Annotated in this window: 46 protein-coding genes and 1 pseudogene; 24 read left to right on the forward strand and 23 right to left on the reverse strand. The window is 44.4% G+C overall.

Annotated elements, in window-relative coordinates; translation table 11 throughout:
* Positions 1–89 precede the first annotated feature (89 nt).
* From ppiD to FKN08_RS23870, 7 genes and pseudogenes are all read right to left on the reverse strand, one after another.
* A complete protein-coding gene (ppiD, locus tag FKN08_RS22515) occupies positions 90–1973 on the reverse strand; it encodes a peptidylprolyl isomerase (RefSeq protein WP_170892887.1) in 1884 nt (627 codons plus the stop codon).
* A gap of 201 nt (positions 1974–2174) precedes the next feature.
* Positions 2175–2447, reverse strand: a complete 273-nt coding sequence (locus FKN08_RS22520) for an HU family DNA-binding protein (RefSeq protein WP_005382341.1) — start codon at positions 2445–2447, stop codon at positions 2175–2177.
* A 191-nt stretch (positions 2448–2638) separates the two neighbouring features.
* A complete protein-coding gene (gene lon / locus FKN08_RS22525) occupies positions 2639–4990 on the reverse strand; it encodes an endopeptidase La (protein ID WP_005390529.1) in 2352 nt (783 codons plus the stop codon).
* Positions 4991–5119: 129 nt separating this feature from the next.
* Positions 5120–6400, reverse strand: coding sequence for an ATP-dependent protease ATP-binding subunit ClpX (clpX, locus tag FKN08_RS22530; RefSeq protein WP_005390528.1), 1281 nt, complete (start codon positions 6398–6400; stop codon positions 5120–5122).
* 70 nt (positions 6401–6470) lie between these two features.
* Positions 6471–7097: an ATP-dependent Clp endopeptidase proteolytic subunit ClpP gene (gene clpP, locus FKN08_RS22535; RefSeq protein WP_005382347.1), complete on the reverse strand. Its 627-nt coding sequence runs from the start codon at positions 7095–7097 to the stop codon at positions 6471–6473.
* Between the two features lie 105 nt (positions 7098–7202).
* Positions 7203–8510 (reverse strand): trigger factor, encoded by a 1308-nt coding sequence (gene tig / locus FKN08_RS22540; RefSeq protein WP_047009482.1) that lies wholly within the window; start codon positions 8508–8510, stop codon positions 7203–7205.
* Between the two features lie 273 nt (positions 8511–8783).
* Positions 8784–8996, reverse strand: a pseudogene (locus tag FKN08_RS23870) (hypothetical protein).
* 40 nt (positions 8997–9036) lie between these two features.
* On the opposite strand from FKN08_RS23870, the gene FKN08_RS22545 reads away from it, so the two are divergent.
* From FKN08_RS22545 to FKN08_RS23875, 3 genes are all read left to right on the forward strand, one after another.
* The gene (locus FKN08_RS22545) at positions 9037–10842 is read left to right on the forward strand and encodes an ATP-binding protein (RefSeq protein ID WP_065645431.1); all 1806 of its coding nucleotides are present in this window, start codon (positions 9037–9039) and stop codon (positions 10840–10842) included.
* A gap of 4 nt (positions 10843–10846) precedes the next feature.
* Positions 10847–12184: a sigma-54 dependent transcriptional regulator gene (locus FKN08_RS22550; protein ID WP_005390512.1), complete on the forward strand. Its 1338-nt coding sequence runs from the start codon at positions 10847–10849 to the stop codon at positions 12182–12184.
* Between the two features lie 78 nt (positions 12185–12262).
* Positions 12263–12445, forward strand: a complete 183-nt coding sequence (locus FKN08_RS23875) for a hypothetical protein (RefSeq protein ID WP_041853050.1) — start codon at positions 12263–12265, stop codon at positions 12443–12445.
* A gap of 42 nt (positions 12446–12487) precedes the next feature.
* Here FKN08_RS23875 and FKN08_RS22555 read toward each other — a convergent pair whose 3' ends face one another.
* From FKN08_RS22555 to FKN08_RS22595, 9 genes are all read right to left on the reverse strand, one after another.
* On the reverse strand, positions 12488–13849 hold the full coding sequence (locus FKN08_RS22555; RefSeq protein WP_005390510.1) for a TRAP transporter large permease: 1362 nt from the start codon (positions 13847–13849) through the stop codon (positions 12488–12490).
* Between the two features lie 3 nt (positions 13850–13852).
* Positions 13853–14527: a TRAP transporter small permease gene (locus FKN08_RS22560; protein ID WP_005390505.1), complete on the reverse strand. Its 675-nt coding sequence runs from the start codon at positions 14525–14527 to the stop codon at positions 13853–13855.
* 70 nt (positions 14528–14597) lie between these two features.
* Positions 14598–15596 (reverse strand): TRAP transporter substrate-binding protein, encoded by a 999-nt coding sequence (locus tag FKN08_RS22565; protein WP_005390503.1) that lies wholly within the window; start codon positions 15594–15596, stop codon positions 14598–14600.
* A 212-nt stretch (positions 15597–15808) separates the two neighbouring features.
* A complete protein-coding gene (locus FKN08_RS22570) occupies positions 15809–17278 on the reverse strand; it encodes a protein adenylyltransferase SelO (protein WP_170892888.1) in 1470 nt (489 codons plus the stop codon).
* 176 nt (positions 17279–17454) lie between these two features.
* On the reverse strand, positions 17455–18267 hold the full coding sequence (locus FKN08_RS22575) for a sugar transporter (protein ID WP_104974337.1): 813 nt from the start codon (positions 18265–18267) through the stop codon (positions 17455–17457).
* Between the two features lie 174 nt (positions 18268–18441).
* The gene (locus FKN08_RS22580) at positions 18442–21426 is read right to left on the reverse strand and encodes a M6 family metalloprotease domain-containing protein (RefSeq protein ID WP_170892889.1); all 2985 of its coding nucleotides are present in this window, start codon (positions 21424–21426) and stop codon (positions 18442–18444) included.
* 356 nt (positions 21427–21782) lie between these two features.
* Positions 21783–23150 (reverse strand): TrkH family potassium uptake protein, encoded by a 1368-nt coding sequence (locus FKN08_RS22585; protein WP_047009489.1) that lies wholly within the window; start codon positions 23148–23150, stop codon positions 21783–21785.
* On the reverse strand, positions 23147–23809 hold the full coding sequence (locus FKN08_RS22590) for a TrkA family potassium uptake protein (RefSeq protein WP_047009490.1): 663 nt from the start codon (positions 23807–23809) through the stop codon (positions 23147–23149). The genes FKN08_RS22585 and FKN08_RS22590 overlap by 4 nt, the downstream gene beginning before the upstream one ends.
* A gap of 253 nt (positions 23810–24062) precedes the next feature.
* On the reverse strand, positions 24063–25271 hold the full coding sequence (locus FKN08_RS22595; protein ID WP_046874220.1) for a DEAD/DEAH box helicase: 1209 nt from the start codon (positions 25269–25271) through the stop codon (positions 24063–24065).
* Between the two features lie 176 nt (positions 25272–25447).
* Between FKN08_RS22595 and FKN08_RS22600 the strand changes: the two genes are divergently transcribed.
* Complete coding sequence (locus FKN08_RS22600; RefSeq protein WP_170892890.1) at positions 25448–26752, forward strand: hemolysin family protein; 1305 nt, start codon at positions 25448–25450, stop codon at positions 26750–26752.
* 9 nt (positions 26753–26761) lie between these two features.
* Here the strand turns inward: FKN08_RS22600 and FKN08_RS22605 are convergent, their stop codons facing one another.
* From FKN08_RS22605 to FKN08_RS22620, 4 genes are all read right to left on the reverse strand, one after another.
* The gene (locus FKN08_RS22605) at positions 26762–27502 is read right to left on the reverse strand and encodes a transglycosylase SLT domain-containing protein (protein WP_006742867.1); all 741 of its coding nucleotides are present in this window, start codon (positions 27500–27502) and stop codon (positions 26762–26764) included.
* 220 nt (positions 27503–27722) lie between these two features.
* On the reverse strand, positions 27723–28967 hold the full coding sequence (locus FKN08_RS22610; RefSeq protein ID WP_170892891.1) for an NAD(P)/FAD-dependent oxidoreductase: 1245 nt from the start codon (positions 28965–28967) through the stop codon (positions 27723–27725).
* Positions 28968–28974: 7 nt separating this feature from the next.
* Entirely contained in the window at positions 28975–30042 is a 1068-nt protein-coding gene (locus FKN08_RS22615; protein WP_005390460.1) for a methyltransferase, read from the reverse strand.
* A 27-nt stretch (positions 30043–30069) separates the two neighbouring features.
* Positions 30070–30468 (reverse strand): hypothetical protein, encoded by a 399-nt coding sequence (locus FKN08_RS22620; RefSeq protein ID WP_170892892.1) that lies wholly within the window; start codon positions 30466–30468, stop codon positions 30070–30072.
* Between the two features lie 77 nt (positions 30469–30545).
* On the opposite strand from FKN08_RS22620, the gene FKN08_RS22625 reads away from it, so the two are divergent.
* The 17 genes from FKN08_RS22625 to FKN08_RS22705 are packed head-to-tail and all read left to right on the forward strand — an operon-like array spanning position 30546 to position 45760.
* Positions 30546–31274, forward strand: coding sequence for a beta-ketoacyl synthase chain length factor (locus tag FKN08_RS22625; protein ID WP_170892893.1), 729 nt, complete (start codon positions 30546–30548; stop codon positions 31272–31274).
* A complete protein-coding gene (locus tag FKN08_RS22630; RefSeq protein ID WP_006742871.1) occupies positions 31271–32038 on the forward strand; it encodes a lysophospholipid acyltransferase family protein in 768 nt (255 codons plus the stop codon). Before FKN08_RS22625 ends, FKN08_RS22630 begins: the two co-directional genes overlap by 4 nt.
* Positions 32039–32051: 13 nt before the next feature.
* Positions 32052–32312, forward strand: a complete 261-nt coding sequence (locus FKN08_RS22635) for a phosphopantetheine-binding protein (protein WP_005382278.1) — start codon at positions 32052–32054, stop codon at positions 32310–32312.
* A 15-nt stretch (positions 32313–32327) separates the two neighbouring features.
* On the forward strand, positions 32328–32585 hold the full coding sequence (locus tag FKN08_RS22640; RefSeq protein WP_005382279.1) for an acyl carrier protein: 258 nt from the start codon (positions 32328–32330) through the stop codon (positions 32583–32585).
* Entirely contained in the window at positions 32585–33145 is a 561-nt protein-coding gene (locus FKN08_RS22645) for a hypothetical protein (RefSeq protein WP_152812739.1), read from the forward strand. Before FKN08_RS22640 ends, FKN08_RS22645 begins: the two co-directional genes overlap by 1 nt.
* 4 nt (positions 33146–33149) lie before the next feature.
* A complete protein-coding gene (locus FKN08_RS22650; protein WP_170892894.1) occupies positions 33150–34550 on the forward strand; it encodes an AMP-binding protein in 1401 nt (466 codons plus the stop codon).
* 10 nt (positions 34551–34560) lie between these two features.
* Positions 34561–34929, forward strand: coding sequence for a 3-hydroxyacyl-ACP dehydratase (locus FKN08_RS22655; RefSeq protein ID WP_170892895.1), 369 nt, complete (start codon positions 34561–34563; stop codon positions 34927–34929).
* On the forward strand, positions 34922–36628 hold the full coding sequence (locus FKN08_RS22660) for a glycosyltransferase family 2 protein (protein WP_170892896.1): 1707 nt from the start codon (positions 34922–34924) through the stop codon (positions 36626–36628). Before FKN08_RS22655 ends, FKN08_RS22660 begins: the two co-directional genes overlap by 8 nt.
* A complete protein-coding gene (locus tag FKN08_RS22665) occupies positions 36612–38165 on the forward strand; it encodes an aromatic amino acid ammonia-lyase (protein WP_170892897.1) in 1554 nt (517 codons plus the stop codon). The genes FKN08_RS22660 and FKN08_RS22665 overlap by 17 nt, the downstream gene beginning before the upstream one ends.
* Positions 38165–38611 (forward strand): acyl-CoA thioesterase, encoded by a 447-nt coding sequence (locus FKN08_RS22670; RefSeq protein WP_005388315.1) that lies wholly within the window; start codon positions 38165–38167, stop codon positions 38609–38611. The genes FKN08_RS22665 and FKN08_RS22670 overlap by 1 nt, the downstream gene beginning before the upstream one ends.
* On the forward strand, positions 38611–39231 hold the full coding sequence (locus FKN08_RS22675; protein ID WP_170892905.1) for an outer membrane lipoprotein carrier protein LolA: 621 nt from the start codon (positions 38611–38613) through the stop codon (positions 39229–39231). Before FKN08_RS22670 ends, FKN08_RS22675 begins: the two co-directional genes overlap by 1 nt.
* Positions 39203–41545: an MMPL family transporter gene (locus FKN08_RS22680; RefSeq protein ID WP_170892898.1), complete on the forward strand. Its 2343-nt coding sequence runs from the start codon at positions 39203–39205 to the stop codon at positions 41543–41545. Before FKN08_RS22675 ends, FKN08_RS22680 begins: the two co-directional genes overlap by 29 nt.
* Positions 41542–42153, forward strand: a complete 612-nt coding sequence (locus tag FKN08_RS22685) for a DUF3261 domain-containing protein (protein ID WP_170892899.1) — start codon at positions 41542–41544, stop codon at positions 42151–42153. Before FKN08_RS22680 ends, FKN08_RS22685 begins: the two co-directional genes overlap by 4 nt.
* A gap of 20 nt (positions 42154–42173) precedes the next feature.
* Positions 42174–43361 (forward strand): beta-ketoacyl-[acyl-carrier-protein] synthase family protein, encoded by a 1188-nt coding sequence (locus FKN08_RS22690; protein WP_170892900.1) that lies wholly within the window; start codon positions 42174–42176, stop codon positions 43359–43361.
* Positions 43354–43818, forward strand: coding sequence for a hotdog family protein (locus tag FKN08_RS22695; RefSeq protein ID WP_005388322.1), 465 nt, complete (start codon positions 43354–43356; stop codon positions 43816–43818). Before FKN08_RS22690 ends, FKN08_RS22695 begins: the two co-directional genes overlap by 8 nt.
* Positions 43815–44540: a 3-oxoacyl-ACP reductase FabG gene (gene fabG / locus FKN08_RS22700; protein ID WP_109168605.1), complete on the forward strand. Its 726-nt coding sequence runs from the start codon at positions 43815–43817 to the stop codon at positions 44538–44540. The genes FKN08_RS22695 and fabG overlap by 4 nt, the downstream gene beginning before the upstream one ends.
* The gene (locus FKN08_RS22705) at positions 44537–45760 is read left to right on the forward strand and encodes a beta-ketoacyl-ACP synthase (RefSeq protein WP_170892901.1); all 1224 of its coding nucleotides are present in this window, start codon (positions 44537–44539) and stop codon (positions 45758–45760) included. The genes fabG and FKN08_RS22705 overlap by 4 nt, the downstream gene beginning before the upstream one ends.
* A 94-nt stretch (positions 45761–45854) precedes the next feature.
* On the opposite strand, the gene FKN08_RS22710 is transcribed toward FKN08_RS22705, so the two are convergent.
* A complete protein-coding gene (locus FKN08_RS22710; protein WP_170892902.1) occupies positions 45855–47546 on the reverse strand; it encodes a class I SAM-dependent methyltransferase in 1692 nt (563 codons plus the stop codon).
* Between the two features lie 400 nt (positions 47547–47946).
* Between FKN08_RS22710 and FKN08_RS22715 the strand changes: the two genes are divergently transcribed.
* A complete protein-coding gene (locus tag FKN08_RS22715) occupies positions 47947–49269 on the forward strand; it encodes a site-specific integrase (RefSeq protein WP_069539743.1) in 1323 nt (440 codons plus the stop codon).
* Positions 49270–49460: 191 nt separating this feature from the next.
* Here FKN08_RS22715 and FKN08_RS22720 read toward each other — a convergent pair whose 3' ends face one another.
* Together FKN08_RS22720 and FKN08_RS22725 are read right to left on the reverse strand one after the other, a co-directional pair.
* The gene (locus tag FKN08_RS22720; RefSeq protein ID WP_170892903.1) at positions 49461–50789 is read right to left on the reverse strand and encodes a type II toxin-antitoxin system HipA family toxin; all 1329 of its coding nucleotides are present in this window, start codon (positions 50787–50789) and stop codon (positions 49461–49463) included.
* The gene (locus tag FKN08_RS22725) at positions 50783–51022 is read right to left on the reverse strand and encodes a helix-turn-helix domain-containing protein (RefSeq protein ID WP_065771554.1); all 240 of its coding nucleotides are present in this window, start codon (positions 51020–51022) and stop codon (positions 50783–50785) included. The genes FKN08_RS22720 and FKN08_RS22725 overlap by 7 nt, the downstream gene beginning before the upstream one ends.
* Before the next feature lie 622 nt (positions 51023–51644).
* On the opposite strand from FKN08_RS22725, the gene FKN08_RS22730 reads away from it, so the two are divergent.
* Both FKN08_RS22730 and FKN08_RS22735 read left to right on the forward strand, forming a co-directional pair.
* Complete coding sequence (locus FKN08_RS22730; protein ID WP_170892904.1) at positions 51645–54116, forward strand: hypothetical protein; 2472 nt, start codon at positions 51645–51647, stop codon at positions 54114–54116.
* 486 nt (positions 54117–54602) lie between these two features.
* Positions 54603–55217, forward strand: a complete 615-nt coding sequence (locus FKN08_RS22735; RefSeq protein WP_249373471.1) for an AAA family ATPase — start codon at positions 54603–54605, stop codon at positions 55215–55217.
* Positions 55218–55338: the final 121 nt, after the last annotated feature.

The raw sequence follows: 55338 nt of genomic DNA on the forward strand, positions 1-55338 counted from the left end.
GGAAAATGCCAAAGACGGAATAGTCCGCCCCTACAGAATACCGCTCAGAATGACAGATACCGCCTTAGTTGGCGGTATCTGCGTAGATATTAGAAAGTCAATGAGTCGGTTCGTAGACGCTTACCAATAAAGTACTCAATGTCAGTGTTTGCTCGCAGTACTGCTAGCACAGAGGATAGGTCTTGCTGAGAAGATGCACGCTGCATTTGCATCGCAACTTGCTCTTCTAACTCACTATCTAGCTCAGCATTTACAGCATCAAGCTCGATGATAACAATGTTACCTTCAAGATCTTTAGACTGACCATATACTGGCTTGCCATCGACTGGTTTTGCCATCGCGAATACCGTTGTTGCCAACGGAGAACGGCGATCTACTGTCTCTTGTTCACCAAATGCAAGGTTGTTTTCAGTAAGCACATCTGTCTTACCTTCTTTCAATGCAGCAACAACCTGTGTACCAAGTTCCATCGCATCTTGCTCACCCTTAACGCGAGAAAGCTCTGCAATAACCTGATCTTTCACTTCTTCTAATGGAAGAACCGTCTCATCACGTGCATCTTCAACACGAACAACAATAATATGTTCAGGTGCAACTTCGATAGCTTCAGAGTTTAAGCCATCTTCTTTTACTTCAGGGCTAAGGATTGCTTGCATTACCGCAGGGTTACGAAGCACTTCAGGTGCGTCAACCTGAGAAATAAAGTCCGTTGTCTTCACTTCTTGGTTAACGGCTTGAGAAGCGTCATACAATGAGTCTGGGTATTCAAACGCTACGCGCTCAAGTTCGCTTTGTAGCTCGTAGAATTGATCAACCGCTTGTTGGTCAACCATTTCTTGTTTGATTTCAGCGGCTACTTCTTCAAATGGCTTCGCCACAGAGTCTTTTAGCTCTTCAAGCTTGATAATATGGTAACCAAAGTCCGACTTTACTAGACCCGACGTATCGCCTGGATTCTTCAACGCGAATGCCGCTTCTTCAAAAGCAGGGTCCATCACATCACGCTCAATCCAACCTAAGTCACCACCGTTTTCAGCGCTGCCAAAATCGTCAGATTTCTCTTGAGCAAGCGTCGCAAAATCTGCACCCGCATTTAGCTCATCTAGGATAGCCTGCGCTTTTGCTTCATCGTCCCCTTCTACAAGAATATGAGCGACACGACGCTGCTCTTCTGAAGAGTATTTGTTTAAGTGCTCTTCGTAGTACTTTTTCACCTCAGCATCAGAAACATTAACTTGTTCCTTTAGCGCTTCAGCAGACAGTTCGATATAAGCGACTCTAACCTGCTCTGGGCGAGTAAAGTTATCAGGGTTTGCTTTGTAGTACTGTTGAATTTCTTCGTCAGTCAATTCAATGTTTTTCGCAAACTCTGCTAAGTCGATTTTAATCGTGCGAATATCACGAGTTTGAGTAAACAGCTTACCTTCTGCCTGTACTTCACCTGGCAGAATAAATTCACTGTTTTGTAGTGCATTCAGCAGTTGTTCACGAACCAATTCACGACGCATGTACTCAGCAAAAGAATCTGGCGAAAAGCCTGCACGACGCAGAGAAGCTTGATAGATCTCTTGATCGAACTGACCATTAGATTGGAATTGAGGCATGTCTAGAATCATGCTGCGAACTTGGGTGTCGCTGATTCGCAGACCTAAAGCTTCTGCTTGTTGGTCAAGCAACACGTCATTGATCATTCGATCTAAAACGGATTTGCGGAAAGATTCAACATATGCAGGGTCAGCCAGCATTTGAGAGAAGTAGTCACCCAACTGAGCTTGCATACGGTTACGCTCATTTTGGTATGCCATCTCGAACTCACCACGAGGAATCTCAGTGTTACCGACTTTCGCTGCAGAGTTGTTGTTACCACTAACGATGTAGCTACCCACACCTGCAAAAACGAAAGACAGGATGATAAGCCCAAGGATAATTTTGACCGCGATGCTATTCACGCCTTCGCGTAGTCGATCCATCATAATTTAACTGCTCTCCACAATTGAAGCCTACTGCTTCTATCTAATAGAAATAATGGCGCAATAATATCAGAAAAAGAAATGCGCATCAGTATGATGCGCATAATTTAAGAAAGTTCGGCTCGAAGTTTGTAAATTTTTGTTCGAAACTTATTGTTTGAGCAAAAGTTAAGCAAATGGCCGGTTACAGAATTAACGCTGTGATTAGTTACAAGCGTCTTTCAGTGCTTTACCAGCTTTAAAAGCTGGTACTTTTGCTTCTGCGATTTGGATTTCTTCACCAGTTTTTGGGTTACGACCAGTACGTGCAGCACGAGTACGAACGCTGAATGTACCAAAGCCAACTAGAGCAACTTGATCACCAGACTGAAGAGTGCCGCTTACTGCTTCGATGAATGCATCTAGAGCACGACCCGCTGACGCTTTAGAAATGTCTGCATTTTCTGCGATTTGTTCTACTAACTGAGTTTTATTCACTGTAATTTCCCCTTTGTGTCATCTGTGATTATTTTTGTGATGACTTTCGTTCCATTGTTAAGAAAATATGCTCCATCCCTTATTCGTCAAGGGCTGGCAGCTATCGAAACTAACTTAGCGCCCAAAAAAAACGCTGACAAGCCTTTTTAGACTTATCAGCGTAAACTTTTACTTATTTTTGCTGCACATCACTATTTTTGAGACTCAAACTCAACGCCCGTCGGGTCTCGCTCTAGTGCGACTTTCAGTACTTCATCAATCCACTGGACAGGGATGACTTCCAGATCAGCGATAACATTATCAGGAATCTCTTCCAAATCACGCTCGTTGTCTTTTGGAATTAGCACAGTCTTAATGCCGCCACGGTGTGCCGCAAGTAACTTCTCTTTTAGGCCACCGATAGGTAGGACTTCACCACGCAGTGTGATTTCACCCGTCATCGCCACCTCGGCTTTCACTGGGTTACCTGTCAGAGCTGAAACCAAAGCAGTACACATTGCAGTACCCGCACTTGGGCCATCTTTTGGCGTCGCGCCTTCTGGTACGTGCACGTGAATATCTTTCTTCTCGTAGAAGTCAGTATTGATACCCAGTTTTTCTGCACGAGAGCGAACTACTGTCATTGCGGCTTGAATAGACTCTTGCATCACGTCACCAAGAGAGCCCGTTTGCGTCAGTTTACCTTTACCTGGCATAGATTGAGTTTCAATCGTTAGCAGATCACCACCCACTTCTGTCCAAGCTAGACCTGTCACTTGACCAATTCGGTTACTTTCATCCGCTTTACCGTAATCGAAACGTTGAACACCCAAGTACTCTTTTAGGTTGTCCATCGTTACCGTTACTGACTTGATGTCTTTATCCAGCAAGATGTTCTTCACGGCTTTACGGCAGATCTTAGAGATCTCACGTTCTAAGTTACGGACACCCGCTTCACGAGTGTAATAACGGATGATGCCAATAATCGCAGAGTCTTCAATGATGATCTCATCCGGTTTTAGACCATTGCGCTTCACTTGCTTATCAACAAGGTGACGTTTTGCAATGTTCAGCTTCTCGTCTTCGGTGTAACCAGATAAACGAATAACTTCCATACGGTCTAACAATGGACCTGGAATGTTCATTGAGTTCGAGGTTGCAACGAACATAACGTCAGAAAGGTCGTAATCCACTTCTAAGTAGTGATCGTTGAACGAGTTATTCTGTTCAGGATCAAGTACTTCTAATAGCGCTGATGCCGGATCGCCGCGCATATCTGAAGACATTTTGTCGATTTCGTCCAATAAGAACAATGGGTTCTTCACGCCAACTTTCGACATCTTCTGGATTAATTTACCTGGCAATGAGCCAATGTAAGTACGGCGGTGACCGCGGATTTCTGCTTCATCACGTACACCACCCAGCGCCATACGAACGTACTTACGACCCGTAGCAGAAGCAATTGAACGACCAAGAGACGTTTTACCCACACCTGGAGGACCAACAAGACAAAGGATTGGACCTTTTAACTTATTGATTCGGTTTTGAACCGCCAAGTATTCAAGAATACGCTCTTTTACGCGCTCTAGACCGTAGTGGTCTTCATTAAGAATCTCTTCTGCTTTCGCTAAATTTTTCTTAACTTTTGAGCGTTTAGCCCAAGGCACGCTGACCATCCAATCGATGTAGCTACGAACCACTGTTGCTTCGGCAGACATTGGAGACATCATCTTAAGCTTTTGCAGCTCTTGCTCAGTCTTTTCACGTGCCTCTTGAGGCATTTTTGATTCGTCAATCTTCTTCTGCAGCGTTTCGAACTCGTCTGGTGCGTCTTCCATCTCACCAAGTTCTTTCTGAATCGCTTTCATTTGCTCATTCAGATAGTACTCACGCTGAGATTTTTCCATTTGCTTTTTAACGCGACCACGAATGCGTTTTTCAACTTGCAGCAAATCGATCTCTGATTCCATCTGGCCCATTAGGAATTCCAGACGCTCAGTGACATCAACAATTTCAAGTACTTGCTGCTTATCCACCAGCTTCAACGGCATATGAGCTGCAATGGTATCCGCTAAGCGTGCTGCTTCGTCGATACCGTTGAGTGAGGTTAAAACTTCTGGTGGAATCTTCTTGTTTAGCTTAATGAAGCCTTCAAACTGATTGATCGCACTGCGAACAATCACTTCTTGCTCACGCTCATCCAATTCTGGCGTAACCACAAATTCCGCTTCCGCTAGGAAGAAGTCACTCTCTTTAAAGTGATTAATTTTCGCACGTTGCTGGCCTTCAACCAGTACTTTTACTGTGCCATCCGGAAGCTTCAGTAGCTGGAGAATGGTGGCTACCGTACCTACTTCAAATAGGTCGTCAACCGTAGGCTCGTCAGTATCAGCTTGCTTTTGTGCCACAAGAAGAACTTGTTTGTTGGTTTCCATCGCCGTTTCTAAACAGCTAATCGATTTCTCACGACCAACAAACAATGGAATAACCATGTGCGGGTAGACCACTACGTCACGTAGAGGTAGTACCGGGATCTCGATACGCTCGGAACGTTCCAAGTTCATATAATTCTCTCTTCCGCTTTCACGTTTACGTATTACTTATCGATTTATATGGGGGCTAATTGTTTGGATTCAATAAGAGAAATAAAAAAAGGAGGTAATTACTTACCTCCTTTTTCATTACGGCTGAATTTACTCTGCTCCAGCGGCCTGATTGTCTGAGTTGCTATAAATAAGCAATGGCTCTGACTCACCATTAATGACGGACTCATCAATCACGACCTTACTTACGTCTGTCGCAGATGGCAGTTCGTACATGGTTTCCAGTAATACGCCTTCAAGGATCGAGCGTAAACCACGAGCACCTGTTTTACGCTCCATTGCTTTCTTAGCGATAGCGCGCAGCGCATCTTCTCGGAACTCAAGTTCAGCGTTTTCAAGCTCAAACAATGCTGCGTATTGCTTGGTTAATGCGTTCTTCGGTTCACATAGGATCTGAATCAACGCTTCTTCATCAAGCTCAGTCAGTGTTGTTGTCACAGGAAGACGACCAATGAATTCTGGAATGAGTCCGTACTTCACTAGATCCTCAGGCTCAACCTGAGTAAATAGCTCACCCACGGTCTTCGATTCGTTTTTAGAACGAACTTCCGCACCGAAGCCAATACCTGTACCTGTTGCAACACGCTGCTCAATCACCTTATCTAGGCCAGCAAATGCACCACCACAGATGAACAGGATCTTCGACGTGTCCACTTGCAGGAATTCTTGCTGAGGGTGCTTACGACCACCTTGAGGTGGAACCGATGCAACCGTACCTTCGATAAGTTTTAGTAGCGCCTGCTGAACACCTTCACCAGATACGTCACGCGTAATAGATGGGTTTTCAGCTTTGCGTGAAATTTTATCAATTTCATCAATGTAAACGATGCCGCGTTCAGCTTTAGCTACATCGTAATCACATTTTTGCAGAAGCTTTTGGATGATGTTTTCAACGTCTTCACCCACATAACCAGCCTCGGTTAGTGTGGTTGCGTCTGCCATTGTAAATGGCACATCCAAGAATCGAGCTAATGTCTCAGCAAGTAGTGTTTTACCGCTACCTGTTGGGCCAATTAGAAGGATGTTACTTTTACCAAGCTCCACACCTTCACTCGTTGTATCACCATTGCGTAAACGCTTGTAGTGGTTATATACCGCAACTGCGAGCACTTTTTTCGCGTAATCTTGCCCGATCACATAGTCATCAAGGTGTTCACGGATCTGTTTTGGCGTTGGTAACGCTTCAGATTCTTTCTTAGGGAGAACATCCTTGATTTCTTCGCGAATAATATCGTTACATAAGTCGACACACTCGTCGCAAATGTACACTGACGGACCTGCGATTAGCTTGCGAACTTCGTGCTGACTTTTGCCGCAGAAAGAACAGTACAGCAATTTACCGCTGCCACTTTCTTTGCTTTTATCTGTCATTCGCTAACCTCTTAGCCTTTACTCTTCATGAATGAGTGTATATCAATTTTTGCCAAAATGCGCTGGCTAATTACTCGCCGCGGTGGCTTAACACTGCATCCACGATACCGTATTCCACAGCCTGCTCTGATGACATGAAGTTATCACGATCAGTATCGCGCTCAATGACTTCAAGAGGTTGGCCAGTATGTTCTGCTAACAACTTGTTTAGCTTCTGCTTAATGGTCAGGATTTCCTGAGCATGGATTTGGATATCAGAAGCTTGACCCTGGAAACCACCCAATGGTTGGTGGATCATTACACGAGAGTTAGGCAGTACGTAGCGCTTACCTGGCGCACCACCTGCTAACAGGAAGGCACCCATTGAACATGCTTGACCCATACATACAGTGCTAACATTTGGCTTAATAAACTGCATGGTATCGTAGATAGACATACCAGCTGTTACGCTGCCGCCTGGCGAGTTGATGTATAGGAAAATATCTTTATCTGGATTTTCAGATTCTAGGAAAAGTAGCTGAGCCACGACAAGGTTTGCCATGTGGTCTTCCACTTGACCCGTTAAAAAAATCACGCGCTCTTTCAGCAGACGTGAGTAGATGTCGTAAGAGCGTTCGCCGCGGGAAGTTTGTTCAACCACCATTGGTACTAGCGCGTCCATAATTGGCGACATTGCATTTTTTTCTTGGTAGCTCATATTCTTATGTCCCTAAAATAAATGGCCCGGATGATGACTATCATACGGACCATTGTTAGCAGAATAGTTAACGTTAAGTCAACCTTCTACGCAAGATATTGCTTATTAAGCAGCAGGTTGTTGTTGGTTAAGTAGCTCGTTGAAGCCTACTTCTTTCTCAGAAACCTGTGCTTTAGCGATGATCGCGTCGATTGCTTGCTCTTCTAGAGCTACGTTGCGCATGTTGTTCATCATTTCTTCGTTTTGCTCGTAGTAAGCAATAACTTCTGATGGATCTTCGTATGCAGTAGCCATTTCTTCAATCAGAGCTTTAACTTTCTCGTCGTCCGCTTTTAGCTCTTCAGACTTGATTACTTCACCTAGTAGAAGACCAACTACTACGCGACGTTTAGCTTGCTCTTCGAACAGTTCACGTGGAAGCTGAGCAGCAGCTTCTGGGTTACCACCGAAGCGTTGTGCAGCTTGTTGACGTAGAACTTGGATTTCTTGCTCGATAAGCGCTGATGGTACGTTGATGTCGTTTTGCTCAACTAGACCGTCAATCGCTTGCTCTTTGATGCGGTTCTTAACAGCTTGCTTAAGCTCGCGTTCCATGTTTTTACGAACTTCAGCTTTAAGTGCTTCAACACCGCCTTCAACAACACCGAACTTAGCAACGAACTCGTCGTTTAGTTCTGGTAGTTCACGAGCTTCAACTTTGTTCACTTTGATTGCGAACTTAGCTGCTTTACCTTTTAGGTTTTCAGCGTGGTAATCTTCTGGGAAAGTCACGTCGATGTCGAATTCCATACCTGCAGTTTTACCTGCGATACCGTCTTCGAAACCAGGAATCATGCGACCAGCGCCCATTTCTAGTGGGAAGTTCTCAGCTTTACCGCCCTCGAATTCTTCACCGTCGATAGAACCAACGAAGTCAATGCTTACGCGTTTGCCATCTTCTGCTGCTTCTTCAACTTCAACCCAAGTAGCTTGTTGCTTACGTAGAGTATCGATCATCTCTTCTACGTCTGCGTCTTTAACTTCAGTTAGCGGTTTTTCAACAGTGATGTTTTCTAGGCCTTGAAGCTCAACTTCTGGGTAAACTTCAAAAGTTGCAGTGAAAACTAGGTCTGAACCTTCTTTGTTTTCTACAGGAGCGAAAGTTGGAGCGCCAGCTGGGTTGATTTTCTCTTTAACGATAGCTTCGATGAAGTGGCGTTGCATAACTTCACCAAGAACGTCTTGACGTACTGCTTTGCCGTACATCTTAGCAACCATTTTTAGAGGCACTTTACCCTTACGGAAACCATCGAAACGACGGTTTTTAGCGATGTTGCGTAGTTCAGCTGTTACAGCGTCTTCGATGTTTGCAGCTGGAACAGTAATGTTTAGACGGCGCTCTAGGCCCTCTAGCGTTTCAACAGTAACTTGCATTATATATAAACCTCTAAAGTGGCTCGGTTTTCCGAGCGTATGAGCGAAACTCAGCGGAGCTTACGCTTCATCCTTGTGTAGTGTTCTGTCCGAACACCTAATTTAAATCGAGTATCGATACTGTTTGTCAGTACCGGACTAATCAGTGATATCTTCGATAAAATTACCAAAGGTATCTCCTATTAGCCTCAGGACAGAATTTTTAGACGCGACATTCTAGCGATCTGTCGCAACCCTGTCGAGCCAATAGCCACTATGTGGACATTGTCTGCGCTAAATTCTCGAATGCTGACCCATTTTTTCTTCAAAAATGCGATTCAAACACCGTCTAAGTATCGTCAGCATATCTAGAATGGGGACAATAGCGACTTTTTCAAGAGAATCGACCGGTTTTTTTATCGAAAAGCCTAAAAAGAGATCTTGCTCTTGTTTTACTCCACAGAGTTGAAAACTAAATCCCTAATCCTCCCTACAAACTATTAACATTTTCTTACGTGACCAAAGGAAAGGTTTAAGGAGTGTAAGGATGTCGCAAAAAAACCGGATTCTGCTGACTTTTTTTGCCTTCTATTTCCTTTGCGCAATCATAGGTGGTCATTGGGTTTGGCAGACTAGTTATCAATCATTGCTTGATAAACACCAGTCCCAACTTGAGCAATTTTCTAGTCATATTAAAAACAAACTCGATAAATACGCCCATATCCCTAACCTTCTGGCCAAAGATGACCCTCTCCATCAAGCGTTACTGCATCCAAATAACAGTGCCCAACTGGAACTCACCAATCGGTATTTAGAATCCGTTAATGACGTGATTGAAGCGGCAGATACCTATTTAATCGATCAATGGGGTACGACGGTCGCGGCCAGCAACTGGCGTAAAGAGCGATCTTTTATTGGACGAAATTTTGCGTTCCGCCCTTATTTCAAACAAGCAATCGTTGGAGAACGAAGCCAATACTACGCGCTGGGTTCGACTTCGGGTAAGCGTGGCTACTACTATTCTTATCCGATCATATACGCGGGCGGCGTCCTTGGTGTGGTCGTGGTTAAGATGGACTTGAGTAAGATAGAAGACAACTGGCAGCAACCAAATAGTGTGTTCGTCGCGAGCGATCCGCACGGGATTGTTTTCATGAGCAGCCGAAGTGATTGGCTACTCAAAAGCTTACAACCACTGACTGAGAATGAAAGAAAACAAGTTTGGGCAAGCCGACAATACCTTGATGAGCCAATTGAAACTCTAGGATTGGTGGGCAATGTGGAGGAAACGCATTCTGAGCTTAAACAAGGTTACCCATATAACAAAGGGACCTTGGTGGTCTCTTCGTTGCCCCTACCAGAGCTCAAGCTGACCATCCGTGTACTATCTCCCAAGCAGTCTATCGTCTGGCTCACTATGGGTTACATTTTTGTACTTACTCTTGCATTCACAGTGTTGTTTTTAATTGGCCAGCTCATCTATCACCGTCAACAACGCCACTTACAACTTGAGAGAATTCAACAAGAGGCCAATCAAAAACTTGAATATCAAGTCATGGCTCGCACCGCAGAATTGCAAGCAGAAATCGCCCAGAGAATAGAAACCGAACAAACACTTCGCCTAACGCAAGACGAACTCGTTCAAGCTGCGAAACTAGCAGTATTGGGGCAAATGTCAGCCAGTATCAGTCATGAACTGAATAATCCACTTGCGGCCATTCGCAGCTTTGCTGAAAACGGCAAGCTGTTCCTCCAAAAAGAAAAATATGAGCGAGTGGAAGATAATCTAACTCGCATCTCAGCCCTCACTGATCGTATGGCAAACATCAGTCAGCAGCTTCGTTCTTTCGCTAAAAAAACCAGTGGAAACGAGCTGGCTCAATCTCGTTTGTTTCCAGTAATTGCCTCAGTCAAAGAGCTGATGAAACCCGCACTTAAATCTGCACGTGTCACGCTAGAAACGCAGGTACCAGAGCACGATGTTGAAGTTCAGATCAATATCATTCAACTTGAACAAGTGTTGGTTAATTTACTGACCAATGCGATAGAGGCTCTCAAAGAGCAACAAGACAAACAAGTACAGTTATCCATAGAGCAAGACGAACATGCCGGTTTGGTTTGGATTCATGTAGATGACAATGGTCCAGGGCTTGGAGATTTCTCACTTTCGGACTTGTGTGAGCCTTTCCTAACTACCAAACAAAATGGGTTAGGTTTAGGACTCTCTATCTCGCAACAAATCTTAGCCAGTATGAACGGAAGATTATGTGCCCAAAATCGAGAACAAGGCGGAGCTCGATTTTCATTGTGTTTACCTATCGCTCCTAACAACACAGAACAATCAAAAGGATGAGATCATGTGTCAGGTGTTTTTTATTGATGATGAAGCCGATCTTAGACTGGCAATAGAACAAACGTTTGAATTGGCAGATATCGATGCCACATTCTTTCCAGACGCTGAATCTGCCTTACTCGCCATTAAGCAGGGAGCCGAGCCAGGAGTGGTGATTACCGATATTTGCTTACCCGGTATTTCAGGGATGGATTTACTGAATACCCTTGTGCGAAAAGACACCCATCTTCCCGTGATTATGATTACTGGTCATGGCGATATCTCAATGGCGGTTAATGCGTTACACCAAGGAGCGTATGATTTTATCGAAAAGCCATTCCCACCTGAGCACCTAGTTGAAACCGTCAAGCGCGCCATTGAGAAGCGCCAATTAACGGTTGAAAACGAGAAGTTACGCCTGTCTCTCAAGGCAAGTAAAACGCTCGGACCTCGTGTTATCGGAGAAACGTCTAGCATTCAAATGTTACGCGAAACCATTGCTCACATCGCCGATACTGATGCAGATATCTTATTGTTTGGCGAAACTGGTACAGGTAAAGAGTTAATCGCCCGTTCTTTGCATGAGCAAAGCTCTCGACGGAACCAAAACTTTGTCGCAGTAAATTGTGGTGCAGTACCAGAGAATTTGATTGAGAGCGAACTCTACGGGCATGAAAAAGGCGCATTTACTGGCGCAGAAAGCCGCCGTATCGGTAAGTTTGAATTTGCTCAAGGCGGTACACTTTTCTTGGATGAAATCGAGTCAATGCCAATCCAAGCCCAAATCCGTTTACTGAGAGTACTGCAAGAGCGTGTGATTGAGCGTGTCGGCTCGAATGAACTCTTGCCCTTAGATATTCGAGTGATTGCCGCCACCAAAGTCGATTTGAAACGTGCTGCTGAAGAGGGAACCTTTCGCCAAGATCTTTACTATCGACTGAATGTGGTTACCTTAGATCTCCCGCCACTGCGTGAACGGAAAGAAGACATCCCTGCCCTCTTCCATCATTTCCTATTGGTAGCGGCTTCACGTTACGGTAAAAGCTCTCCTAGCTTGTCATCCCACGACCTCGCCCAACTGATGAACCATGACTGGCCAGGCAATGTTCGCGAACTAAGAAATGCAGCTGAACGTTTCGTGCTATTGGGTAAATTAATTCAGTTAGGAGAATCGACTCCGGTTGCCAAGCCTTCTTCAAGTCTTGCAGAACAAGTAGCAGAGTTCGAGAGAGCAGCCATTGAAGGCGCATTACTGGAAAATAACGGCAGCATTAAACAGACAATGGCGCAACTGAATGTGCCTCGAAAAACTCTGTATGACAAAATGCAACGCTATCAAATAGATAAAGAGCTCTACAAATAAAACGATTCTCAAGGATTGGTATTATATCCAACTTGAATCATAATTTTTAATAACTGATTCATCATGGTTGTTACGGATATGAACGAGAAAGTGAGAATACCGATCATTACAGATACCGTGATGGTAGACGGGCAATATCAAGAAGAGAGACGTTCAGGCGAAGAGCGGCGCAAGAATAAAAAGAAGTGGCGAAGCTACGAGCGGCGAGTCCACCCAGACCCTCGTAGGCCTAGCTACAAACCCATAGACGAAGAGGTGTGAATCATCACACCTCTTTTGTTTTTCTTCAAATATCTGGTGCCATTATTTAGTGATGATTTCTGGCCCCATCAAGGTGGTTGGTAACCAAGTCGACACCCATGGCACGTACGTTACAATAATGAGGAATAGGAACATCACCGCCACCCATGGCAGTGCGGCTTTTACTACATTCATCATCGACATTTTGGCGACACCTGCAGTAACAAACAAGTTAAGCCCAACAGGTGGTGTTATCATACCTATCTCCATATTCACCACCATCATAATACCTAAGTGAATTGGGTCGATCCCCAGTGCTATCGCAATTGGGAACACCAGTGGTGCAACAATGATCAATAAGCCTGATGGCTCCATAAACTGACCACCAATCAACAGCAATACGTTCACCACAATCAAGAAGGTGATTGGTCCTAGACCAGCTGACATCATCGACTCTGTGATCATTTGCGGGATGCGTTCTTCCGTGAGAACGTGCTTCAAAATTAACGCATTGGCAATAATGAAAAGCAGCATGATGGTGAGTTTACCCGCTTCATAAAGCGTGTGTTTGGTGTCTTTATGAACGAAGGTGTGAAAAATTTTGACTAACGCAGGCTTAGTATTTTGCTTATCAGCAAATGGCCCCATGTCTTTGTATACAAAGTTGGCAATAAAGAACGAGTACACAGCAGCAACCGCAGCGGCTTCTGTTGGGGTGAAAATACCGCCATAAATACCACCGAGAATAATCACCACCAGCAACAAGCCCCAGCTTGCATCCTTAGCTGCATCAAACGTCTCTTTCCAACCGACAAATGGTTGTTTTGGCAGGTTCTTAATACGGGCAGCAATATAGATCGCTATCATCAGCATGACGCCAGCCAACAAACCCGGTATCACACCACCGAGGAACATACGTCCAACTGATACATCAGTCGCGGCAGCGTAAACTACCATGACAATAGACGGCGGAATTAATATCCCTAGCGTACCTGCGTTACAAATTACGCCGGCCGCAAACTCTTTTGAGTAACCGTTTTTGATCATACCTGCGATAACGATGCTACCTATGGCAACAACCGTTGCTGGAGATGAACCTGACAGCGCGGCAAACATCATACACGCGACAACCGAAGCCATCGCTAAACCACCACGGAACCAGCCTACAATCGCAATCGCGAAACGAATGATCCGTTTCGCTACACCACCTGTCGACATAAAGCTTGAAGCTAAAATGAAGAATGGAATTGCTAATAGAGTGTAGTGTCCAGCAAATGCATTAAACAACGTTTGAGCAACAGACGCCAAAGACGCATCCGAATGAATCAAAAGGAAAAGAATACTGGAAAGACCCAGAGAAACTGCGATTGGCACGCCGACGAGCATGAAGCCAATCACCATCAAAAATAGAAATAAGATATCCATGACTTATTGCTCCTTGCTCTTAGAATTGTCTGAGGCCTTTGGAGCCATAAGATCACCGGCATCACTCATCTCTTCTTGAAGCGCCTCTAGCTCTTCTTCCGCTTCATGCCCTGCAATCAGTCGGTCGAGCTTTCCGGTAGCAATTTGCCATGTTGCCTGAGCAAATCTCAGCGTTAGCAACGCCATACCAAGCGGCAAAGCGAAATAAGGAATAAAACGTGGCAGCTTTTCGTAACGCTCTCCCTCGTTTAACCAATCCGCCATAAACTGAAGCATTTCCGGCATTGGAATATCATCCGTTTCATACCACGCTCGGTCTGTGGCGAACGGATACCAGTAGTTCCAAGAGCCAATTAAAAGCAAAATAGAGAAGGCTAAACAGCATATTGCAGCAAATAACGCCAAGGCTTTTCGTTTGCCCTCTGGCACTATGTTGATGATCACATCAACACCAATATGAAAGTGTTTTTTCACACCGTAAGAAGCGCCGACCAACACCATCCATGCGAACATAAAGACGGTGAGCTCAAGCGCCCAAAGAATATTGTCGTTAAAGACATAACGAAAGATGACATTGGCAAAGGTTAACAAGGTCATGGCACCTAGGAAGAAAGCAATCAAAGTCTCTTCAATGGCATCGGTGATTCGTCCAGCCTTGGCAAAAAAAGTCTGTTCCATAATTACATCACGTCGTCTGTAGGGGAAAAGAGCCCCCTCTAATCGAGAGGGCTAAGCGTGCTAGGCGTTATTATTTTTGGTTAGAAGCCAAAGCGGCTTCGATTAGGTCAGAACCAATGTCTTTTTCAAACTTCTTCCATACTGGCTGAAGTGCAGTGACCCACTCTTGGCGCTGTTCTGGCGTTAACGTGCGAACCACACCACCAGCTTCGATGATGTTGTTTTTGTTCGCCAGGTTCACTTTGGTCGACTCAGCATTACGCTGCGCTGTCACCTCTTGGATGATTGTGTTTAGCTGCTCGCGCTGATCGTCTGGTAAGTTTTTCCAGAAGTCGTTTGACGTCACTACTAGGTAATCCAGAATCCCGTGGTTCGTTTCCGTAATGCCATCTTGAACTTCGAAGAACTTTTTGCCGTAGATGTTTGACCAAGTATTTTCTTGACCATCAATAACCTTAGTTTGCAGGCCACCGTACACTTCTTTGAATGACATTTTTTGCGGGTTTGCGCCTAGCTGTTCAAACTGAGCAACGAGAACGTCAGAAGCTTGAACACGGAACTTAAGCCCTTCAGCATCGGCTGGAGAAATGAGCGGCTTGTTGGCTGACATTTGCTTCATGCCATTATGCCAAAACGCAATACCTTGTAGACCACGTCGTTTCATTGAGTTTTTCAGCTTTTCACCGGCTTCAGAGTTTTGGAAGCGGTCAACAGCGTCGACATCGTCGAATAAGAAAGGCAGATCGAAAAGGCGGTACTTTTTGGTGAATTTCTCAAACTTAGAAAGAGAAGGTGCAGCGAGTTGAACATCACCATTTAGTAGTGCTTCCAACACCTTATCATCATCGTAAAGCGTTGAGTTCGGAAACACCTGCATACAGACTTTACCGTTCATCTCTTCGTTAACGCGTTTTTCAAGTAACGAAGCCGCAATACCTTTTGGGTGTTTGTCCGCGTTCGTTACATGGCTAAATTTGATGACCGTTTCACCTGGGTCACAATTCGCGGCAGCGTTAAAGCTCGTTACAGCAAGCGCAGAGACAGATAGTAGAGTTAGAGGCTTAAACATTATTATTCTCCTTGTTGAATCACATCCCATCCCGTCCATGAATAACTAGGTATTAGGCGATGGGTACGGATGTTCAACAAAGAGCAATTAATGGACCATGTTAAAATTCATATGTATTTCAATAAATTAACAAAGCCCATTAACATGAACACAGAGTATAACGAGTGAATTCCACCCAAGAAAAAGATTCAAATGGGTGGGAAATGACCCATTTATGAAGAACAGCTTATCTCCATTTTCTTCCCCCATTCTGGTGGCAATTTCGCGTAATCATCAAACTCGGGTTGCTCATCAAATGGGCGCTTTAACAGTTCGGCCAATCGGTGTAATTCACTAAAGTCCCCTTCTTCCGCTTTATCAATCGCCAACTGAGCCAAGTAGTTACGCAAGATGTATTTGGGATTGGCTTGACGCATCTGTTCGCAACGCTGTTCGGCTGAAATCAGATCCCCTAGTTCATCAACCTCTAGTTCACATCGAGCTAAGTACAGATCAAGCCAAGCTCGCGCAGCTTCTCGGTCGAGAAATAAATCGATTACGGCTTGAGAAGAATCAGTATCAAGATTTGAAAGCGTTCTAAAGAAGCGAGTGTAATCCGTGTTATTTTGGTGAAGGAGCTCAAACATTGCTTCAAATAAACGTCCATCTTCCGCGATCTTGGTTTTTAAACCCAACTTCTCACGCATTAGGCGGCTGAACTGCTGACTCAACCGGACTTCAAATTGACTCAACGACGCTTCTAAATCTTCTCGCTCAACGAGTGGCGATAGCGCATGCGCGAGTGCTGAGAGGTTCCAAAGCGCAATTCTTGGCTGTTGGTCAAATGCATAACGACCTTGGTAGTCGGAATGATTACAAATATATCCCGGATCATAATCATCAAGAAAACCAAACGGGCCGTAATCAAACGTTTGACCAAGGATCGACATGTTGTCGGTGTTCATTACCCCATGAGCAAACCCATACGCTTGCCAATAAGCAATCATGTCCGCTGTTTTCTGAACAATTTCACCAAACATTGCAGCGTATGGCTTCTCTGCCGATGCACAATCAGCAAAGTGCCACTCGATCACTTTGTCCGCCAGTAACTTCTGCTCTGCCAATTGATTGGTATAGAAAAAATGCTCGAAATGGCCAAAACGCACGTGGGTCTCCGCCATACGAATCAACATTGCGCCGAATTCTGTTTTCTCGCGATAAACCGGCGTGTCACTGACCATCATGCCAAGAGCACGGGTCGTCGGGATCCCAAGCCCTGCCATGGCTTCACTACATAGATACTCACGAACGGTTGAGCGCAACACCGCCCTGCCGTCCCCCGTTCGCGAGTAGGGGGTTAGCCCCGCGCCTTTAAGGTGAATATCAAACCAAGTGCCATCTTGATGCTCAATTTCCGCCAACAGCAATCCACGTCCATCGCCCAAGTCTGGGTTGTAAACGCCAAACTGATGTCCTGCGTATTTCATCGCCAAAGGACGAAACGGTTCGAATTCGCTTTGCCCAGAAAAAACCGCCAATAGCTCATCGTTTTGCTCTGCTGGTAAACCAAACTGCTGCGCCAACTCACCATTCCAAGCGACCCAACGAGTATTATCCAAGGGTTGCGGCTCGACCAAAGTATAGAAAGCTGACGGCAATTGACTAAAGCGATGGGTGAAACTGACCCGTTGCCAAATGGACATGTGGGATTCCTTAATAAAAAGAAGTACTGCTGTCAGTATACGTGTGAACGTCACTGTCATTCAGCCATGAAATGGGCATGGGTATTTTGCGTGAATAAAGCGAAGGTGGTAGGAAGGTATTAACCCGCTGCATACCACCTCACAAACGGAAGTGGTATGTAAAAGCGATCAAATGATTAAGCGGAAAACTCTTCACCCGTTTTTGGTGGCTCTGATGGTGTATCAAAACGAGCGCGTTCAATATCCACGACCGTTTTATAGCTCAGCGACAATAAAGCCAACTGGTACGCACCGAAAATACCATAGGCAACACCCACAAGGCTTAGCATGAAGAGGTTAGTAAAGTGACTAAAGATAAGCTGACTGAGCAATCCCGCGCCCAATGGAATTAAGCCCATCAAAATGAATACTTGTTTGTTGTATGGTCTGCTTTGGTTCCACGAACGACGCAAGCTGCGCGGCTGATGATCCATTGCGGTCGCTGGCAACACGAACGACCAGCGCGCCATCACCCAATAGCCCGGAATGCTTGCAACCGTTGTGATAAACGCCATGGCGACAAAATCAGGTTCACCACTTTCTGCAATATAGAGAAACGACAACACAAAGATTGGGATACCAATGACGAGCATCATCATCAACCCAAATAATATCCACCAGCCAATGAAACGGAACTCTCTGGCTGACAAGCGAAATACATCCAACGCTGAGTGCATGTAATCGCCAATCAAATAAATTCGGTGTACACGCACAGCCGCCATCGCGGCAACAAGTGGGTATAAAATGATTGTGACGAAATAAAATCCCGCGATGTTTCCTTCTTGAGCGTTCGCTTGATCTTGCCCCGTCATTTCAGGATACATAAACACAAAAATTGAGTGCACGATGATCAATGGAATACAAGCAATGACAATTGCGAGTAGGTTCCTTCTGACCATCACTGCTGCTTCTCGGCATATTGCCGAAACAGAAAAGTCCTCGGTTGACATACAACATCCTTAATTTATAAAAATCTGCCCATAGGGTAACCGCTGAATAGAAAAATCGCTTTAAAAATAATGAGAAACACATCTCATAAGATAATGAGAGGTACTAGGAAGTAAAACGGGCACAAAAATTAAACCACTCAATGTGAGTGGCTTATACCGTAATTCGATATCGTTTTAGACGCGGCGTCGCCAGCCCAATGCAACAAGTAACATCAGAGCCCAATAAGAAACACTGCCGCTACCTTCAGAGTTCTTGAATGTCGTTGTTTTCAAGGAAGCGACAACCGTAACGGTCACTTCACCTATTGCGGTAGCACCGTTGCCATCTGAAACCTTATATTGCAACTTGATGTTATCAACCGCACTATCCGGAGCTTGAAAACGAATTTTACCATTCTCTACACTCGCACTTCCCACGCCCGTTAGGTTCTGTACGCTTTCTACAACCAGTTTATCGCCATTCACATCCGAATCATTGCCAGCAGCATCAATCACAATGCTTTCACCAACGGCAACGGTCGCCGTATCTGCTAACGTGACTGGCGCTGCGTTTTGCATGGTTAAATTGACGGTAGCACTGGAGGTTTCATTACTTGGATCAGTAACGGTTAGACGGAATGTCAGAACCTCACCCGCTTTTATACCTTGAGGCACTGTAAAGCTTGCCGTAGCACTGGTCGAATTTCCGATAGAAACTGAAGTACCAGCCAATTGCTCCCATCGGTAGTTCAACACATCGCCATCCGCATCTGTGCTGTTTGCCGCCGACAACGTTACTTTCTGTCCAGCAGTAATCTCCTGGCTATCCACATCGATGAGCGCTTTTGGTGCTTCGTTACTACCAAGTACTTCGACCTGCACGCTCACAACCGAAGACGAATACACGCCATCCGTAGACAGCAAACGATATTGGAAGCTGTCCAAACCAACAAAGTTTGCTTCAGGTTGGTATTGGTTGCCAGAAATGGTGCCGTGCTCAGGCTTCTGCACAATGTCCACATTGAACTGATACCCTATGGCCATGAAATCATTGTCCATCAAGTTCAGATCGACTGGCGTATTCTTATCGGTTTGCAGTGAATCAGCTTTCGCTTCAACAATGTTGTTCACCTCCACATTCAAGAGTGCTGCGAACGGAACATAAGAGAACCCGGCTTGCTCCAAACCAAACGTACCTATCTCGTTGTAATTACCAGTCCACATTGCAGGCAGGGATGATTTTTCAGTTTTTAGTAAGCGGCCAAAGTCAAAGTTCGATTCAAATTCACCGCCTTCTAATTCCACTACTAACAGGTGCTGACCCGCACTTAATTGGCTCGGTTGAGGGAATAAAATTCGGGATGGCTTTTGGAAGCTACCTTGCTGTAAAAGTTCAGCATTGTTCTGATCCAATATTAATCGGTAGCCCACGTTACCTGAGAATGGGAATCGCCATACTCGATAAGTCATGTCACTTTGAGCGCTATTGCTTTGCGCGTAAAGTTGAAGACCATCAAGCTTTGTCTCAGCATTCAAATCCAATGATACCGCCAGAGTGTTACTGCCACTTGCGTACACATAACCTTGGTGAAGAGAGTTCAACCATGCCGATTTATTTGGCTCGTTTATATGCTCAAGAGAAAAACTGCCGCCGTTGGTATTGCTGGCAATGTTGGAAATACGAACCCCAGTATCAAACCCGGCGATCGCTCTCAGACCCGGGGTCGATGCATCTGAAATGACATTACCACCATTAGGATACAAATCGCCGGCATCACTGCTTCCATCATGTTCTAACTCATTCAGACCATCGGCCTGCATGATTTGAACCTGCATCGCGCCAACATCGTTAAAGCGATTCTGGACATTAACCGACGTCGCTAGTATGCCTTCTGCCGCCAATGCTCGGTCGTAACCGCTAAAGGTACGGTTTTCCAAATAAACGCGTGGGCCGAACTCTTTCAAGTACGGGTCGAGATACACCAGTTTGGCATCGTCGTTGTTCACGGAAATAGGCACCGGGCTTTCATGAGTGATCGTTGGTACTACGAAACCAGCGGCGTGTTTGCTCCACGCACTCATGTTCACTGGCGTGTCTCCTGCGTATGAGTCTCCCGGTTTCTGTGCCCATGAACCACCGCCCATCACGCCCCAAGAACCGATCGAGGCATCACTGTTCCTTGCGTACAAATCCGGCAAGCCAAGCATTAAATGGCCAAGCTCATGTACGATCACGCCTAACGTCGCTTGATGATCAACTTGGTAGTCAGCAAACACACAATAATCGGCAATTTTTTTGCCATCTAGGGTCACATCATCGTGAGAGAATTTATGCGGCCAAATAGAAGGACGATCAAGGAATCCGGTTGAACGGTCGCCACCCGCAAAAATAAACATAACTGAGAGTTCTGACGGTTCTACGGTACCATTTTGATTGCTGTCGTAAGCCGAAAGATTAAAGTACGGATCCAGTTTTTGATACGCTTCGGTGAAGACCGCATTCAACTTGGCAGTACAAGTCTTGTCAGTTGAGCTAGAGTGGCAATTTGGGTGGCTTTGCGCCACGGTCACATTGATCACACCATCATTCGCGGTACCATAACTCTCAATCGCAGGGACAACTTTGAATTTCCCTTGAGAGTTTTTATCAAAATAATCGACAACGCTTTGGCCATCGGTATTAAACACACGTTGTTCGAAGTCATGCACCATTGCTTGGTCATCAAAGGAGACTTGCACAACCAACAGTGGTTGTTGCTTCACCGATGAGCTACTCATCGCCTGATAACCTTGCGCCGAACGCAATAGATTTTGGCGCGCCATCGGTTCAATGGTTTTTAGAGAAGATAACTGCGGCTTAACTTGTAGATCCGGGCGAAACTTCGCCAATTCAGGCGCATCACTCGATTGAGTTTTAGCAACACCCGTCGAGCGTAACGTTGGGATGTCTGACTCACGCTGAATCTGTGCAAAAAACCAAATGCCATCTTCATGAACCAAGGCATTACCTTGTTTATCTTCAAACCAGTGGAAATCGGCAGTGCCGCGTAAAATTGCCTCACTAGAGGTACCATCGCTCAACGCAATAGTATGCCAAACTGGTGATGGCGGAGTAGTTGCCATGCTCTTACCTGCAAGAAGCGCAGTTAGCATAGTCAAGGCGAGTGTGTTGAATTTCAAAGTACGGCTCCATCTTTTCGATTCGTTTAATACCAAGCACAGCCAGTACACAATAGCCCATAAACATAGAATGAAGTTGAGTGGCTAACGACTAAGGCTGGTATCAATTCGCTCAGATAACACAATATTATTTAGCATCACGTTACAAAAGCGTCGGATGCCCAAATACTTTTGTAAGTGTGGCTTCCGAGGGTATAAATTGAGTGAATGAATAGTATCGAAACAAAAGGAAGAAGAAATAAACTTCTGCGACTTTGTAGATAAAATTGGGCAACGTCCCACATATTTTATAAATGTACGAGCACTGCTATTAATCAGTGCTCGTTATGGTCGGAGGGGTGCTAATAAACGCTACTTTAACCTGTAAGAACGGTGTCTTCTGGGTACTTGATTAAGGTAGGTTCAGGGCGGGCTAACATGTAAGCAAGCGTGAGTGGCCCGATACGACCAATGATCATTACCACGATCATAATGTACTTGCCTGGCTCAGAAAGCTCTGCCGTTAAACCAGCGGTAAGTCCTACCGTCGCAAATGCGGAAATGGTTTCAAACATGACCTTATCAAAGCTTGCCTTCTCTGTGAGCATCAATAAAAACATCGCGCTTGTCAGAATGGCGCCGCTCACAACGATAATGGCGAGTGACTTAGTCACGGTTTGCCAGTTTACGGTTCGTTTAAACATAACCACATGTTTCTTTTGGCGCAAAAAGGTCCACGTAGCCATGAACGCAACGGCAAATGTGGAAACCTTAATGCCGCCCCCCGTTGAGGTGGACCCAGCACCAATCAACATCAGAACAATCATGATCAATAAAGCTGGCTGGGTAAACTGCGCCAAGTCGACACTGTTGAACCCGGCCGTCCGAGCACTAGCGGATTGGAAGAATGCCGCCAACCATTGACCCGCCACAGGTAACGATTCCATTGTATTTGGATTACTCCGCTCGAGTAACCAAAACATCACCGTCCCAACAAAGAGCAATATCGGTGTCGCGATAAGCATGATTTTGGTATGAAGATGCAAAAAGTGGAAACCTTTACGCCAGTTCAGCCAGATGTCTCCGACAACAGTAAAACCAAGCCCACCAAAAATGAATAACCCGGCCAGGGTAAAGATGACCAGCGGGTCATTCACAAAGCTCATCATACTGTCTGAAAACAGAGCAAACCCTGCGTTGTTAAACGCAGAAATCGCATGAAATAACGCGTAAAACATGCCAGTTTGCCAGCCCATTTCAGGAACCCAACGAACGGAAAGGAAAATAAACCCAATAGATTCTGCGACAAGCGCAAAAATCACAATCCGCTTCACCAGCCGGTTTAAGTTGACCTGTCGAGCTTGCCCTAGCGCTTCTTTCGCTAACGCTTGCTGGCGTAAGCTTAAACGCACACCAAACATATAGAGTAAAACCGCCGACAACGTCATCTGCCCCAATCCACCGATTTGCATTAAAAACATCAGCAAGATCTTCCCGGCTAACGTAAAGTGCTGCCCGGTATCGACAACACCAAGCCCTGTCACACTGATGGCGGATGTTGCGGTAAACAAAGCGTCCGTTATCGAAAGGCCTGTAACAGAAAAAACTGGCAAGGTTAACAGCACGGCAGAAGGCAGCAACACACCGAGAAAACTCAGCAATATAATCCGCGGCTCGTTACCCTTTGCTTTTTCTCGTTTACCATCTGGCGCGTAAAAAACGCCTTTTTGATGAAACTGCGTCATAGTGATTTTAATTTATTTGCCAGCGCATCTTGCGGGCCAACCACAATAATGAGATCGCCAATTTCCAGCTTGGTATTAAGGTCTGGCGCCTTGGTAATTTCTGGGCCCCGTTTAAACCCGAGTACTTGCACACCGTCGACTTTGCACAGTGCTAGGTCACTTAATGTCTTACTCATCCAACGAGATCCAATCACAAACTCCGTCATGGCTAAGCCACTACCTAAAGGGTGGAACTCAAGAACCCGTTTATCGAGCATTTTACGCGCGACACGTATCCCCATGTCACGTTCAGGCATGATAATGTGGTCCGCACCAATCTTTTGCAGGACACGCGCTTGAAATCGATCGTTGGCTTTAACCCATACTGACTTCACTCCCGCTTCTTTGGCGATCAGTGTGGCGAGAATACTAGCGTTAACGTCCGCTCCGATAGCAATCATCACCATGTCGTAATCATCAAGCTTAAGCTCAGCAACCGTCTCTTCGTGAGTACAATTAGCCACAATTGCCTGACTAACAAAACTGGCAGCTTCTTTGACTCTGTCTTCGTTGATATCAACCGCTAAAACTTGAGCTCCTGAATCTCGTAGCTCTTTACACACTGCCAAACCAAATCGGCCAAGACCAATAACGGCGAATTGCTTATCACCTGTTTTCATTTATGCCTCATCTTATGCATTCACTAGCAAGCAAAAAAGTCTGCGCCCATTCCTAACCTTGTGCAAACCTGAGGACAGAGAATTGACAAAAGCTTTACGAAAGCTGACTCACTTTGAGTGTTAAGCGTATGACATAAATTAACTTTTTTCCTCATTACGGCATAAAAGCCAACACTGTCAACCCATGAGTGAATCTCCCTAAAACGCAAAAAGCCGCAACAATGCGGCTTTTGGATCGTAGAGATAAAACAGGCTATTTTGATTCGCGCTTATCGTGCGGTTTACGCTTGTTCTTAGGTACGTAATTTAAAATAGAAATCGGCACTGGCTTTCTTGGTGCAAAGCCGTCAATTTCCACTCGCTCTAGCAAGTGCCCTAAACGGCTCTCGATCATACAAAGGTTTTTAAAGTCATCTTTTGAAACTAATGAGATCGCTTCACCTTGTGCGCCAGCACGACCAGTACGACCAATACGGTGTACATATTCATCTGCTGGATACGGTAAGTCGTAGTTAATAACAACGGGCAAGTTATCGATATCAATACCTCGCGCTGCAACACCAGTTGCGACTAGGTACTGGATTTCACCGGCTTTGAACTTTTCTATTAATTCTTGGCGAACACGCTGATTACGGCCACTGTGAAACGCTTCAGCCACAATGCCGCGCTTTTCAAGTTGGCTAACAAGCTTGGCAGCACCGTGTTTGGTTTCAATAAATACCAGTACTTGTGACCAGTCGTTTTCTTTGAGCATGTGACTTAACAGCGACGACTTCATGTCCTTATCGACGGTGGTGATCCACTGCTTGATGTTCGACTTAGATGCACTGTGTTTTGCAATCGTGATTTCTTCAGGATCAATAATCGCGTTTTTCGCCAAATCACGAACAGGGTTAGATAGTGTTGCCGAGAACAGCAGGCTTTGAACATGTTCTGGCATGCAATCGACGATCTTATCGATCGCATCGATGAATCCCATGTCCAACATCTTGTCCGCTTCATCAAGCACTAGCATTTCCACTTCATCAAAGTGAATGGCGCGTTGACCGTACAGGTCAATCAAACGTCCCGGCGTACTTACCACAATATCGACACCCTCGATCAAGGCTTGTTTTTGTGGCGCATAATCCACACCACCAAACATCGCCATTGAGCGCAGCGGTAAGTTTTTACCATAAGCTTCAATGCTTTGATGAACCTGAAGCGCAAGTTCGCGTGTGGGCGTAAGAATAATAGCGCGAGCACGTTTTTTACGTTGCGTTTCGCCTTGACTAAGCTTTTCTAAGATTGGTAGAACAAAACTGGCCGTTTTACCTGTCCCCGTTTGTGCTGCGGCAATTAAGTTGCTACCACGCAGTACGATTGGAATGGCTTTTTGCTGGATAGAGGTCGGTTTTTCATAACCTAGCGCTTTTACTGCATCAGTAATCGATGCGCTTAAACCAAGCTTAGAAAATGGCATAGAAACGTCTCAACAGAGGAAATGGGCGCGTAGTGTATCAGAATCCCAGTGAAGTAACAGAAGGATTCATGCGCGTAGAGCCCGATAATAGAGCGCTGCATGATTTACTCGCAACATCACATTTCTTGCGCGTGAATCTAGTTATGCTGCTAACGTGTACATTACTGGGAAACGTTATGGACGTATTACTGCTGGTTGGATTAATCGCACTCAATGGCGCGTTTGCTATGTCAGAGATCGCTCTAGTCGCAGCCAAAAGCGGAAGGCTAAAATTAATTGCAGAACACAACGCCTCTGCCGCTTTAGCGCTCGAACTTAAAAACAATCCGACTCAGTTTCTTTCCACGATCCAAATAGGCATTACCGTCATCGGGCTATTAAGTGGTATTTTTGGTGAAGCAACGCTTTCAGTACCATTCGAAAATTGGTTAGTAACCCAAGGGCTAGAAAGAGAGATAGCAACGGTACTTTCAACGACGAGCGTCGTGCTCATGATCACCTACTTCGCGATTGTGGTGGGAGAACTCGTTCCCAAGCGCTTTGCACAAAACAACGCAGAAACCATCGCTATTATCGTAGCTTATCCGATCCACTGGCTCGCCAAGCTCACCACTCCTTTTGTCTTCTTATTGACGTTTTCAACCGATACTTTTCTCCGATTATTGCGCCAAAACGACAGCAACGGTGAGATTGTTACCGAGGAGGATATTTTTGCTATTGTTAGCGAAGGCTCTGAGTCCGGTGCGATTGAGCCACAAGAGCAATTGATGATTCGCAACTTACTCCACCTTAACGATCGTTTAGCATTATCGTTAATGACACCACGGTGCGATATCCATTACCTAGATGCCAACCAACCTATTGATGTCATCCTTACTGACCTTCGCCAAACCCAACACTCCGTATGGCCAGTCTGTAAGGGTAGTTTGGACAATATTATTGGCACCATTTCATCCAAAGTCCTGCTCGATGAATATGACGAATTGTCTATCAGTAAACTGGCTAAACAGCTCAAGCGTCCGCGTTTTGTACCCGAGTCCATGAAAGGGTTACCTCTCCTTAACTACATGCAACAAACCAGTGCGGAAATGGTCTTTATTGTCGATGAGTATGGTGATGTACAAGGCCTAGTAACCCTTTACGACTTGTTAAAGTCAATTGCTGGAGAACTGGGCATGGCGCCACAGCAAGTGTGGGCCAAACAACAAAAAGATGGCAGTTGGTTGATGGACTCGTTGATCCCGCTCAATGAGCTCAAGAACAAACTCGAACTGAGCAGCATAGAAGGCGAAGAGCGAGAAGGCTTTCAAACATTAAATGGGCTTTTGACATGGCTTTATGGTCGAGTCCCAAATGTTGGGGAGCACATTCACTACCAAGGTTGGCGATTTGACATACTCCTCGTTAAAAAACATCGCATTATGCAAGTCAGAGTCACCAAAGACACCGATACACCAACCAACAATAGCGAAGTGGAATAAAGCGCGGCCCTATCCCATCAAATTGGGCTGTAAACCTTTCTCTAGTTTTTTCCGTACTTTATAGGAAACATCATTAAGCGTGATTTTTCCTGTATTGTGACGATCGATACCCGCATTTTGTCGGTATGCAATCGAGCCTTGCTTGAACAAAACGAAAGAAGACGGTTTGCCAATCGCAGCAGGATAGAGAATTGCCATATACGCATCTTCCAGACTATTGATTTTATGGCGATATGGCCAGTAATAGGCTTTTACATAGTCAAGTTGCTCGACCGCGCTCATCCTCGCAAGAGTTTTCGTACTCACTCCTAATGACTCAGCGGTAGAGGGCATAAATTGAATTAACCCTGTCGCCCCACTTCCTGAACCATTTTTGATGCTTGGACTGAAGGTTTCAGCGGTTTCAAATGCCATGCAGGCCATCAGATGATTAGGGTTGATCTCCAGCTCTTCACTAATACGAATGACTTTGCATTTGAACTCTGGAGAAACTTTGCCTCCCCACGCCACCGCGTTCTCGGGATCAACAACCGAAGAGACAGTTGGCGCGTCGTGTTCTTTGACAATTCGAGAAAGTAAAGGAAGTGTTTGGCGCAGTCGATGGTTCGAACTCACCAAGCGAATTGATTTGGCAAGAAACTTATCTTTTTTTTGGTGCAGTTTTTGGAACTTTACTAATTTATACAGTTGCTTATAAACCGTTTTCACAACGAAGCCGGATTTAGGGAACACTCCCAAAATGTAATCCATTTCCTACACGTTTAATATAAATATCAGCAACAATGAGTATGTATGTGATCATAATCACTATAAATTTTCTCAAATTCGATACACCTCGAAACAAGTGGTCAAGATGTCTCCAGTAAGCTCGAAGTACAAATAAAAAGGTATTGTCGAGAATAAAAAAGGTCTTACCAATTTCTCGGTAAGACCTAGGTTTACGCATCCTCAGCTAAGAGAATTTATACTCTTACAGTTCCGCTTCTCGAACCAGCTCAGCGAGCGTCGACAAACGTTGTTCGCTTTGTTTTACGTAAGGGTTGTTTGTATCCCAAGCGTATCCAGCCAAAATCGCGCTAATCATCTGCTTAATACGTGGATTCGGGTTTTGATAGAAGATCACATCTTGCAATGTGCCGCTGTACCAACCCTCCACATAAGTGCGGAATGTGTTCACCCCCACCATCAAGCGTTCCGAATACTCTTCTTGCCAATCAACCACTTGACCATTTAATTGACGAACCACGCAATCGGCCGCAAATTCCGCCGACTTCATGGCAATGGTGACACCAGATGAAAACACAGGATCAAGAAACTCGCCGGCATTACCAAGCAGTGCGTAGTTTTCAGTCGCTAAGCGTTTGACGTTCGCTGAATAGCCACCCAACTCGCCTGCTGGATTTGGGTAATTCGCATTTCGCAACAAAGAAGCCAACCCCGGCTCTTCATTCGCCAACTGCTGCAAAGCTGCAAGCTTATCTTCTGGGTATTGCTCGAAAAACTCAGGCTCACCCACCACACCAAACGAACACGTACCATTCGAGAATGGAATTAGCCAGTACCACACATCGTGATTTTCAGGATGCACGGAAATCAGAATTTTATTACGATCGTACTCGGGCTCTTGTGGAGAGATACGATCTTCGATGTGAGTAAATATCGCTTTTCTTGGAGGAAGACAAGAAGGCTCTTCAAGATCCAACAAGCGTGGCAAAACACGGCCAAAACCACTCGCATCCAAAACAAAATCAGCTTCGATTTGATAGGTCTGTTTATCCGGCCCAACAACTTCTAAGCGAGATTTTTTGCCTTCAAACGCCAAGCTAACTAGCTCATGTTGATAACGAATATCGACGCCCTGCTCTGCGGCACTGTCGGCGAGCACTTTATCAAAACTGGCACGTTGCACCTGAAACGTCGTACCCGGCCCTGGGGTATATTTGTCCGTAAAATCGAACTGGGTGTAAACACCATTGCGACGAAATGCAGCGCCATCTTTATATTGGAAGCCAAACTGCTTTACCGCATTGGTCATTCCGGCTTGCTCGACAACTTCCATACATGCAGGAAGCAGGCTTTCTCCGATAGAGAAACGTGGAAAGGTGGCTTTTTCTATGACAACGACATCTATGCCACGCGATTTTAATAACGCAGAAACGGTGGAGCCAGATGGGCCCGCTCCTACGACGACAACTTGCTTGAGCTCTGTTTTCATTCTGAATTTAGTTTGCTTGTAGTTTTAATAAGGTGTGACCAAGGCCAATGTTGTCGGTTCTTTCGACGACAGATAAACCTGCCGCTTCGACAATTTCTAAGAAATCATCACTGCGATAAAAACGACTATTGCCGTTGGCTAAACAGGTAAAGTAGAGAGAGGTTGCATTAAGGCTATAAGAAGCACCCGCGTATTTTTGGGCATCCCAAAATAGCTCCAATACGTAAATAGTATCTCCCTTCGTTAACTGGGCTTTGACTTTTTTAAGGATATTTAGGATCTCAATTGGTGAAAAGCAATCCAAGAACTGGCTCATCCACCATACGTCAGCATGCTCAGGCAATGTTTGTGCTTTATCAAGCATGTTGGCAGGGTATGGACGTACACGCTCGGCGAACTGGTTTTCAGAGACATTTGACATCGCCACTTCTAATTGCTGCGGCAAATCGACAATAGTAACTTCAACATCAGGATCATGCTTACAACACTGAATAGCCCATTTCCCGGTATTTCCACCAATATCCACTAGGTGCTTTGGCTTGCTTGCAAACACTTCTTTAAGCAGTAATGGAAACGAGCGATCCGAATAGAAGTGATCGAACTTAAACCAACTCTGTTTGGCTTGATCTGGCAGCGTCGACAGACCTTGATAAATCGTCTCCCAATTGCCCAACTCTTTCAAACCTGAAGGCTTACCTTCTTTAATCGCTTCCGTCAGATGCATCATCGCGGCGTAACAGACATCAGCCGTAAAATCCATGTTTGCGTTCGTCATACCATCGTGAAGAAGGTAAAAGCCAAGGTTCGCAAGCGAATAGTTAGGTCTTTCCCATAAAACAATATGTGCGCTAATCGCCATATCCAACAATACTTTGACACCATATTCTGACACGCCCGTTTTCTCGGCAATGTCCGTGGCACTCATGCCTTGTGAACCGGCGCTGTCTAGCGCGGCTAAAATACCTAAATCTCGGAGCGTTCTGGCGGTCTGGAACACGATTGGTGCAAAAGATAACTTCTGAGCTTCTGTTTTTGCTTCAAAAGCATTAAAAGGGTCATTATTTTGATTTAACACGGAAAAACCTAACTGCAATTAATATTTTTATTGTTTAGACTGAGAGCCTAACAATGCAATAGCTCGTTGAATATCAACATTCAAGTTGTTTATCCAACGATTGTAATTGCGATGGATTTTGCCATCACTGGCTTTTAGATTTACTGAGTTGAGATAAATAATTGAGTAATATTTGTTGTTATATGGAATTTTTACTTCTGCAAAGTGTTTACGAACGTGAATTTTTGCAATAAGAACGCCTGGGCTTACTTCTTCAATCATCCAACCTCGGTTGGTTGCCGATTGCACAATGGCCATTTTTACTTGTTTATTTTGAAGATCATAAGCAACTGGAGTATCCTCCACATTCATTACAGGTTGTACTCGTCCACAACCGACAAGAAGCAAAGTTAATAATAACGAGACATACAGCTTAAAACGCGACATGATAATTTCCTTTTTTATTATGACTTTGGGTAAAACCCAATTTGTATCGAGCTGTAAAATAAACAATTTAACCCAATATGCCAAACTCGAAGATCAACATTTCGTTCAATATTGATGCGTGGACTGCGAATTCATTCGGTTTATCCGAATCCAATGAATGGAAACAATGGGCAACAGAGATAAAATGGCCAGAAGATGGCAAAATCAATGTTGCGGATATTCCTGCGATGATGCGCAGAAGAATGAGTCCACTTAGCAAACTGGCAGTGCAAACGGCAATCGAATTACTTAATCAACATCAGGTTGATTACCTCGTATTTTCGAGTCGTCATGGCGAATTGCATCGCAGTGTTGCGTTAGTTAAAGATATTATTAACGGAGAAGAAGCGTCTCCGATGGCTTTTTCTCAGTCCGTGCATAATACCGCCGCAGGGCTTGCCACTATTGCAACCAAACAACCCATCCCCCTAACTTCGATCGCTGCGGCAGAAAACACATTCCAAAGTGCAATATTAGAAGCATGGCTGTTTTTGTCCGACAATCCTGACAAAAAAGTCCTGCTTGTTGATTTTGATGAGCCTATGCCTGACTCTTATTTAGAATATGAAAACCAACAATACCAAGGGTTTGGACTCGGCTTGATACTTTCTCATGGAGATGGCTTCACGGTGCAAAGCGGCATCAGTGCAAAATGCTCAAACCACCCGTTGCCACAAGGCTTAACGTTTTTGCAACACTACTTGTCAGATAAAAATCAGTGGACTATTCACGCTCCGCAACAAATTTGGGAATGGCACAAGCAATGAGTCGCTTAAATCAGTATTGGCGTGTGCTAGCAACCGGCTTTTGTTTTTCAGTATTTGGGTTAGGTGGTTTAGCACTGAGCTTCATTGTTATTCCGACTATTCGTATTTTCGTTTCGGATCAAACCGAACGTGAATATAAAGTTCAAGGTGCGATTCGATATTCATTCAACACCTTTTGTAAATTGATGAAGTTAAGTGGAGCAATCGATTACGAAATTATTGGTGCCGATATTCTTCAACAAGATCGTAATTGTTTAATTGTTGCCAACCATCCTAGTTTAATCGATTACGTTCTCATTGCTTCACAATTAAATCGCTGCGACTGTTTAGTAAAATCGGCAATATGGTCGAATCCTTTTATGAAGCACATCGTAAAAGCAGCCGGATATATTCCCAATGAAGCGCCGGATGATTTATTAGCACTTTGTGATGAACGATTTAACAAAGGCAACGTGTTGCTTATATTTCCTGAAGGGACAAGAACAACACCTGGTGTAGAACCAAAATTACAACGCGGCGCAGCACAAATTGCGGTAAGAACAGAACGAGATTTAAGGGTTGTCCATATTACGGTAACGCCAAGTTTCCTCACAAAAGAGAAAAAATGGTATCAAGTACCGGCAACAAAGCCTTTTTTCAGGGTTGAAGTTAAGGATAAAGTTGAGATTGACCCTTTTATAAAGCAAACTACGTCGCCGACAATAGCGGCGCGACGCTTACAACAGCACCTAGCTGAAAACATTTTTCCAGAAAACTTTTATTAATAAGCAGGTCCCAGTGGAACAGTTACACAACGACATTAAGCAACTTATTATTGATGCTTTAAACCTTGAAGATTTAACCGTAGATGATATTGAAACGGATGCACCACTTTTTGGTGATGGACTTGGCTTAGATTCTATCGATGCACTTGAGCTTGGACTCGCAATTAAAAAACAATACAACATCGTTATTGATGCCGACGACTCAAACACGCGCGAACACTTTGCTTCTGTAGCAAACCTAGCGAAATACGTTTCTTCTCAAACTAATGAATAAGTTGTAGGTATATTCATGACTGATGTAAATAAAGATCAAGTATTTGAACAAGTTAAAGATGCGCTTGTTGAGCTGTTCGAAATTGACGCAGCCGACATTCAGTCAGATGCGCACTTATACCAAGATCTCGACCTTGATAGCATTGACGCCGTTGATTTGGTCGTACACCTACAGAATGTCACTGGCAAAAAAATCAAGCCAGCAGAGTTTAGTGCTGTAAGAACCGTTGACGATGTGGTTAACGCCGTCACTGAGTTATTGAAGGAAAGTTAATGCGCCAATTGCTGACTGGTCTGTCTGCAATTGTACTGTTTGCCTACCCCTTCGCCGTCTATTTCGGTATAGATAAATTTGGCTTGAACTTAGTCGGGGGCTTGTTAATTGCTGCGTTACTTTTGCGTGTTTTCATCGCAAATAAGACCCCACTAAAAGAGTTTAAATTCTTGGCGCTCGCTACGGGCGCTGTTGGCATTGTTCTAATTACACTTGGCATGGTGTTTAAACAACACGGGTGGCTTCACTTTTACCCTGTGGTTGTCAATGTATGTATGCTGTGTGTCTTTGGACTGAGCTTAAAACAGCCGCAATCAATCATTGAAAGGCTTGCTCGCTTGCAAGAGCCTGACCTTCCGGCTAGTGGCGTGGCTTACACACGCAAAGTGACGATGGTTTGGTGCGTTTTTTTTACGCTCAATGCTGCCGTTGCGCTCTATACCTGTTTCCTACCAGTAAAAATATGGACGCTTTATAACGGCCTCATCAGCTACTTACTTGCTGGTGGCTTGTTCGCTGGAGAATGGATCGTGCGTCAATTTGTTCGAAAGGAACACTAATCGTATGAATACAACGTATTCGAGCTTTACCTCCCTAGCGACCTTGTTCGTCGCAGAGAGGCCTGAGCAATCCCCTGTCTCTTACGATCGCGACACAGTTATCACTTGGGGTGATTTCCAGCAGCACGTCGCAACGCTTGCTCAGCAGTTAGAAACCCAACCAACGCAAAACATTGCGTTGTGTTTTGGCAACAGCTACCTGTTTGCCGTTGGCTTTTTCGCTTGTTGTTATGCAGGAAAATCCATTGTATTATCTGGTAATTACCAACCAGAAGCACTCAAAGAACTCAGCGAGCACTACGATTTATTGCTGCACGATGCCGATGTCTCTGTTCCAGAACAGGTGAGCTCGCTTTTGATCGAAGCTCAATCATTGCTAGAAATCACTGTGATTAACGAGCCAAAAGCCAAACAACCTTATGTTTGGCGTGAATTAAACTTGGCGGAAATATCGGTAACGCTATTCACTTCTGGCTCAAGCGGCAAACCAAAAGCCATTGCAAAAACGCTGAAACAGCTCGATATCGAAGTTGCTATTCTAGACAACCTGTGGGGCGACACGGTTGCCAAAACACGCGTCGAAAGCACCGTCTCTCATCAACACATTTACGGCTTGCTGTTCCGCGTATTGTGGCCTTTGTGCTCTGCACGTCCATTTTCAGCACACAACCTTGAGTTCCCAGAGCAAATTGTCCATCACGCCGATGCTGACACCACGCTAGTAAGCAGCCCTGCGTTACTAAAACGACTCAGTGAAGAGCATAATCCGGTTGCAATTCGGTGCGTATTCTCTTCTGGAGGCCCCTTGCCAAACCAAGCCGCGCAACACAGCCAGCTGTTGTTTGGGTCACTTCCTATTGAAGTTTTTGGCAGCACAGAAACCGGCGGCATCGCTTACCGTCAGCAGCACGTAGCCAGCACTCCTTGGACGTTATTCCCAGGTGTTGAAGCCGAGCTTAACCATGAAAATTGTTTAAAGCTCCGCTCGCCACACATTGATGAAAACACTTGGTACCAAACTGCGGATGAATGCTATTTCCATGATAGTATTTCTTTTGAATTGCGTGGACGCACTGACCGAATCGTCAAAGTCGAAGAAAAGCGTATTTCTCTTGTCGAAGTGGAAAAACGTTTAGAGCAACTGCCGTGGGTTCAAGAAAGCGTGGTGATCCCAATGGAAGAGTCTGGTCGCCTCACGTTAGTCTCGATCATCGTACTTAACGATAAAGGCGGTGATGTGCTTGATGAACTTGGTAAAGGCAAGTTTTGGCTTGAACTTCGCAAGGCACTTCGCAATTGGTTAGAACCGATCGCTATCCCGAGAAAATTCCGAGTGGTCGACGAAATTCCATTGAACAGCCAAGGCAAACGCCAAGTTGCTGAAATTGAAAAATTATTCCAATAAAGCTAGTAACATGGAAAAAAGAAAACCAACTATTCAAAATATTGAAGTGAGTGACCACACCGCGGAGCTGTCGCTGCGAGTGGATGCTGACATCTTAGATTTCCAAGGTCATTTCAGTCACTTCCCTCTTTTACCCGGCGTCACTCAAATTGATTGGGCGTTGTTCTACGCCGTTCAATATTTGAATACACCCAAGGTATTTAAAGGAATGGAAGTCATCAAATTTCAAGAGCCGATTCTGCCAAACGCCGACGTTTGCCTCTCACTCTCTTGGGACAATGAGCGTGAGAAATTGACCTTTAAGTACACAACGAAAAGCGGTGAAACCTTGGTGACTCACTCGTCAGGAAAAATGAAACTGGGTGAGTCACGTGAGTGATTACCGTCCCTGCTTTTTAATTCCTTGCTACAACCACGGCAGCACAATTGCAGACGTGGTTGCGTCGTTATCCTCTTTCGATTTGCCAGTGCTGGTCGTGGACGACGGCAGCAATGAATACACCAAACAAGCGCTTTCAGCTTTGAGTGAGCAAGGACTGATAAAACTGATTAGTTTGAGCGAAAACCAAGGTAAAGGTGGCGCGGTAATGGCAGGCCTACATCAAGCTCACCAGCTTGGTTTTACGCACGCCATTCAAATCGACGCAGACGGTCAACACGACCTAGAAGCATTGCCGAAGTTGCTCAGCGCCAGCAAAACAAAACCAGATAACCTGATTTCGGGCCAACCGATATACGACGAGAGCGTACCTAAATCCCGTTTGTATGGTCGCTACGCTACGCACATTTGGGTGTGGATAGAAACCTTGTCACTGTCTATCAAAGACAGCATGTGCGGTTTTCGCGCCTACCCAGTGGCGAAAACGGTCGCCGTGTTGAACAAGTACAACATCGGCAAACGCATGGATTTTGATATCGAAATTCTGGTGCGAATGTACTGGGAAGGCGTCGATATTGCTTTTGTTCCAACGCGCGTGATCTACCCTGAAGGTGGCATTTCCCACTTCGACGCATTGTGGGATAACGTCAAGATAAGCTGGATGCACACTCGACTATTTTTTGGCATGTTGCCGCGCATCCCTTCGCTACTCGCAAGAAAGCGCCATCACGCAGACGACAGCAATGCCCACTGGTCTAAACGAAAAGAACAAGGCACGATTTTAGGCATCAAAACCTTGCTCGCGGTTTACCGCTTGTTCGGCAGAAAAGCGTTCGACCTGATTTTGAAGTTAGTCATGCGCTACTACCACTTCACGGGTAAATCTGCCCGCGAAGCGTCTGAGATTTACCTGAACAACTTACAGCACTACGCAGCGCAGCAGAACATCGCACTGCCAAAACAGTTGGACAGCTATCATCATCTGCTTTCTTTTGGGCGTACCATGCTCGACAAACTGGCAGCATGGCAAGGTGACTTTAATGTCGACAACCTAACCATTCACGGCCAACATCATTTCGAAGAGATGGCGCAGAAAAAACAAGGCGTGCTCATTTTAGGCTCGCACCTTGGCAATATCGAACTCTGCCGCGCGCTTGGTCGTCGACACTCTCATGTCAAAATCAATGCCTTGGTATTTACCCAACACGCTGAACAATTTAATGCGGTAATGAAGGCGGTAAACCCAAATTCGGAACTGAATCTGATTCAAGTCAGCTCAATGGGACCAGACACCGCGATTCTGCTTCAACAAAAAATCGAGCAAGGCGAATGGGTAGTGATCGTTGGCGATCGCACTTCCACCAGCAAAGAAAATCGTGTCGTTTGGGCAGATTTTCTTGGTAAACCTGCACCATTCCCGCAAGGCCCATTCATGCTGGCCTCGGTATTAAAAGCGCCGGTTTACCTACTCTTCGGCCTACGCGACGACGAAGCAAACACTCCGCATTTTAATGTGTACTTTGAACACTTTAGTGACCAAATCACGCTACCGCGCAAGGAGCGTCAGCAGGCACTAGAACACGTTGTTCAACAGTACGCACAAAGATTAGAACACCACACACTGCAAGCGCCGTTACAGTGGTACAACTTTTTTAACTTCTGGACTTTAAGTAATCAGCCACATGACAAACAACAATAATCACAACATCACTTTTGGTACCCAATCTTTAACCATCGAAGATGTCGTTGCCATTGCTCAAGGTGCAAAGGCAAACATGAACACCTCGCCAGAATTTATCGCGAAAATTGATCGTGGCGTGGCGTTTCTGGAACGATTACTTAAAGAAGAAGGCGTTATTTACGGCGTGACCACGGGTTACGGCGATTCATGTACTGTGGCGATTCCACCCGCGCTTGTGGATGAACTTCCGTTGCACCTTACACGCTTCCATGGTTGTGGCTTAGGTCAAATCCTTTCTCATGAGCAAGCTCGTGCGGTGTTGGCAACACGTTTATGTTCATTGTCGCAAGGCGTATCTGGCGTGTCTCACGATCTGTTGAACCAAATCGTTACGCTTATCAACCACGACATTGCGCCGCGTATTCCACAGGAAGGCTCGGTGGGCGCAAGTGGCGATTTGACGCCTCTGTCGTACCTAGCGGCGACCTTAATTGGCGAGCGTGAAGTGCTTTACAAAGGCGATGTGCGACCAACACAAGAAGTGTTTGCAGAGCTGGGCATTGAGCCAATTCGCCTAAAACCAAAAGAAGGTTTGGCGTTAATGAACGGTACATCCGTGATGACTGCCCTCGCCTGTCTTGCCTACAAACGCGCAGAATACCTAGCGCAGCTTTGCACCAAGATTACCGCGATGGTCTCTGTGGGTATGCAAGGTAATGACTTCCACTTTGATGAAGCGTTGTTTGCGGTAAAACCTCACCCTGGTCAACAGCAAGTTGCGGCTTGGCTGCGTGATGATCTCAATGCTGAACGTCCGCCACGCAATAGCGACCGACTGCAAGATCGTTACTCGCTGCGTTGTGCGCCACACGTGATTGGCATGGTGCAAGACTCACTGCCTTGGCTACGTCAATTAATTGAGAATGAACTAAATAGTGCCAACGACAATCCAATCATCGATGGCGACAACGAGCGCGTTCTGCACGGCGGTCACTTCTACGGTGGTCATATCGCAATGGCGATGGACACATTGAAAGTGAACATTGCCAACTTAGCTGATCTGCTGGATCGTCAGATGGCGCAACTGATGGATTACAAGTTCAATAACGGCCTACCGTTTAACTTAACCGGTGCAGAAGGCGAGCGTAAACCGATCAACCACGGCTTTAAAGCAGTTCAGATTGGTATTTCAGCTTGGACGGCAGAAGCGTTGAAAAACACCATGCCAGCGAGCGTTTTTTCTCGCTCAACCGAATGTCACAACCAAGACAAAGTGAGTATGGGCACCATTGCGGCTCGCGATTGCTTACGCGTACTTGAGTTAACAGAGCAAGTTGCTGCGGCTTCACTGCTGGCAAGCGTTCAAGCGGTTGAGATTCGTCGCCGTCATAACGAATTGGACGAACACCACATGAGTCAGAGTTTGCGAGTAATTCGTGACGCCGTGCTGAGCGAGTTTGAATTTGTGATTGAAGATCGCCCATTGGAACAAGATTTGCGTCATTTCATTGAACGCATTCAGCAACGTCATTGGCCACTCTACGCGGAGGTATAATGCAAGAGCAGGTTCTCTACCCATTAGAAGCGGAGGTGACAATGGTCACCTCATTCCAAGATGCTGACCCGATGGGCGTGATATATCACGGCAACTTCTTTCGGTATTTTGAAGAAGCGCGTCGTGTGCTGATGGAGAAGATCCAATACAGCTATCGCGATATGCAAGACTCTGGGTATATGTGGCCGATCATCGACACGCGTGTTAAATACGTCAAGGCGATTCCGTTTAATCACACCATTCGCATTACCGCGCAACTCACGGAGTGGGAAAACCGCTTACGTGTGGATTACGTGATTTACGACGCCGAAACGAATCAACGTATGTGCAAAGCGCATACAACGCAAGTCGCCGTATCCATTGAAAAGCAAGAGATGTGCTTTGTTTCTCCAGCAGTTTTTTTAGATAAAGTAGAGCAATGGCACAACCATGGGAGCCTGAACTAATGCAAAAGTGGTTACTCTCTTTTTTGCTGATATTTTCTGTTCCAGCACTGGCCACACCGAGAGCAAATGTAACGGATTTGGCATCGCTTCAACAGCAGTTGTCTCAGCATGAAATCGTACGCGGAGATTTTACGCAGCAGCGTCATCTAGAAATGTTTAGTCAACCTTTAACCTCTAAAGGTCAGTTCACACTGAGCAAAACACATGGCTTGTTGTGGCAACAAACAGAACCTTTCGCAGTCAATTTGGTATTGACGGAAAATAAACTTCGTCAGACCTTTGCCGACCAAGCACCGAAAACGATCTCTGCGGAAGAAAACCCAATGGCGTTCTACTTTAGCCATGTATTTTTATCCGTGTTCCACGGGGATACTTCTGCACTGCAAGAACAATTCACACTCGATTTTTCAGTTGAGAACAATCAATGGCAGCTCGTTTTAGTGCCAAAACAGTCGCCATTAAATGCGGTGTTTCAATCCATCACTCTTTCCGGTAAAACGCACATTGATCGCCTAACCCTACAAGAGCTGCGTGGCGATAAGACCGCAATCACGTTTACGAACCAGACCTCTCTACCTCAGGAACTCACGGATGCCGAAGACGCTCAATTCCGTTTCTAAACTCAGTCTTGGCACTCATACCTTTGCTCTGGTTTGGCTCAATCTCGTTGTTTTAGCGGGCGCGTTGCTACTCAAACAATGGGTTTGGAGTGCAGAATCTCCGATTGAGACCAACATTTTAAAACTGTTGCCGAAGAACCAACAAAACCCGGTGGCTGAGCAAGCCTTTGAGTCGGTCTCGGCAAGTATGAGCGACAAAGTCATTTTCGTGATCACAGCGCCGGACAAAAATGCCCTTTTTGCAGCGGCCGCTGAATTTGATAAGGGATTACGCCAAAGTAATCATTTTCGCGATGTGGTGGGAAAAATCTCACCTCAAGAGCAGCAAGCTTGGGCGAGTTACTACTTTAAGCACCGCTTCCAATTACTGACGCCTGAACAACGAGAGCGTTTAAGCCAAAATCCAGAACAGCAAGTGCAGCATGTGATTCAGTCGCTGTACAACCCGTTTTCTGGAGTGACCGGGCAAGAGTTACAAAATGACCCTTTCTTGCTATTTCGTGATTATTTAAGCCAAGTTACCCAGCAATCGTCCTCTTTCCGATTGGATAACGGCTATCTGTCCGTCGAAAAAGACGGTGCTCAATACTTTCTTATTACTGCCGAGCTAAAAGACTCGCCTTATAGCCTAACTGGGCAGCTTGCAGTCCCTGATATTCAAGCGCTAGAACAGAGCGTCGCGCAGAAATATGGCGCTGAAGTTGCACATACTGGCGTTCTATTTTACGCCGACTTTGGTACGCAAAGTGCAAAATCGGAGATCAGTACCATCGGTGTGTTCTCTCTGCTCGGTATCATTGCATTGTTCGTGTTGGTCTTTCGTAGTGTGGTGCCACTGTCTCTCGCACTGCTTTCCATCACCATTGGTTTGCTCGTTGCGTTGTCAGTGACAACGTGGATTTTTGGAAAAGTCCATCTGTTCAGCTTAGTGTTTGGCGCAAGTTTAATCGGCGTGTCTATCGACTACGCATTCCACTACCTAACGGAACGTCTTGTGGCGGGAAATGAATGGGATAGCGAACAAGGGTTAAAGCATATTTTCATAGCTATCACACTTGGCTTAATCACCAGTTTGATCGGCTATTTGGGCATGTTAGTGGCACCGTTCCCTGGTTTGCAGCAGCTTGCGCTGTTTTCATCCATTGGTCTAATTGCCGCTTACATCACCGTGGTGGCTTGGTATCCGATACTGGCTCGTAACCCATCGCGATCCATTTCGAACTTACCAGGACAATCATTGTTGGCGAAATGGTTAACGCTTTGGAATCACCCTCGAATTAAAGTCGGATTACCGATGTTATGTGTGGTTGCGAGTGGCTTTTTCTTGCTGCAATTGAACTACGATGACGACATTCGTCTACTGCAAACGATGCCGAACGAACTCAAGCAGCAAGAAACCTTGATTACGACGCTCAGTGGCATGCAATCTTCGCAGCAAATGTTGGTAGTTACCGCCGACGATGACGAAAACCTAATGAAAAAGCTGGAGTCTTTGACGCCAACTTTAGAAGCGTGGAAAGCGGACAGCACCATCGAAAGCTACCAGAGCCTGAGCCGCTACTTGAGCTCAGTGGAACGTCAGCAACAAGACTATCAATTGATTCGCGATCTTTACGCGACACAATCCAGCCCACTTACTTCCGGGCTGGGCTTAAGTAAAAAGCCCAAAATGGACGCCGACTTTATCCCTGTCACGGTTGATCAGTACTTGCAAAACCCAGTATCAGCGCCTGTGCGTTTTCTTCATTTGGGTAAGATCAAAGGAAAATCGGCAACGGTAGTGGTGTTAAACCAATTGCAAGACTCCGCCGTTGTTAAGGGGTTTTCCAAATCACAGTCTGATGTTGCCTACCTAAACAAAGCTGAAGAAATATCCGCCCTATTTGGTGAATACCGAATCAAAATCATGGAGCTATTGGTAGCCGCCAGTGCTGTGATCTTTCTGGTGTTAATCAAGCGGTACGGTCTGCAACACAGTTGGCGAGTTTTACTGCCATCATTGATTGCTTGCGCCTGCGGTCTGGCAACGGCTGTCGCGATGGGAACAACGTTAAACCTGTTCAACTTGCTTGGCTTGGTGCTCATTCTTGGTATCGGGATCGATTACACTCTGTTCTTTGCCGAGAAAGCCCGCAGCGTGAGCACACTATTGGCGATCACCCTTTCGGCAATAACCACTGTGCTGTCATTTGGGTTGCTGTCACTAAGCCAAACTCACGCGATTCACAGTTTCGGCATTACGGTGTTAAGTGGTATTTTTGTCGCTTGGCTACTCTCTCCGATTGCGATTAAAACAGAGGAAACGACGTCATGATTTTTAACCATGCTTTTCGCTGCGCGACGTTAATCGCACTGAGTCTGTTTTTAAGTGCATGTAGCTTGGTACCTCACCAATCGACGCCTCAGGTCGACATTGACGAGCACACCCAAGTTAGCTTGCCCACTCCCGCAAGCTTGGGCTATCAGTTGTCTGCCAGTCAGTTGATTACGGCTTCTTGGGCAATAGATGGTAAAACCACATCTGAGCAACTTCCGGTACAACTGCAAGTAACCAACAACGAAGTGGTACTGGCAGGCTTCTCATCCTGGGGGACGAGAGTACTCTCACTGTCTTACGATGGAGAACAAATTCAAACCGAAGTGCTCAACGGTTTACAAGGTTCGCTACCGCAGCCAGAACAGGTATTATTTAACCTGATGATCACGCTCTGGCCGAGTTCCGCTTGGGAAGGATCGTTAAATGAGGTAAGGTGGCGAATTATTGATAAAAATAATTCTCGCGCCATCTTTGATAGCGACGGTGAAAAGATCATTGAGATTCAATACAGCTCTTCTAACAAGTTAGAGGGTAAGATTGATTTTCATCACCTCAAACATCAGTTTTCAATTTCTATTCAAACACTGCAACATCAGATTAATTAAGAACAATTTAGAATAACAATATGCCTATTCGCTCTTCTCAACCTTTGTATATTCAGGCCTGTGGCTTTCACTCTGCCATGGGACAAGATGATGCGCTCATCCACCAGTGTTTATCGGGAGCGAAGCCATCCAACATGGTGGTTGACCAAGATATTTTAAATTCAGGCCGCCAAACAGTAATCGGTCGAATCGCACAGGCGTTACCGCAATTACCACCCGCACTCAGCCAGTTTGATACGAGAAACAACCGCCTCGCACTTTCGGCTTTGCAGCAAATCGAAGGCGACGTGCGTGACGCCATTGCTAAATATGGTCGTGACCGTATCGCAGTCGTGATCGGCACCAGCACATCTGGCATTTCAGATGGCGAAATCGCATTTGGCGAAAAGCTGGCAAGCGGTGAGTTTCCTGCCGACTACCATTACACCAAACAAGAGCTTGGCAACTGCAGCGATTTTATTGCAGCCTACTTTGATTTGAGCGGCCCACATTACTCAGTTTCAACCGCTTGCTCTTCTAGTGGTCGTGTCTTTTTAACCGCGCAACGCCTGATTCGCTCTGGCATTGTTGATGCGGTCATTGTAGGTGGTGTGGATACCATTTGTCGCCTAACGCTAAACGGCTTTAACGGTTTAGAAGCTCTATCCGATACCCTTTGTAAGCCGTTTGACCAACATCGCAACGGCATCAATATCGGCGAAGCCGCAGCATTAATGTTGCTAAGCAAAACACCTGCGCCCGTTGCTCTTCTCGGAGCTGGCGACAGCTCAGACGCACACCATATTTCCGCACCACATCCAGAAGGTTTAGGCGCAGAAGAAGCGATGAAAAAAGCGTTGGCCAATGCAGGACTTACAGCGCAAGACATTGGTTACATCAACGCGCATGGCACAGCAACGCCGTTAAACGATGTGATGGAAAGCAAAGCCATTCATCGCTGCTTTGGTGACTCCGTCCCTGTGAGCTCTACAAAGCCACTTACCGGACACACATTAGGCGCTGCAAGTGCAACGGAAGCCGCGATCGCTTGGCATATTCTCAAGTACAACCTTGATTTGCCAATACAACACTGCGAAACCAAAGCAGACGATATCCATATATCGTTAGTTGAGACGCCAACCAAACTGGGTAACAAAGCGATTCTCAGCAACTCTTTTGCTTTTGGTGGCAATAATATTAGTCTTATTTTTGGTTACGCTCATGACTAAACTTCCTCCCATCGAACAACTTTTGCCACACGACAAACCAATGATTTTGGTCGATCGTGCCTTGGATGTTCAACAAGATACGATTCACTGCCAGGTTGATATCGCAGAACACAACCCGTTCTTCGACTCGACCTCTCAAACCGTGCCAGCTTACGTTGGCATTGAGTTTATGGCGCAATCTGTCGCGGCGTGGTCTGGTTACCACGCATTAATGAAAGAACAAGCGCCACCGATTGGCTTTTTGCTTGGTAGCCGTCGATACACGTCTGAATGCGATACGTTTTCTCGCGGACAGGTGCTCGATGTGTATGCTGAAAAAGTTATGGAAGATAACGGTATGGCGGTTTTTTCAGCCCGTATTGAGCTACAAGGAACTGTTGTAGCGACTTGCCAATTGAACGTTTACGTTCCATCAGAAGAAAAATTACAAGAAATGAAAATCAGGAGTCAACAATGACCCGACAAGTCCTCGTTACAGGTGCCAGCAAAGGCATCGGTAAAGCCATTGCCGTTCAATTAGCCAAAGATGATTTCCAAGTCATTGTCCATTACATGGGCGATCAACAAGGCGCGCAAGACACCCTAGACACCATCGAACAGCATGGTGGTAGCGGTCGTCTTATCCAATTCGACATCAGTGACCGTGCAGATTGTCGTGAGAAGCTAGAAGCCGATATCGCCGAACACGGCGCTTACTATGGCGTCGTGAACAACGCAGGCATCACAAAAGATACCGCTTTCCCTGCGATGACCGAAGAAGAATGGGATGGTGTGATTCATACCAACCTAGATAGCTTCTACAACGTTCTTCACCCTTGTGTTATGCCAATGGTGCAAAAGCGTAAAGGTGGTCGAATTGTTACCCTTGCATCAGTATCTGGCCTGATGGGTAACCGTGGTCAAACCAACTACAGCGCAGCAAAAGCGGGCGTAATTGGTGCAACAAAATCACTCGCACTTGAACTGGCAAAACGCAAAATCACCGTTAACTGCGTTGCTCCAGGGCTTATCGACACAGGCATGGTAGACGAACACGTAAAAGAACACGCGATGCCGCAAATTCCTTTGCGCCGCATGGGAGAACCAGAAGAAGTCGCTGGTTTAGTCAGTTACCTTATGTCTGACATCGCAGGCTATGTAACTCGCCAAGTCATTTCGGTAAACGGAGGCCTAGTATGAGCCGTCGAGTTGTTGTAACCGGAATGTCGGGTGTGACTACGTTTGGTAACGATTGGCAATCTGTCGAGCCAAAACTGCGTGACTGCCAGAACGCGACGCAATACATGCCTTCTTACGAACAGTATGATGGTTTGAACACCAAGCTCGCGGCACCAATTTTAGATTTTGATCTGCCAAAGCACTACAAGCGCAAGCAAGTACGCGGCATGGGCCGTGTTTCCAAATTAGCGACCGTCGCAACAGAAAACGCACTAAGCCAAGCAGGTTTGATTGGTAACGACGTGCTAACCAACGGTCAAACAGGCATCGCATACGGCTCATCAACAGGCAGTACTGACGCAATCGGCGCATTTGGTGTCATGCTGAATGAGAAAACCACTAAAGCGATCACCGCAACGACTTACGTGCAGATGATGCCACATACCACGGCGGTGAACGTTGGTCTATTTTTCGGTTTGAAAGGCCGAGTGATCCCAACCAGCAGTGCATGTACCTCTGGCAGCCAAGCAATCGGCTATGCCTACGAAGCGATCAAACACGGCTACCAAACGGTAATGGTTGCTGGTGGCGCTGAAGAATTGTGCCCAACGGAATCCGCTGTCTTCGATACCCTTTTTGCTACCAGTCTGAAGAATGAAGACCCGAAAAGCACACCAAGACCTTATGACTCCGATCGCGATGGTTTGGTGATTGGTGAAGGTGCGGGAACGCTGGTTCTGGAAGAGTACGAACACGCCGTCGCTCGTGGCGCGAAAATCTATGCAGAAATCATCGGTTTTGCCAGCAACTGTGATGCCGCACACGTCACTCAACCACAGATGGAAACCATGCAAATCTGTATGGAAATGGCTTTGCAAAACGCGGGCATTCCTGCTGAGAAGATCGACTATGTATCTGCTCACGGCACTGCCACCGACCGCGGTGATATTGCAGAAAGCAACGCAACAGCGAATGCTCTAGGTAAAGTGCCAATCAGTTCACTCAAGAGCTACTTTGGCCACACACTAGGCGCGTGTGGCGCAATTGAAGCGTGGCTAGGTTTAGAAATGATGCACACGGGTTGGTTCAACCCAACACTCAACCTAGAAAACCTCGACGAGCAATGTGGCGATTTAGACTACATCGCCGGACAAGGCCGAGAACTGGACGTGAAATATTTGATGAGTAACAACTTCGCCTTTGGCGGCATCAACACCTCCATCATCTTTAAAAAGATGTAATGCCCTTAATAAATGCAAAAGCGCTGGTTAACCAGCGCTTTTTTGTTGGTTGCCTATCAGGTTCATATATCACGCTGTAACGGCAAACAAGACATTACCATTCCGCGATACAAAGGCGACTTTTAACACCACGAATTTGTAATCCCATCGCTTCAAAGACATGCTCAAAATCTTGGCAAGATGCAGGCACATTAGGTAGCGACAATGAAGCCTCGGTAAAAAATGTACGACTCAAATTATCCGTCTCTCCCCAAGCTAACTGCCACCAATCCAAAATTCGCGGCTTGGATGCGTTTAATCGATAGCTAGCAGGAATACGATCACGCTTGTTTAGGTTTTCAACCTTAGATGTTGGTAGTAAGTTCCACTTATCATTGTTGGGCCAATAAGCAAAAGGCAAACAGTGATCAACGTGATACTCATTTCGTAATTTGCTTCCACTCCATACACTGACAATGTCGCAATGGCTGAGCTTCAACTGTTCAATTCTCTTTCGCACGACTCGCGTATCATGGTCTTTATCAATCCAGACCAAACAATCGTGATACGTTTGCAGTGGAATACCCCGCTCTTGATTAGACTGAAATCGTTGCATTTCCATAATCCATTGGTTGACTACCAGCGGCTCAATCCAAGAGTTATACAATCGAAAACAATCCCAAAGGCTTTCATCCAACACAAACAGCCCATAGCTTTCGAGGAACTCACTATCCACAACAATTGAACCTTTAGGCTTTTTAGCTGAACGAATCATTTCAAAGTAAGGGTTTGATTTATCGCCCTGATAGGTAAAGGCGACGGGGCCATCTTTTATGGTTTTTAAGCTATCTTTTATTGCTTTATCCAGCGCCACTGCGTCTTCGCCAAAAAATGTCGCGCCTATAGCAAGATCATCAGGACTTAAATGGGAAAGCCTGCCCCAACCTTCCGGCTTGATAAATCCTAGCCCTTTAGACGAGTTCGAGCTTTGCTGGATGTTCTCTTTATCGATTAAACGCTTAAATTGACGAATCCAATATAAGCCAACTAATCCTAATGGGATGGCAACTTTACCTTCGCTGCGATCAACCACTGCACCAGAATGAGCGTCTGCAATACGTAGTAAAGTACGCAGTAGTGCGAGTTTATAGGTAGCCGATTTGGAATCATTGACGATAATGTGGCGAACCTTATTCAGATCACCAGAACCATCATCAGGCAAAGACATCACTACCGTTTGCCAAGATACACCCGTTCGCTTTAACTGATCATCATCGAGAGATACGTTTCTCACCATTAACGCGCTATTCTTTGCAAACTTTTCAAGCTCTTCAACCGATACCGGATAAGCTTTACGACCGTCAGAAAAGTCACCGTGACGAAGGCTAATCACCAATCGACCATTAGGCGCTAACAAATTTGCAAGTTTGCGAAATGCACGTTCACGGTGCGTAGGCGCAAGATGCATCCATACCGCACTGACAAGAATTAAATCGAAGCGAAAGCCAAGATTAATGGTTTTCTCAAGCTTAGGTAATGCATCTTCAAGCCAAGTAACGGAATCGCCACAGTAAGACTTACCAAGCCTTAGAAGTGCTTGAGCAGGCTCAATCGCAACAACTTCACACCCATGTTCAGCCATCCATTTCGCGTCTCGACCAGAGCCCGCGCCAACATCTAACACGCGATCTCCAGCCTGGGGCCAGAAAACTCTCCAGCTCGCGTGGACATCCTTAAACTTGAGCGAAGTGTATTGCTCCGCTAAACAATCTGCGTGTTGTTCATAAAATCTAGACGTGGCAGGCATAAAGATAAACAGGAAAGCAACTAATATGAGCTCATGTTAATTGCTAGAGATTGCAATAGCTATAATCTCAGTCAAAAGTTGTAGGTGACGTAGTGATTAATATCGAATGTTCTAAAACGCAAAAGCCCCGAAAACTCAAAGAGTTATCGGGGCTTTTTAGAATAAATGGCACGCCCTATTGGATTCGAACCAATGACCACATCCTTAGAAGTGATGTAGTCACAGGATTACACACAATTACCTAAAGTTAAATTGCCATTTAAAATCAACGATTTAATGACAATCAATAAGATAACAGTATCACTTATAGTTACATTTGGCTACACTAGACTAAACAGTAACCCGACTACATAGCCGACTACGAAGTTTAGCTAATAGCAGTTCATTCAAGGTAACTAATATGTTAACTGTAAAAGAGATAGAAGCATTTCCTGCAAAAAAAACTGCTTACTATAAACCAGATAGTACAGGCGAAAGAGGAACTGGGCGCTTAACTGTTCAAGTAACTCCCGCAGGATCTAAAATCTTCAAGTTCAAATACCATAAAGAGAAGAAAGAAGTTTTCATCACTTTAGGTAAGTTCCCTGCTCTAACTTTATCTAAAGCACGTGATCTAGCTAACGAGTACAGTACAATGCTCTCTAAAGGATTAGATCCAAAAAATGAGCTAGAAAGGCAGTCTGAAGAGAAGAAAATAGCAGAACGTGAAAAAGATCAATTAGGCACCTTTGAGCAACTTATTGAGTTCCATAAGCAGAACAAACAAGATGATGGAAATCGTAGTCACGAAGACGAATATCAGCTCATAGTGAAAAATGTGTTCCCTCATCTCGACATACATCGAAAGGCGAAAGATTTTGAAACTGAAGATTTTTTGGACATATTAGCAATCCCAATTGAAGAAGGATTTGTGGACAAGAGTAATAAAATTCGCTCCATTCTGCATGCGGCATTCAACTTCGCTTTAGGGTACGAAAATAACCCTAAATTCAGAAAAAGAGAAACCAAATTCGCTCTTGACCACAATCCGATATCGAAAATACCAAAACAACCTGAAAAAATTGGTTCACACTTCCTATCTTGGAATGAAGTAACCCAATTACTTTATGACATGGAACATAGATTTGATGATTTAAACCTTGCATACCAAACCAGACAAGTGCTAAGGCTTTGTTTTTACCTGGGAGGGCAACGACCTCACGAAGTGGTAACGATCAAATGGTCGCACATAAATTTTGATCAAAAAACTGTTCTTGTCAGCGAAGCTTTCCAAAAAACAAAGAAAAATCACATGCTTCCTCTGACTAACTCTGCAATCCAAATACTAGAAGAAATCAGAGAACAAACGGCTACTATTGGTAGCCCATTTGTTTTCTTTAAGAAAACAAATTCAAATGAACATATGCCTACCAACACTATTGCTCAAGCACTGCTAACTTACAAAAAAGTTACAAAAATTAGGCCTTTTGTCGCTAGGGACTTTCGGAGAACAGTAAAAACATTGGGAGGGGAAATCAAGATTCCCAAAGAGTACCGTGATCGTATACAGGGGCATGCTATCAATGATGTATCTGGTAGGCACTATGATATGTATGAGTACATTGATGAAAAACGATTGGGACTTGAACTATGGGAAAAGGCGCTCAATTCACGCCTTGAAGATTATAAGCTAGTATTTTTTGAGAGAGAGCTTCCTTGGAAGAAAAAGAGCCTTACCTCCTAATACAACTAATTTTATCTACGATAACTGCCAAGAAAGACTCGATAGCTCAATCACAACCAAGCCATTGCCCTTTCGAGTTACAGGCGTGGCTGACAACTAACAAAGCGAGCGGTAGCTTGACCATCCCCAAAAATATCAAAACAGTCGTGCAATAACTTGCACGACTGTGAGGCTTTTCTTTAAATACTGATTTATTTTTTTGTCAATTGAATTTTCTTGACGGTCTTTAAGACACCGTTAAATATCTTATCTCTTACGCTTTCATTGATATCAGTTGGTAGCGAGTTTCCGACAGAATCAATCACCTCCATTGCCGTCGATTCAAACTCATCGAGCAATAAGCGAACCTTTTCTCGCCTTATGTTCGGGACGTTCATAGTGTGAAAGGTATCTTCGAAATGGCGCGGTTGAAGTTGGTGCCACTTCCATTTTCGACCACTAGTGCCACGTAAGCTCATTGCCATCTTGATCTTACGCTCACTCAAACCACGCCCACCTGTCAGTGGATGTGCCGAAATAATGTCATACAGTGGTGCAAGCTGATATCGACCAGATGCGGCTATACTTACAGAGAAATTCTTTCCATGCCCGTCAATGGCAGCTAGTAGCCAAAACAATATCTGAGAACGCGCAAAAGTAACGGTATCGTTGATTTCGTATGAGTATCGCAAAATATCAATAGATTCTTCTATGCCGATACCACCGTCAATTTCATATTTTCTAGCTGAGGGAATCCCTTTTGCCTGGCAAAAATCCTCATGGGGCAAGCGCAAGTAATAGCTGTTATCAGAAGATAATTTTCGGTCAAATCGCTCAACAGACAAGGCACGAACATCACCAGCACGAATAATGTCACAGTTTGCCGTTTGAATGCCGAACGCCTTTGCTAGCCTCATACAAATCAACTCATTATCTACACTAGCAGACAAATCAATAACATTGTTCTGAGAAACAATTTCACCTATTGGCAGCTTGATAATATGCGTAGTTGGAGTCATTCCCTGTGGTAGCATCCATCTTCCATCGTAGAACAGTAAGGCTGTCTTTTCCTGCGCTCCCGCTATCGAGATCCTAAAATCATCTTCCTCTTTCAGCATCCCCAAAGGAGCGTCCTCCATATATCCCTTTAGGATTTTAACCAATTCCTTTTCGGATAACGCCTTTGCGGTTATGGTTCGATGATCATCTACATCAAAGCCCTCTGGAACTAGCGTGATAGCACCTACAGCATCTCGACCAACCTTAGCTAATAGGTCGAATGGCTGTTTAGTATCTGCTTTATAGCGAGCAGCTATTCTATCTCGTATCTGCTGATTATCTGGCAGTAAGTTATCAAAGAAGTTAATAACCTCACTGCCAGTATACGCATCCTTCCTGAGAGGCATAGAAAGCGAGATAGGACGACCATTTGGTGCTAAAACCCAACCCGAATCGTAAGTGAAAACATGTGCGCCGTTTGTGCGCTTTTCAAGTACCCCAACCTTTACGCCATTCATGTAAGCATGAAGTCGATTCACCATTCGTCAACAGCCCCTTTAGTTTCAGTAATGTGCTTGCCTTTCGGCACAATATGCATTTCTAGTCCATTGATAGACAGGAGCTTGAACAATGTTTCTATCGTGGATTTTTCAGGGTTGCTTTCAAAATTAGATACTGTTGCTTGTCGCAGACCAAGATCTGTTTGCTTTAGGCCGCTTTCCTTTCGGGCTTCGCGTAACGCATTGCCGAGGGCTGTCGGTGTGTTGACTAGCATTATGATACCCTTAGTTAGATATGAAGATAGTATGCATTATATACCCCATAAAGTATATGGCGCAAATATACTTCATAGGGTATATTAAAACGATATACTCCATAAAGTATATTTGATTTTTATACTCCAAACAGTATATGAGCAGAAGTTAGTCAGAAATCTGTCCAGAGCACATATCCTCCAAGAGTTTCAAGTAAAATGACTTAGTGAAATAGACCTGTCGTAAAAAGGTCAACTAAATTGTTTGCGATATCTGGTGTAATGCTAAAGCTCAAGAGCGCACTATGGTTCGCAACTCGGAAGAAATCCTTCTCGGTTGCCTAAATCACCTTTGCCCCTTTATGTAGACGGTTTATTCATTCATATATTGTTAACCTGAGTTCGCCCTAGTCAAACTTATCCTATTTAATTGACAAATTAGCATTCCCGCCATGCTGCATCATAAAGAAAGCTAATTTTGGTAAGCTTTGACGTAACTAAAGTATAAGAAAACTATGATAGTCAAAAGACAAGACCTGATCCTGTGAGTTTCTTTTGATTCTGAGTGATTTATCTTAGATACACATGCCTATATGTGATAGCGTGCATACTTTATGTGTAGTTTTTAAAGAGGATGCATAACGTGCAGTTTGGTGACAACTACGAAAAAATGAATGACCTAATACAGTCATTAGAACCACGAACTAAGAATGAAGCTGAAACAAGGCACAAAATAATTGATTTCGTGCTACACGACTTTTTATTCTGGCCTAAGAATAAAGTTGTTGTTGAAGAATACATAAACCCTGGATATGCTGACTATATACTTAAAAAGGATAATGGTGATGACCTTATATTTATAGAGGCAAAAAAAGAAGGAGTTTATTTTGAATTGCCAATTCCCCACTGTGATAGTGAGACATCTTGCTATATTTCTATTAATAAATTGATTAGTGATCCGAAAATAAAGTCTGTAATGCAACAAGTTAGAACCTACTGTTTTGATACTGGTTGTGAGTATGCATGTATAACAAATGGACATGAGTGGATATTTTTTAAAACTTTTGAAAAAGGTAAGCGTTGGGAACAACTTAATGCTTTCGTTATTAGGAAATTAGATTTTTTTATAATGGAGTATACCAAATCAATAAATAGCTTTTCCTTTATTGCCATTACAGAAAATTCTTCTTTACCACATATACTATCTACATCAAAACCTAAAGATCGACCTATTTTTTATCCAAAAGAAAAAATACTTACATATTCTCACCCTATTAAATCGAATAGATTAGCAACAACATTAAGGCCTATCGCGAATCATTATTTTGGTGTGATATCGGACGATGACACTGATTTTATGAATAAGTGTTATGTGTCGCAAAGAGACTATAAAAATACGTTTGATGATATTCACTCTTTAATTCATGACTCATTAACACCATATTTTGAAGAGTACGGTGTTAAACAACTTGATGATACTGGTAAAGGTGGCCAGTTAGGGGGTAGGATTACAAAAAACCTAAAAAGAAACCGTTCTGGAGAAGTTCTTGTGCTTTTTGGAGGAAAAGGTGCTGGAAAATCAACTTTTATAAAAAGACTGTTGCATCATTCCCCGCCTCGATGGCTTAAAGAACATTCGATAATATCAATCATTGATTTACTTAAAGTTCCAGAGAATGAAGAGGTTATACGAAATTATATATGGAAAACTTTGATAGAAAATCTTGATAGGGATAATATCCTAAATGAGGAACGAAGCGTATTAATAGAAAAACTATTCAAAGACAGATTTAGTGTTGCACAAAAACAATCGCTTGCAGGTTTAAATCAGTCTTCTGAAGTATATAACGTAACGCTAAATGAATTGGTTCGTGAATGGAAGCAAGACTATTTATATTGTGCAAAGCAATTAGTTTCCTATTGGTCTGAAAAAGAAAAGGGAGCAATAGTAGTTGTGGATAATACTGACCAATATTCCTCAGAGATTCAAGATTTTTGTTTTACTTCTGCGCAGGAAATATCTAAAGAGCTTGGTTGTGTATCACTCATTTCAATGCGAGAGGAAAGGTTCTATGATTCAAAAATTCATGGTGTCTTAGATGCCTTTCAAAATTCTGGATTCCATATAAGCTCTCCAAACCCCGCAGAGGTTTTCAGGAAACGTCTTAGATATACGATGTCTCTCTTGAGTAGTTTGGAAAAAAGAAATACAGTTTTAGGTGATATGGATGATGAAATAGTCAAGGATTGTAAAATTTATCTAGATATACTTAATCAGTCATTTTCGAACTCAAATTCACCATTGACAAAATTTTTAAGTGCATGTGCGCATGGAGATACACGATTATCGCTTGATTTATTTAGAAGCTTTTTGCTTTCTGGTTATACTAATGTCGACGAAATGATTTCGGTTGGCAGGTGGGAATTCCAAATCCATCAAGTTTTAAAACCAGTAATGATCCCAAGTAGATATTTTTACGATGAAAAGTTGAGTGATATCCCTAATATTTATCAACTTCGAAGCAACAGGCATTCATCTCACTTTACTGCCCTAAGAATACTAAGGTATCTATCAAAGGGGTCTGATAAAACAGATCCTTCTTTTCATTCATTATTAGATATGAAAACTTATTTTATTGAAACATTTAACATGAATGAAGATTTTGAAAATAACATCGATATACTGCTAAAACACGGAATATTGGAGTCTAATAATAGACTTGATAGATATACTGTTGATGTTGATAGTGTTAAAGTTACAAATTATGGACTTTATGTACTCCGTGAACTATCAAACTGCTACACTTATTTAGATATGATTTGTACTGACGTTGGTGTTTATAATCAAACCGTAAGTAACTATTTAGCTGAATCATCAAGAACGGAATACGCTCAGTTTAATAGAAATGAACGATTAGAACGTGTAAAAACTAGACTCGATAGAGCTGAAAATTTTATAGAATATTTAAAGGATGAAGAGTTAAGAGAGAAAGATCTTTACTCATTAGATATGCCAAAAAATGAGATGTTTAGTTCTAAAGTATGCAAGGAATTTGAAGTCGAGAAGTTACGAGTTCTTCGGAGTGCAAAGAAGCAAAGAAGCAGAAGTAATTGAGCCTAGATTTTCTGTTCGAAGATAGGACGAGGCTTACTACTTTCGTTCTATTAATTTCATATTAGGAGTTCATAGCTCATTAGAGGTATAACTAGTAGTAAACTCTTCCATTTGGGCATATCAGAAGAATAGGCTAGTCGATTCCAATTTCTTACATTTAAAGGTTCAAACTACTATAAAGAACAACTTCATCCTTCATGAATTAAACCCTAGGTAAAATGTAGTTCGCAATTTAGCGATACAAAAATTTATTCGAATTTTTCAAATTTGTCCGATTACTTTAACAAGCTTTTGTCCAGAGGCTTCATAGGCTTGAAATTTTACTCGTGGCACTTTTCTCAAAAAGTGCCACCTAGTTCAGATCTGCTCTAGACTCACACTATAGATAGGTAATCATTGAGTTTCATAATCAATATCTTCACCATGGACATAAGGCAAGAGCGTCAGGCGTTGCCATAAAATCAGCATGTTTGGTTAGGGGCTATCATGAAAATCACAAAATTAAAAATCGAAAACTTCAGGTCATTTAAAGAACAAGAAGTAGATATATCTGACTATAGTTGCTTCATTGGGGCTAATAGCTCTGGTAAATCAACAGTGATTAATGCTCTAAATCTTTTCTTTAGAGAAAACAAAAACTCGCAAACAGATTTAATTAAATTGTCAGAAGATGATTTTCACCACAAAAATACAAATGACCCAATCAAGATTACTGTTACGTTTGGAGAACTTACGGAGCAAGCTAGGGAAGATCTTGCGGCTTATGTTCGTCAAGACGAACTCACGATTACTGCTGAAGCTACTTATGATGCTGATAGCGGCAATGCAGTGGTAAAACAGTACGGGCAAAGAAAAGTAATTGCTGAGTTTGCCTCTTGGTTTTCAGCTCAAAAGTCTGGAGTAAAAGTAGTTGATTTAAAAACTATTTATGACGGAATCAAAGCACAATCACAGTTCAGCACTCTAGCGAACGTTAAAACAAAGGCGGATATGGAAAGCGCACTTCGAGAATTTGAAGAGGCAAACTCTGATCTTTGTACATATATTCCTAGTGAAGATCAGTTCTATGGTGCTTCCAAGGGCAGTAACCGTCTTGTGTAGTGGCATAGTGAATTTGGTCACTTAGTTAGAGGTGATATCATCACCTCATAAGTTAACAGGTGACACTATGACAAAACGTACAAGACGACTATTTAGCGCAGAATTTAAGTTAGAAGCAGCG

Origin of the sequence: Vibrio sp. 1-2 (7-a), assembly GCF_013048515.1 — a bacterium.
Lineage (GTDB): Bacteria > Pseudomonadota > Gammaproteobacteria > Enterobacterales > Vibrionaceae > Vibrio > Vibrio diabolicus.

Bases quoted from the DNA above. Each gene is read 5' to 3' on its own strand.
- clpP (WP_005382347.1), bottom strand. From the start codon at position 7,097: ATGAGCTACCAAGAAAAAAATGCAATGTCGCCAATTATGGACGCGCTA.
- FKN08_RS22690 (WP_170892900.1), top strand. From the start codon at position 42,174: ATGCCTATTCGCTCTTCTCAACCTTTGTATATTCAGGCCTGTGGCTTT.
- FKN08_RS22605 (WP_006742867.1), bottom strand. From the start codon at position 27,502: ATGGATTACATTTTGGGAGTGTTCCCTAAATCCGGCTTCGTTGTGAAA.
- FKN08_RS22695 (WP_005388322.1), top strand. From the start codon at position 43,354: ATGACTAAACTTCCTCCCATCGAACAACTTTTGCCACACGACAAACCA.
- FKN08_RS22670 (WP_005388315.1), top strand. From the start codon at position 38,165: ATGCAAGAGCAGGTTCTCTACCCATTAGAAGCGGAGGTGACAATGGTC.
- FKN08_RS22595 (WP_046874220.1), bottom strand. From the start codon at position 25,271: ATGCCATTTTCTAAGCTTGGTTTAAGCGCATCGATTACTGATGCAGTA.
- ppiD (WP_170892887.1), bottom strand. From the start codon at position 1,973: ATGATGGATCGACTACGCGAAGGCGTGAATAGCATCGCGGTCAAAATT.
- FKN08_RS22560 (WP_005390505.1), bottom strand. From the start codon at position 14,527: ATGGAACAGACTTTTTTTGCCAAGGCTGGACGAATCACCGATGCCATT.
- FKN08_RS22640 (WP_005382279.1), top strand. From the start codon at position 32,328: ATGACTGATGTAAATAAAGATCAAGTATTTGAACAAGTTAAAGATGCG.
- FKN08_RS22675 (WP_170892905.1), top strand. From the start codon at position 38,611: ATGCAAAAGTGGTTACTCTCTTTTTTGCTGATATTTTCTGTTCCAGCA.
- FKN08_RS22545 (WP_065645431.1), top strand. From the start codon at position 9,037: ATGTCGCAAAAAAACCGGATTCTGCTGACTTTTTTTGCCTTCTATTTC.
- FKN08_RS22590 (WP_047009490.1), bottom strand. From the start codon at position 23,809: ATGAAAACAGGTGATAAGCAATTCGCCGTTATTGGTCTTGGCCGATTT.
- FKN08_RS22585 (WP_047009489.1), bottom strand. From the start codon at position 23,150: ATGACGCAGTTTCATCAAAAAGGCGTTTTTTACGCGCCAGATGGTAAA.
- FKN08_RS22655 (WP_170892895.1), top strand. From the start codon at position 34,561: ATGGAAAAAAGAAAACCAACTATTCAAAATATTGAAGTGAGTGACCAC.
- tig (WP_047009482.1), bottom strand. From the start codon at position 8,510: ATGCAAGTTACTGTTGAAACGCTAGAGGGCCTAGAGCGCCGTCTAAAC.
- FKN08_RS22680 (WP_170892898.1), top strand. From the start codon at position 39,203: ATGCCGAAGACGCTCAATTCCGTTTCTAAACTCAGTCTTGGCACTCAT.
- FKN08_RS22600 (WP_170892890.1), top strand. From the start codon at position 25,448: ATGGACGTATTACTGCTGGTTGGATTAATCGCACTCAATGGCGCGTTT.
- FKN08_RS22725 (WP_065771554.1), bottom strand. From the start codon at position 51,022: ATGCTAGTCAACACACCGACAGCCCTCGGCAATGCGTTACGCGAAGCC.
- FKN08_RS22625 (WP_170892893.1), top strand. From the start codon at position 30,546: ATGCCAAACTCGAAGATCAACATTTCGTTCAATATTGATGCGTGGACT.
- FKN08_RS22570 (WP_170892888.1), bottom strand. From the start codon at position 17,278: ATGTCCATTTGGCAACGGGTCAGTTTCACCCATCGCTTTAGTCAATTG.
- FKN08_RS22645 (WP_152812739.1), top strand. From the start codon at position 32,585: ATGCGCCAATTGCTGACTGGTCTGTCTGCAATTGTACTGTTTGCCTAC.
- FKN08_RS22565 (WP_005390503.1), bottom strand. From the start codon at position 15,596: ATGTTTAAGCCTCTAACTCTACTATCTGTCTCTGCGCTTGCTGTAACG.
- FKN08_RS22620 (WP_170892892.1), bottom strand. From the start codon at position 30,468: ATGTCGCGTTTTAAGCTGTATGTCTCGTTATTATTAACTTTGCTTCTT.
- clpX (WP_005390528.1), bottom strand. From the start codon at position 6,400: ATGACAGATAAAAGCAAAGAAAGTGGCAGCGGTAAATTGCTGTACTGT.
- FKN08_RS22550 (WP_005390512.1), top strand. From the start codon at position 10,847: ATGTGTCAGGTGTTTTTTATTGATGATGAAGCCGATCTTAGACTGGCA.
- FKN08_RS22720 (WP_170892903.1), bottom strand. From the start codon at position 50,789: ATGGTGAATCGACTTCATGCTTACATGAATGGCGTAAAGGTTGGGGTA.
- FKN08_RS22575 (WP_104974337.1), bottom strand. From the start codon at position 18,267: ATGTCAACCGAGGACTTTTCTGTTTCGGCAATATGCCGAGAAGCAGCA.
- fabG (WP_109168605.1), top strand. From the start codon at position 43,815: ATGACCCGACAAGTCCTCGTTACAGGTGCCAGCAAAGGCATCGGTAAA.
- FKN08_RS22650 (WP_170892894.1), top strand. From the start codon at position 33,150: ATGAATACAACGTATTCGAGCTTTACCTCCCTAGCGACCTTGTTCGTC.
- FKN08_RS22705 (WP_170892901.1), top strand. From the start codon at position 44,537: ATGAGCCGTCGAGTTGTTGTAACCGGAATGTCGGGTGTGACTACGTTT.
- FKN08_RS22715 (WP_069539743.1), top strand. From the start codon at position 47,947: ATGTTAACTGTAAAAGAGATAGAAGCATTTCCTGCAAAAAAAACTGCT.
- FKN08_RS23875 (WP_041853050.1), top strand. From the start codon at position 12,263: ATGAACGAGAAAGTGAGAATACCGATCATTACAGATACCGTGATGGTA.
- FKN08_RS22610 (WP_170892891.1), bottom strand. From the start codon at position 28,967: ATGAAAACAGAGCTCAAGCAAGTTGTCGTCGTAGGAGCGGGCCCATCT.
- FKN08_RS22735 (WP_249373471.1), top strand. From the start codon at position 54,603: ATGAAAATCACAAAATTAAAAATCGAAAACTTCAGGTCATTTAAAGAA.
- FKN08_RS22685 (WP_170892899.1), top strand. From the start codon at position 41,542: ATGATTTTTAACCATGCTTTTCGCTGCGCGACGTTAATCGCACTGAGT.
- lon (WP_005390529.1), bottom strand. From the start codon at position 4,990: ATGAACTTGGAACGTTCCGAGCGTATCGAGATCCCGGTACTACCTCTA.
- FKN08_RS22710 (WP_170892902.1), bottom strand. From the start codon at position 47,546: ATGCCTGCCACGTCTAGATTTTATGAACAACACGCAGATTGTTTAGCG.
- FKN08_RS22630 (WP_006742871.1), top strand. From the start codon at position 31,271: ATGAGTCGCTTAAATCAGTATTGGCGTGTGCTAGCAACCGGCTTTTGT.
- FKN08_RS22665 (WP_170892897.1), top strand. From the start codon at position 36,612: ATGACAAACAACAATAATCACAACATCACTTTTGGTACCCAATCTTTA.
- FKN08_RS22555 (WP_005390510.1), bottom strand. From the start codon at position 13,849: ATGGATATCTTATTTCTATTTTTGATGGTGATTGGCTTCATGCTCGTC.